The organism is Flavonifractor sp. An9 (assembly GCF_002161245.1).
Taxonomy (GTDB): domain Bacteria; phylum Bacillota; class Clostridia; order Oscillospirales; family Oscillospiraceae; genus Flavonifractor; species Flavonifractor avicola.
In genome coordinates this window covers 1-53,916 of the sequence record NZ_NFHC01000008.1, presented here as the reverse complement: position 1 = coordinate 53,916, position 53,916 = coordinate 1, and the positions used below count along the sequence as shown (strand labels likewise).

The following is a 53,916-nucleotide window of genomic DNA, read 5'->3' as shown; positions in this document are numbered from 1 at the left end:
CAGCACAAAGGCCACAGCGGAAAACATGGCCGTCACCGTCACGGCGCGGGCGCCCACCCGCCGCCGGGCGGAAACAGAATTGGTCATAACAAAACACTCCTCATTACCGGATCTGCTGAACCAAACTGCCGTTCAGAGTTCCATGCAATGGGAGCGTGCCAATGTACCACACGTCTTCTTCCATCCAGACTTCGCACACTGTGCGTCACTGTCGGTCCCGGAGTTCCACCGGGTCGGCCAAAACGGCTCGCGGACTTTACCGCCGATCGGGATTTTCACCCTGCCCTGAAGACAGTCATTCAGTTGTCATCCCCTATTATACACATTCCAACACAATTTGCAACTGCTTTCTAAGGCAAAAACAAATGTTCGATTTTTATTGACTTCCAATAGGGAATCGTTTACAATATGGGCAGCATCAAACTGCGGAGAGGGGTTGGCTATGAGACGGGACATCAGTTGCTGCTTTACCGGGCATCGACCGGAAAAGCTGCCCTGGGGTGAGGACGAGCAGGCCCCCTCTTGCCTGGAAGTCAAGGATAAGCTGGCCGCGTCGGTAGTGCGTGCCTATGAAGCAGGATACCGACATTTTCTGTGCGGTATGGCCCGGGGCGCTGACTTTTACTTCTGTGAGGCGGTGCTTGCTCTGCGGGAACAGATGCCCGATGTCACGCTGGAGGCAGTTATTCCCTGTGAGGAGCAGGCCGCCCGCTGGGGCGAGCGGGACCGGGACCGGTATTACGCACTGGTGGAAGCCTGCGATGGGGAGACCATGGTACAGCGCCGCTATGACAAGGGCTGTATGCTCCGCCGTAACCGCTATCTGGTGGATCACGCCGCCCGGCTTATCTCCATCTACAATGGAATGCTGGGGGGCACCATGTATACCATCAGCTATGCCATGAAGCAGGAGCTGGAACTGGATATTATCTATCTGTAAAAATCAGGGCCGGACAAAAGTCCGGCCCTGATTTTTTTACAATTCCTCCCCGGCCCGGTAAGCAAGCACCACATATTCCCAGTGCTCCTCTGCCTCCGGCCGGAGGGCTCCGTGCTTCTCCAGATAATCCGTCACCAGCTCCATCAGCTCCTTACGCTGGGCGGTATCCAGATGGAGGGCCCCAAAGCGGAGCACCCCGTAGTCTTTCAGTTCCTGTTCCACATAGCGGTACACGTTATCCAGCAAACTGCGGAAGGTGCTGTCCACCAGATTGGCCGCCAGGGCCTCCCGCTCGCCCTGGAAGCCGTCCTTCCGGCCCAGACACAGCCGCAGCCGCACATCCCGCATCTGATAGTAAGTCGTCTTGCTCCCGTCCCGCCGGGTACCCTCCCGGGCTGACACCAATCCTATTTTCACCAGCTTGTTCAAATGGGAATGGGCGGCACTGGGAGACAGCTGCATCCGCTCCGCCACCTCATTGGCGGACAGCGGCCGAGCCACCAGGCGCAGCAGATGGATCATTTCCTGCCGTACCGGGTTGAGCATCACGCGCAGTTGCTTTTTTTCCGCCAGTTCTACCGTATACTCCACCAGTGGGGCCTCCTTTGCCACGAAACCGGTTCACATGATCCTTTGTTATCATGATAACACTTACCGTTTGGTAATGGCAAGAGATTTTAGCCCCTCCATCCATTTTTTCTGATTTACGCGGGACGCATATTCTCCCCTTCGCTGACCACCAGGGTATCTCCCTGGCAGAGTACCGTTCCCCCTTTGGGTACAGCGGTGGTACCGTCCGCCCGGCGAACCAGTACGATGAGCACCTCCGTCGGCAGATCCAGCTCCCGGATGGTGCGGCCAATCCATTCCTTATGCTCCTCCACCGGAAGCTCCCGCAGGCTGACACCGCCGTCGTCCTGATAGATGGGCGTGCTCACCACCAGCAGGTCCCCCGCCTGGACCACGGTGCTGCCGTTGGGGATCAGACTCTCTTCCCCCCGGCGGATGGTGACCACCAGAGCATCGGCAGGCAGATTGCACTCCCCTACCGTCTTTCCCTCCCAGGGGTGTCCCTGCTGGATGCGGAAGCGGGTCAGGTGGAGCTGCCGCTGGTCCTGATAGTCGTTGAAGGTCCGTCCAATGTTGTCCTCTGTATCCACCATATCCAGCTTGCGGGCCACCAGAGGCAGCAGGGAACCCTGAACTGCCACGGACAGCAGGGAGATACAAAAGACAATATGGAACAAATCATAGCCGGTTTCCGCTCCCCCGGCCAGAGCCATAATGGCAAACACAATGGAGGCCGCGCCCCGCAGTCCCGCCCAGGACACCAGCAAACACTGACGCAGTTTGCACCGGAAGGGAGCCAGCAGCACAAAGACCGCCAGCGGCCTGGCCACCAGTGTCAGGAACAGGGCGATGGCCACTGCCGGAAGGAGTACGCCGGGCATCTGCGTGGGGTAGGACAGCAAGCCCAGCAGGAAAAAAATGATGATCTGGCCCAGACCGGTCAGGCCGTCAAAAAAATGGACCAGGGAGGGCTTATGAGGAATTTTGGCGTTGCCCAGCAGGATCCCTGCCAGATAGGTACCCAGATAGCCGTTGCCTCCCACGGCAGCAGGCAGGGCATAGGCCAACAAGGCGGCTGCCAGCACAAAAATGGAGTCCATGCCGTCCGCCAGATGGACCCGCCGCAGAACGAGCACCGACAGGCCGGCCACCGCCAGACCCAGCGCAACGCCAAATACGATCTGGGAAAAGACCATCCAGATCAGATTGCCGCTCTCCCACACCCCCATCAGCGAGAGGGCAATCATGGTCAGCATATAGGACATGGGATCGTTGCTGCCACTTTCCAGCTCCAGCAGGGAGGCCGTATGGTACCGCAGGCCCAGCTTTTTGGAGCGCAGAATGGAGAACACCGAGGCCGCGTCGGTGGAGCTAATCACCGCGCCGGTGAGGAAGCTGGTCAGGGGCGGAAACCCCAATGCAAAATGGCAGAAGAGGGCGGTAAGCAGAGCGGTCATCGCCACCCCCAGGGTGGACAACACCACCGCCCTGGCCGCTGCCGGTTTGGCGGCTTCCCAGCGGGTGCCGAATCCGCCGTAAAACATAATAAAGATCAGAGCCACCGAACAGATCTGCTCCGCCGCCCGGAAGTCATCGAAGGGGATACGCAACAGCCCATCGGAGCCAAACAGCATCCCCAGAGCCATAAAGAGCAGCAGTGCCGGCACTCCGGCCCGCTGAGAGAAGCGGCTGGCCAGAATACAGGCTACCAGCACCACACCGCATAAAATCAACATATATACCATCTATTACCTCCTTTTGCTGCAAAACAGCTCCGGTCCTTCCCGGGCTGGAGCTGTTTCAGGTTCTCCAACTGATATTCCGCTGTTCTCAGGACCGCCGACCGTCGAACCGGGGGTCAAGCGCATCCCGCAGGCCGTCTCCGATACCCGCCAGACAGAGCACCGTGAGAATAATGCACAGGCCCGGCGGCAGCCACACCCAGGGCCGGGCGGTGAGCACCGTCAGGTTACTGGCATACTGGATCATACTGCCCCAGGATGCCTGGGGTGCCCGGATGCCGAAGCCCAGAAAACTAAGGCTGGATTCCGACAGGATGGCCCGCCCCGCCCGCAGGGGGATAGAGCACCATACGGGGGAGATCACATTGGGCAGCACATTTCGCCGCAGGATGGTCCCGGTCCGGGCGCCAAGGGCCCTGGCTGCCAGCACATATTCCCGCTCACGCACTGCCAGGGTATTGCCGTACACCAACCGGGCAATTCCCGTCCAGCCCAGCAGGCCCAGCACCAGTACGATATTGGTGGCCGACGGACCCACTACCGTCACCAGGCAGAGCACCAGCACGATAGAGGGAAAGGTCTGAAAGATATCAGCCAACCGCATGATCCAGAACTCCCAGGCTCCCCGGCGGTAACCCGCCAGCAGGCCCAGAGGCACACCCAGAGCGGTGCTGATGGCGGCAGAGCTCAGGCCAATGAAGAGGGATACCTGCCCTCCGCTCAGCAACCGGGCCAGCAGGTCCCGGCCCACATCGTCGGTACCCAGGGGGTGCTCTGCCGACGGCGGAGCCCAGAAACCTGCCTCCAAATCGCTGGCATTGGGCTCCAGACCCAGCAGCGGCGGCAGCAGCAACACCGCAAGAATCTCCAGGCAGAGTATATAAAGACATACCATCGCCCTCCGGTCCGCCCTAAACCGGTCCCAGGGGCTGCGGCCTAAACGTTTTTCCTCCATAGCCCTACCCCTTCCCATAGCGCACCCTGGGGTCCACCAGTCCGTAGACCAGATCCAGGAGCAGGTTGGTTAGGAGCACCGTCAGGGCGATGACCACCGTGACGCCCATTACCACGGGATAGTCCCGGCCGGAGATACCGGAAAACAGAAGGCTGCCCATACCCTGCCAGCCAAAGATCTGCTCCACCACCACGGAGCCACCCAGGATATGAGGAATGTGGCTGAGAATGGTGGTAAGCACCGGGATCATAGAGCCACGGAAGGCATGGCGTACCATGACCGCCCGTTCAGTGAGCCCCTTGGCATAGGCAGTGCGGATATAGTCCTCTCCCAAAGTCTCCAGGCAGGCGGCCCTGGTCTGCTTCACCAGCTCGCCCACGCTGCTCAGACACACCACCCCTGCCGGGAGGATCAGATGGCGGAGCAGGTCGGCCAGGCTGGTAAACCGCCCGGCGGCATACATCCCGTTGGCGGGCAACCAGCCCAGAGTGACGGAAAAGACAAAGATGCCGGCCAGGCAGAGGAAAAAGCCAGGCACACCGAAACTGACCAAGCTAAGGGCAGAGGCCGCCCGGTCCCAGCCAGACCGGGGCTTCCAGGCAGCCAACACCCCCAGGGGTAAAGCGATGGCTATCGCCAGCACCACACCGGTGCCGGTGAGCAGCAGGGATGGTCCTACCCGCTGGGCAATGAGCCCAGCCACCGGTTTCCCGTTGGTGTAGGAATTGCCCAAGTCTCCCCGGAGCAATCCGCCCAGCCATGAGAGATACCGCTGCGGCAGGGGCTGGTCCAGCCCCAGGGAGGCGGCCAGGGCAGAGCGGTCGGCGTCGGTGGCGCCACTTCCCTCCCCCATCAGGTCCAGGATGGAGCCCTGGGCCAGATTAAGCATACAAAATACCAGAATCGTAATTCCGAAAAAGACCGGAATGGCCGTCAGCAGACGACGGCGGAAATATTGTCCCATAGTTTTCGCTTCCTCCTGCACTTCCGGCCCCAATCAGGGGCACGGGCCGCTATGGGCGGCGGCCCTACGGAGGTCTTTCTAGTTTGGAGAAGGGGCCTTTCAGGCCTCCTTCATGCGCCACGCCCAGATGTTCTCATTGGAGAAACTGGACGAGGGGTAGTCGATGTTGTCCACTGTGGGAGACTGGGCATGGAGGGTACGGCCAAACCACAGGGGGATAAAGGGCCGCTGATCAGCCAGCAGCTCCTGCAGCTTATCCAGCATGACCTGGCGAGTCTCCCAGCCCGAGGAACTCTTGATCTGGTCAATATAGTAAGTGTAGGGCTCCAGATCGGCAATGTGGAAGATGTTGTTGCTCTCACTGAGGCGGCTCTCCGTAAACCACAGAGGCAGCGCGCCGGGGGTATGGCTGGCAATGGCCATGTCGTACTTGCCGTCAGCCATACCGGAGAAGAGGGCGGCGGAGTCCACCGTCTCGATGGTCACATTCATACCCACCTCGGCCAGTTCCTGCTGCATGAGGGCAGCCAGACCGGAGCGGTTGGAGGTACAGGCCAGGGTATAGGTCCGCCCGTCGTAGCCTCCCTGCTCCAGCAGCGTCTTGGCTCCCTCCACGTCCCGCTGCCAGGTCAGGGAGCAGGTGTACTCCGTACCCGGAGTCACGTCGGTGGCAGTGGGCTCACCCAAACCATGGGTGGACTGAAGGCACAGTGCCTCCTTATCCAGGGCCAGATCGATGGCCCGGCGCACCTCTGCACTGGGGATGGTCTCGCAGTTGAGCATCAGTTCATAGAAGGTGTTGGGGACCTCGCCCTCCAGCACCTCAATGCCTCCCGCTTTGGCGGTTTCAGCATCATCCATGGACAGGTTGCCACCAAAGGCATAGTAATCCAGATCGCCGGAAATGAGGGAGGACAACAGGTTGGACTTATCGATCACCGTCACCACCAGCTGATCAAAGTCGGGACAGCCCAGCTGATAGTCCTTGTTGATGTCCAGCACCAGCTGGCTGCCCGGGATCTCCTCCACAAACTTGCAGGGGCCGGAACCTACAGGTGCGTCCCACAGGTCAAGTTCCATAATGTCCGCCGGTTCGGTATCCGCCAGCAGATGGGTGGGCAGCACATAGAGCTCCCGGTTTTTGTCCAGCAGGAAGTCCTCCGGGGTGGTAGCGCTCTTGAAGGTGAGCTTCAGGGTGTACTCATCCACTGCCTCCGCCCCCAGCTGCTCCCCCGCCACGGCGCAGCCGTTGCTGTCGGTGCCTGCCAGCACGGAGAAGGTACCACGGCCCAGGGCCGGACAGTCCGGGTTGGTAATGAGGGCAATGGTATCCGCCCAGTGCTGGGCGGTCACCGGAGTGCCGTCGTGGAAGGCAGCCTTTTCATCCAGGTGGAAGAGCACCGCCATACCGTCGTCGGTACTCTCCCAGCTTTTAGCGCCTCGGGGGTCCAGGGTGCCGTCAGCATGGACATAGGCCAGCCGGTCATAGATCTTATCACAGACAATACGGGTGTAGTTGCTGCCCGAAGGACTGTTATAGGGCATCAGGGAGTCCCAGGCATTGGATAGGCCATAGCGCACCGTGACCTGCTCTGCGGTCTCTTTCTCTCCGCCGCAGGCCGTCAGCCCCAGGGCCAGAACGGCTGCCATCAGTAATGCGATCAGTCGTTTCATGTCGTTCCTCCGTCTTTTTTATTCCACTGTTACAGACTTGGCCAGGTTCCGGGGTTTATCAATATCACAACCCCGCTGCAGCGCCGTATAATAGGCGAACAGCTGCATAGGCACCACTGCCAGGGAAGGCAGCAGCATGGGATGGGTCTCAGGAATGGCAATCACATGGTCCGCCGTACGGCTGAGATCGGCCGCCCGGTCCCGGGTGGTAAGACCCAGTACGTCGGCTCCCCGGCTCTTGACCTCCACCGCGTTGCTCACTGTCTTTTCAAACAGGGGCCCGCACCCGGCCAGGGCCACCACCAGGGTGCCCGGCTCAATGAGGGAGATGGTGCCGTGCTTGAGCTCTCCGGCAGCGTAGGCCTCCGAGTGGATATAGGAAATCTCTTTCAGCTTCAGCGAGCCCTCCAGACCCACCGCATAGTCCAGATTGCGGCCGATGAAGAACATGGAAGGCCGGTTGAAGTACAGGGAGGCAAAATACTGGATGTCCTCCCGATTTTCCAGGATCTCCTGCAGCTTGTCCGGAATGCGCTGGAGCTCTGCCAGAATGGCATCATAGTTCGCCCGGTCCAAGGTGCCCAGCAGGTCGGCGCAGTACAGGCCGATGAGGTAGATCACCGCCAGCTGGGTGGAATAGGCCTTGGTGGTGGCCACGGCGATTTCCGGTCCGGCCCAGGTGTAGAGCACGCTGTCGCTCTCCCGGGCAATGGTGGAGCCCACCACGTTGACAATGGACACCACCTTGGCGCCCAGCCGTTTGGCCTCCCGCATGGCAGCCAGGGTATCGATGGTTTCGCCGGACTGGCTGATGACCAGGGCCAGAGTACGCTCCGACACAATGGGATCGCAGTAGCGGAACTCGGAGGCCAAGGTCACCTCCACCGGCTTTCGCAGCAGTTTTTCCAGGATATATTTGGCCGCCACACCCACATGGTAGGAGGAGCCGCAGGCAATGATATACAGCCGGTCCATCTCCTCCAGCTCACGGGCGGTGAGCCGCCAGTCATCCAGCACAATACGGCCGTCCTTGATGCGGGGGGAGATGGTCTTGCGGATTGCTTCGGGCTGCTCCATGATCTCCTTGATCATAAAGTGCTCGTAGCCGCCCTTCTCCGCCGCAGAGATCTCCCAGTCCACATGGCGGCGCTCCTTCTCCACCGGGCGCAGGTAGGAATCGTACACCCACAGGTGGTCGGCAGTCAGTTCCGCGATCTCACCGTCATCCAGAAAGCACACCTCTCTGGTGTACTTGATGAGAGCAGTGACGTCGCTGGCCAGATAGTGAGCGCCGTCGCCGAAGCCCAGAATCAGCGGGCTGTCCTTTCGGGCAGCAATGAGCCGGTCAGGGCAGTCGGCGCACAGGATGCCCAAGGCGTAGGCGCCCCGGATGGTGTGGAGGGTACGCACCACTGCGTCCAGCAGGTCGCCCTGATAGTAATACTCCAGCAGCTGCGCCGCCACCTCGGTATCGGTATCCGACACGAACTGCACTCCCTCGGACTGGAGGAATTCCCGCAGCTCAGCGTAGTTTTCGATGATACCGTTGTGGACTACGGCGAACCGGCCATTCTCGCTGACCTGGGGGTGGGAATTGACGTCCGACGGGGCCCCGTGGGTAGCCCACCGGGTATGGCCCACGCCAATGGTGCCGTGAAGGGTGCTTCCGCCCTTAACCAGGTCGTTTAGCACCTGAAGCCGCCCTTTGGCCTTGGCCACCTGCATTCCTTCTTCTGCTCCGTATACCGCTACACCGGCGGAATCATACCCCCGGTACTCCAGCCTGGACAGGCCGTCCAACAAAATTGGCGCAGCCTCCTCCCTTCCAACATATCCAACAATCCCGCACATGGCGATCCTCCTGCGTATTTGACGTGTTTGATATATGGTGCTTTAAAATAGAATTATAGCACGGAAAAGCTGGCAAAACAATGGCAGAACACCCGAAATTAGGCTCGTTCCCTCCGCTCTCTCTGTCTGACCTGCGTCCCCTCCACCAAAATGGTGTCCGCACCGAAGCGGCGCACCGCTGTCCAGGGAAAAACCGTGTCCGGTTCCCGCCCCAACAGGCCAAACAGGCGCAGCCGCCCAGGCACCACCAGAGCACTCACTTTGCCCTCTTCCAGATCCATAATCACATCCCCCACATAGCCGATCCGGCTGCCGTCGCTGATATTGATGATCTCCTTGTCCCGTAACTCCGATCCCCGGCACTCCATAGCGCAATCCCCCTTTTTGATATCCCTATGCGCCGGCCAGGTTGACCCATTCCACTTACCATTTGGTAATCTTGCACCTGTATAGCGGAGGGGATATAATGAAATAGATGTCATTTCTGGAGGAGATCGTCATGCTGGACAATCTGATCTATTGTCTCAATGGTACTATACCCATTTTTTTGCTCATGCTGCTGGGTGTCGCATTCCGTAAAATGGGCTTTTTCAGCCAGGCCTTTGCCGATAAGCTCAACAGCTATGTGTTTAAAGTGGGCTTGCCCGTCATGATGTTCAAGGACCTGACCGGCTCCGACTTTTTCCAGGTGTGGGACACCTCCTTTGTGGTATTCTGTTTTCTGGCCACTCTGGCCTCCATCCTGCTCACCGCCCTGTTCAGCCGTATGTTGAAAGAACCCCCACTGCGAGGGGAATTCATTCAGGTGGGCTACCGCAGCAGCGTGGCTCTGCTGGGCGCCGCCTTTCTGGAGAACCTCTACGGCAGCGCCGGGGCCGCCAGCCTGATCATCATTGGCGCGGTCCCCCTCTATAACGCGGCGGCGGTGACGGTACTCTCCCTCACCAGCCCCACTCAGAAGGGCCTTTCCAAGGGGGCGGCCAAGAAAGTGGCCAAGGGAATTATCACCAATCCCATCATTCTGGGTATTATCGTTGGCCTGGCCTGGACCCTGCTGCGCATTCCCCAGCCTACCATCCTCACCAAAACCGTGAACAGCATCTCCGCCACCGGTACCCCTCTGGGACTCATGGCCCTGGGCGCCTCCTTTGATTGGAAGAAAGCTATCGGCCGCATCAAGCCCGCCCTCTCCGCCACCGCCCTCAAGCTGGTGGTCTTTGTGGCCATCTTCCTGCCCATCGCGGCAGCCATGGGCTTCCGGGACGACAAGCTGGTGGCCGCCCTCACCATGCTGGGCAGCCCCACCACCGTCAGCTGCTTCGTGATGGCCCGCAACATGGGCCACGAGGGCACCCTCACCTCCAGCACCGTTATGCTTACCACCGGCTTCAGCGCCTTTACCCTGACCCTGTGGCTCTATGTGCTGAAAACCCTGGCCCTCATCTGACTTTGACAAAAATTAACGGATGGGCTCCCTGAAACAGGGGAAAAAGACGGCGTTTTTCCCCCTTGCATTTTGTCATGGAGACACTATACTAATACGGTACTTTCTATTTCCCATTTCTGTACCGAAAGGAAGCCCCTCCATGGAACAAGCAACCGTCCTTCGCCGGCGCGAGCCGGGCATTCTGTCCCTCACCTGGCCCATCTTCATCGAACTGCTTCTTCAGATGCTGGTGGGCAACGCCGACCAGGTCATGGTGGGGCACTTTGACCCCAACGGCGTAGGCGCCATCGGCAACGCCAACCAGATCACCAATCTGGTGCTGCTGGTCTTTTCCGTTATTTCCACCGCCTCCACCATTCTCATCTCCCGTTACCTGGGAGCGGAGGATAAACAGCGGGTCAACGAGACCTACACCCTTTCACTGCTGGTCAACGCTATCTTCGGTCTGGCGGTAGGAACCCTGCTTATCGTTCTGTGCGGCCCCATCTTCACCCTGATGCAGGTACCGGCGGAAATCCTGGACCGCAGCTGCCTGTACCTGCGGATTATTGGCGGGGGCATGGTGTTCCAGGCGGTCTATCTCACCTTTACCGCCTTTTTCCGTTCCAACCAGATGATGAAGGAGAGCATGATTGTTGCTGTGATCATGAATCTGCTCAACATCGGCGGCAACGCGGTGCTCATCGGTGGTACCTTCGGCCTGCCTGCCCTGGGCGTGGCAGGCGCCGCTCTGTCCAGCGATATCTCCCGTGTGGTGGGCGTCATCCTTATCGCTTTCCTGTTCCGCCGGAAGTTTGGCCCTGTGCTCTCCCTCAAGCTGCTCCGCCCCTTCCCCACCGACCAGCTGCGCCGTCTGCTGCGCATCGGCATCCCCGCCGGCGGAGAGTCCATCTCCTATAATCTGTCCCAGGTGGCCATCCAGTCCATCTGCAACCTGTTTGCCATTTTCGTCATCAACACCCGAGTGTACGCCAATATGTTCGCCATGCTCACCTATATGTTCGGCTCCGCCATCTCCCAGGCCGCCCAGGTCATGGTGGCCCACCTGATGGGCGCCGACCGGGTTCCCGACGTGGAGCGGCTGGTAAAACGCACCTTGCTGGCCTCCCTGGCTATCTCCGGTCTGATGGCGGTGATACTGCTGGTGTTCTGTCAGCCCCTGCTGGGCCTGTTTACCAAGGATCCCCAGGTGCTGGAACTCTTCCGCATCATTATGATCATCGAGATCCCCCTGGAACTGGGCCGTGCGGTGAACATGGTCATGTGCCGGGCTCTTCAGGCCTGCGGAGATATTCGCTTCCCCATCACCATCTGCATTTTCAGCGCCTGGCTTACCGCTGTAGTAGGCGGTTTCCTGCTGGCCGTGCCCCTGGGCCTGGGGCTGGCGGGGTTGTGGATTGCCATGGCCTGCGACGAGTGCCTGCGGGCGGTGCTCTTCCTGCTGCGGTGGCGCAGCCGGGCCTGGTGCCGCAAAAATGTACTGTCCATGTAAGAAAGGATGTGTTGTCCATGAAGACCGGGATCGTACTGGAGGGTGGAGCCATTCGTACCATCTTTTCTTCCGGTGTGTGTGACGCCCTGCTCACCGGCGGTATTATGACGGACTATGTCATCGGCGTTTCCGCCGGGATCGCTTATGGTGTCAGTTATGTGTCCAGGCAGATCCGCCGCAACCTTGATATTATGGTAAACTACGTCAATGATAAGCGGTATATGAGCATGGGCAACCTGCTCCGCCGGGACAACAAGGCATATTTCGGTCTGAAGTTCGTCTATGACACCATTCCGAACGAGCTAATCCCCTTTGACTATGATACCTACCGTTCATTCCCCGGCGAAGTGGAAGCAGCGGTCACCAACCTTGACACCGGCAAGGCAGAATATTTGCCGGTGGACGGCAACGACAAGAGCTTTACCATCCTCCAGGCCACTTGTGCTCTGCCCTTCCTCTTCCCTATTTTCCACATTGACGGCAAACCATTCATGGACGGCGGCGCGGCGGACGCCATTCCCTTTGACCGAGCCTTTGAGAAGGGCTGCGACCGGCTGATCGTGGTACTCACCCGGGAACGGGACTTCCGGCGGCAGCCAGAGAAGCTCCAGCCTCTCATTGACCGGGTTTACCGGAAGTACCCCAACTTCTGCGACACCATGCGCCGCCGGGCAGATACCTACAACGAGGCCCGGGAAAAGCTCTTTCAGCTGGAAAAGGAGGGGCGTGTGCTTCTCTTTGCTCCTCACAATACCCAGGGCTTCAGCCGCACCGAGCGGGACGTGGCCAAGATCCAGGCCCTGTGGCAGGACGGCTACGACGAGGGCATGGCCCGGCTGGACGAGGTACGCTCCTTCCTGGCGGGACAATAAAACAGGACCCGGGCGGCGGCTGCCGTCCGGGTCCTTTGCGTCTTATTCCACTCCGCTGATCTCTGTGACCATAGCCATGTCGGCATCCTGTCCGGTACCGTCGGGCAGTGTCACATGGGAGACAGCCACAGGCTTTCCGTCCTCATCCAGGGTCACCTGGACGGAAACCTTGGCTCCCTCATCCTCCCGGGTCCAGAGGTAGCTGCCGTCCCGCTCCATGGCCTCGGTGATGTCCGTCTCCTCCCCGTCCACGGTAAGGATGATGCGGCCGTCTCTCTCCTCTACCGCCGTATCAGGCAGCCGCAAAGCGGTGATGGTCTCGCCGGTGTCATCCATCACGATCTCTTCCCGGTAATCTCCGATAGAGGCGGACGAGCGGATGGTGGCGGAGAGCCACTCCAGGGCCTCCGGGTTGGCGGCGCTTACGGTCGCCATCAGAGCCACCGTTACCACGGCGGCGATCAGGCCCACCCGCAGCGGGCGGCGGACCGGCTTCTTCTGTTTCTGTTCTGCCATTTCAATGACCTCCTGTAGGGCTTCTTCGGAGACGTGAAGCTCCGAGCATCGTTCACGGTATGCGTTGTGGTCGAACATCGTCGTTCCCCTCCTCTTCTTCGGAAAGCGTCCGGCGCAGCCGGGCCCGGGCCCGCTGGAGCCAGGTCTGTACGGTGGAGGGATTGACCCCCATGGCCGCCGCCGTCTCCTTGACGGAGCAGCCCTCGTAGTAGTAGAGGTAGATGGTCAGGCGGTACTTTCCATCCAGCGCCATCACCGCCTGAAACACCTCTTCCCGGCGGTCCTCCGCCGGAAGGGGCGCCTCGTCCCGCTCCTCCAGCGGTACCGCCCGGCGGCGCCAGAAGGAACGCATCACCTTCCGGCTCTCATTGACCGCCACCCGTAGCAGCCAATGCTTCAGGTGGTCCTCGCTCTCAAAGCCATCCTGCTGGTAGAGCTTGAGGAGCACCGTCTGCACCACGTCCTCCGCGTCCGCCCGGCTCCGCAGGGCGTGGTAGGCCACCCGGTAGAGCATATCGCCATAGGTCCGGGCCGCCTGTTCAAATGTCTCGTCGGTCATGACTACTCCCTTTCTGTGGGTTGGTTTGAAAGGCCTTTCATCAGGAATACCCCCCGGAGGGGCAAAAAATCTCACAGAGAATAAAAAAATTTTGGGGCGTCATCCAGACGCCCCAAAATTCATGCCCGGTCCAGCCGCCGGTAGACCGTGAAATACATGGTGAGGATGCAGGCCAAGCCCCCCAGCACATTGGAAATCGGCTCGGCCAGAAATACGCCGTCCGCCCCGAAGCCCACCGCCGGCAGGATCAGGGTCAGAGGAGCCACAATGAATGCCTTGCGGAGCAGGGAAAAGAAGATGGCGTTTTTGGACCGGCCCAGCCCCACAAAGACCGACTGTCCGATGAACTGAAAGGACATGAAGAAGAAGGTGGCAAAATAGATGCGGAAGGCGGGGATACCGGCGGCAATGAGATCCGCCTCGTTGTTGAAAATGCGGATCAGGGGCTCGGGCAGCAGCATCACCACCGCCCATACCACCACCGAGTACCCTACCGTCAGCACGGTGGTAAAGCGAATTCCCTGACGCACTCGTCCATACTGACCGGCGCCGTAGTTATAGCCCAACACCGGCTGGCAGCCGCTGGTAATGCCCTGAACCGGCATGGTAATGATCTCCCGGATGGAGTTGATCACCGTCATGACGCCTACATACAGATCGCCGCTGTAGGCCTCCAGGCTGGCATTGCACAGCACCTGGGCCAGGCTGTTGGTCATGGACATGACAAAGCCGGAGGTGCCCAGGCTCAAAATACGCCTCACCCGGCCCGCCTGGAGCCGGAGGGCAGACAGCCGCAGCTTGAGAATGGCCTTTTTCCCGGTGAGGAATTTCAGTACCCACAGGGCCGAGCACCCCTGGGAGATCACCGTGGCCAGCGCGGCCCCCTTTACCCCCATGTCCAGCAGGAAAATGAAGATAGGGTCCAATACGATGTTGACCACCGCACCCACAGCTACCGTAATCATACCCATACGGCTGAAGCCCTGGGCGTTGATAAAGGGGTTCATACCCAGACTGATCATAACGAAGAGGGTGCCCAAAATATAAATCGTCAGGTAGTCGTTGGCATAGGGGAAGGTGACATCGCTGGCCCCGAACAGATAGAGAATAGGTCTGCGAAAGATGAGACACAAAACTGTGAGGGATGTGCCAAACAGCAGCAGCAGAGAGAAGGAATTGCCCATAATCTGCTCCGCTTCCTCATTCTCTCCTCTGCCCCGGCAGATGGAACACAGCGGGGAGCCACCCATGCCGCACAAGTTGGCAAAACCCATCAAGATGGAGATGATGGGCAGACACAGCCCCAGTCCCGTCAGGGCCAGGTGCCCCGGCAGACGGCCCAGGTACATCCGGTCCACCACGTTGTACAGGATATTAATGAGCTGAGCCACCGTCATGGGCACCGCCATATAGACGATATTGCGGGCCATACTGCCCTTGGAAAAATCATTCTGGGTCCGGGCTTGCGTGGCCGGTCACCTCTTCTCTTGCAATTTGGATGAATTTGGGGTATACCTATAGGGAACCCCGGCTCCGCCGTTTGGATACGACGGATGCATAATAGTTAATTATACTACCGTTTTAAAGTACAGGCAATGGAAAGGAAATGATTTCTTTGACACTGTTGGAGCAGGCCAAGGCCATGGAGCCTCAGCTGCGGGCCATGAAGGACGACCTCCACCGCCACCCTGAGTTGAGTTTTCAGGAGGTACGGACCACCGGAATTTTAAAGGAAAAGTTGACCGCCTTAGGGCTGGAACTCATCGACCTGGGCATGGACACCGGCGTGGTAGCCCTGCTGCGGGGAGCCCACCCCGGTAAGACTGTGGCCCTCCGGGCCGACATTGATGCTATCGCCCAGCAGGAAGCCGCCCACGACGGGGCCATGTCCCAGTGTGACGGGCTGATGCACGGCTGCGGCCACGATTTCCATACCGTAGGGCTGTATGGCGCAGCCTGCCTGCTGGCCCAGCGCCGGGATCAGCTGGCGGGCAACGTGGTCTTTCTCTTCCAGCCCGCCGAGGAGGTCACCCAGGGGGCCCAGGCCATGATCGACCACGGGCTGTGGGACAAGCTGCCCGCCAAGCCTGACTGTCTCTTCGGCCTGCACAACCGGCCTGAGCTGCCCGCCGGACAGATCGCCGTCATGGAGGGGCCGGTGATGTCGGGCAAGAGCCACTTTGTTATCACCCTCCATGGTATCTCCGGCCACGGCGGCTCCCCCCACAAATGTACCGACGTCATTGTGGCCGGTGCGGCGGTGGTCAACGCCCTTCAAACGGTGGTGAGCCGCAACACCGATCCCCTGGAAAGCCTGGTGTGCTCCGTGCTGTCCATTCACGCCGGTACCCCGGACAATTTCGTCCCCGACGTACTTACCATGACAGGAAGCATCCGGGCCCACGGAACTGCCGCCCACCGCCATGCCGAGGAGCGACTGCGTGAGCTGACTCTGGGAGTATCGGCCGCCTACGGGTGCACCGCCGAGGTGGAGTTCCACCCCGGTGTGCCCGCCACTGTCAACTCCCCCGCCATGACCGCTCTGGCCAGAAAGGCGGCTCTGGCTCTGGTGGATGAGGCTCATGTGGTCTCCCCCGCCCCCGACATGGGTTCGGAGGACTTCGCCGTCTTTGGGCAGGATGTGCCCGCCTTCTTCTATTGGCTGGGCTCCGGCTTCCCCGGCCAGTTTAATCCCTGCTGGCACAACGAGCACTTCCGCACCGATGACAACGCCCTGCCTCTGGCCGCCGCCCTGTTGGCCCAGTCTGCCCTGGTAGGCTTGGAATAAAAAGAACAGCACGCCCTCCCATGTGGGGGGCGTGCTGCTTTTTCTCTATATGTACTTCAACGGGCCATATACACCGCGCCAATGGCCTTGAATTGCCGTGCCACCGCACCGCACAGCTCGTTATAATACTTGAGATAGTCCTTTTTTGCCTGGCGCTCCCGGCTCTTCTGCTGTTGAAAATTCGCCCACTGGGCACAGCTTTTGTGACAGCCTTCGCAGTAACTGGAACAGGTCTGTTGACACGGAATCATAGCGGAAACCCCTTTCTGCTCTGTCCGGGTGCTTGCCCCGGCGGTTCCGGCTTGTCTGAAAACATCCGGTGTCTCTATTGTACTTGGCCTGCCCCGCGCTTTCCATCACCTTTTGGTAAAAGACTGTAAAGTTTCTTCTGACTTCCAAAAAGGCTCCCGGCAGCGCCGGGAGCCTTTCCTGTTTTACAGCCAGGTCTCCCCCTGGCTGTGCTTTTCATAGTCGTGGGTCACAGAGGCCTCCAGAATCTCATGGTAGGCCCAGTGGTCCACACGCACATCGGTGAAGGGGGCCGCTATGTCCCGCTCACCCGCCTGCCGGTCCATGGCACGGTTGAGGATCTTTACTGCCTCCGCTCTTGTCACATTGCGGCCCGGCTGGAAGGTACCATTGGTACCGCCGGAGATCCACCCCTGGGCAGCGGCAAAGGCGATCTCCCGGGCTGCCCAATAGCTGGCCGGCACGTCGGGAAAAGCGTGACTGCCGCCAGTGACAGTAAAGAAGCCGCACACCATCTTCACCAGCTCCGCCCGGCGGACTGGTTGGGTGGGGCGGAAGGTTCCGTCCTCATAGCCCTGGACAATGCCGTATTTCCGGGCAAAATGGACATAGGAGCTGTACCAGTCCCCCAGACTCACGTCGGAAAAGCCGCCGGTGCCCTCCTCATAACTGTAAAGTGGTTTCCCATTACGATCCACCGCCAGCCGGGTCAGCATCGTCACCGCCTCTCCCCGGGTCAGAGAGCTGTCCGGGTGGAACTGTCCATTGCTGCCCTGTACATAGGCCATATGGTCCGCCGTATTTAGAGCTGCTTCCGGCTGAGGCGCATAAAATTCCTTATAAAGCTTCTGCAATTCCCCATTCTGCGCCAAAAACTGATATCGGAAGTGAACTTCACCATCCACCTGGGCAATGGTCTCGTTGAGCTCCAGCTGCTGCCGGATGGCCTCCACACCGTACCAGGGACTGCTGGGATCAGTGTTGCCCGCCTGATAGTCGGCCATACCGATGTAAAGGAAAACATCTGTACCCCTTACCGTGTCCGCCCACCACTTGACGATGGTCTCATAGTCCATACTTTTATGACCGATATACCAGTAGACCTGGGGGCAGATGTAGTCAATCCACTCCTCCTGCACCCACTTCCGGCTGTCGGCGTAGGAGGCATAGTAGCTCTCAAAGCCGCCGGTGGTATTGGAGCCCTGGGACTGGCTGCTCTTGTCGGCCCACACGCCGGAGGGGCTGATGCCGTAAGACAAATCGGGATCAATGGCGTGGAGCCGCTCCCCCATCTCCTTCACCAGCTGGTTCACATTGTCCCGACGCCAATCCCCAATGTCGGAGAAGCCGCTGCCGTACTGGGCATAGGTGTCGGCGTCGTCAAAGTTTGCGCCGGGATAGAAGTAGTCGTCCATGTGGATGCCGTTGATGTCGTAATTACGGGCCAACTCCTCGGCGCTCTGAATGATGTACTCCCGCACCTCCGGCAGACCGGGATCAAAATAGTATTTGCCGTCGTACTCCACCACCCAGTCCGGGTGGACCTTGGCCGGATGGTCGGCAGTCAGGCTGTCGTACTCGGACTGGCCTCCCTTAGTCACCCGGAAGGGGTTGATCCAGGCATGAAGCTCCAGCCCCATCTCATGGGCTTTCTCCACCCAGTAGGCCAGGGGATCAAAGCCATCTGCCGGGGCCTGACCCTGTCGGCCCGTCAGATCGGCGCTCCAGGGATAGTAACTGGAGGGATAGAGGGCGTCGGCGGAGGGCCGCACCTGTAAGATCACGGCGGTCATGCCCATATCGGCGCAGGTCTGCAAGATCTTGTCCGCGTCCGCCTTCAGCACCGCCGGGTCGGTGGTGGCCTTGCTGGGATAGTCCAGCCGGTACACCGTGCTCACCCACACCGCCCGGAATTGGTCGGGATTCTTCACTTCATTCTTCCCGGCGCTGGTCTGGGTACGGATGGCCATACCTGCCAATGCCAGGGCGCACACCAGCACAATGGCCACCACAAATTTCCATACTCTTGTCATGGGATTCTCCTTGCTTTGGTTCTGAGGACGGCGGGCTACTTCTCCTGGGCGGCAATCCGCTCCGCCAAGTCATTGAGATAGACCCAGCGCTCCATCTTCTCCTCCAGGGCGGCCTCCAGCTGGCTCTGCTTCTCCTGGAGCTCCTGGAGGGCCACATAGTCGGTGGCCTTGGCAGCCTGCTCCGCCTGGACCTGGGCGATCTGCTCCTCCAGAGCGGCGATGTCGTCGTCGATGGTCTCAAACTCCCGCTGCTCCTTGTAGCTGAATTTCAGCTTCTTGGGGGCGGCGGGGCGCTCTTTCCCCTTGTCAGAGGTGGAAATTTTGGGGGCTTTGGCCTTCTCCTCTGCCCGCTTGGCGTCCAGATACTCGGTATATCCGCCGGGATAGGCCCGCACAGAGCCATCCCCCTCTACGGCAAACACCCGCCGCACCACCCGGTCCAGGAAATAGCGGTCGTGGGATACGGCAATCACCGCGCCGGGGAAGGTGTCCAGATAGTCCTCCAGAATGGACAGGGTCTGAATATCCAGGTCGTTGGTGGGCTCATCCAGCAGCAGCACATTGGGAGCGGCGGCCAGCACCGAGAGCAGATAGAGCCGCCGTTTCTCCCCGCCGGACAGCTTGCAGATGGGAGACCACTGAACCTCCACCGGGAAAAGGAACTGCTCCAGCAGCTGAGAGGCGGTGAGCATTCCCTCTGCCGTCTCAATGTTATTGCCAATCTCCTTCACATAGTCGATGACCCGGATATCCCCGTCCATGTCGGGCACTTCCTGGCGGAAGTAGCCGAAGCGGACCGTCTCGCCCACCTCCACGGTACCGGAATCGGGGGCCAGGGCCCCCGCCATCAGGTTGAGCAGGGTGGATTTGCCGCTGCCGTTGGAGCCTACGATGCCGATACGGTCATCCCGCAGCAGCATACAGTCAAAGTCCCGGACCACGGTCCGGTCCCCGAAGGCCTTGGTGACCCCCGCAAGCTCCACCGTCTTTTTCCCTAGACGGCTGGCACGGGCGGACAGTTCCAAGGTACTTTTTTCCGTGGGGCCGGTCTGGGCCTTCAGGGCCTCGTACCGCTCCAGCCGTTCCCGGCTCTTGGTGCCCCGGGCGGTGGGGCCCTGCATCACCCACTGGTACTCCCGTCGAAGGATGGCCTGACGCTTGCGCTCACTGGCTTTCTCACTCTCCAGCCGGGCCGCCTTCCGCTCCAGATATTTGTCATAGTTACCCTCATAGGTGTAGAGTTTGCCGCCCTCCACCTCCACCATTTTCGTGACGATGCGCTCCAGAAAATACCGGTCGTGGGTGACCATCACCAGAGCGCCCTTCCAGCCTCTCAAATAGTCCTCCAGCCAGCCAACCATCCGGTCGTCCAGATGGTTGGTGGGTTCGTCCAGCAACAGCACATCGCAGGGCCGGGCCAGCACCGCCGCCAAGGCCACACGGCGGCGCTCACCGCCGGACAGCTCCCCTACCTTCTGGTCAAACCGGGGCACCCCCAGCTGATTCAGAATGGTCTTGGCCTCATATTCCGCCAGGGTGCGATCGTCCCCGTCCAGCCCCAGCAGCACCTGCTCCAGCACGGTATGTTCCCCGGGAAATACCGGGTTCTGAGGCAGGTAGGCCAGGCGCACATTGGGGTCGGGACGAACGGTACCTCCGTCCGGCTCCTCCGCCCCGGCCAACAGCCGCAGCAGGGTGGATTTTCCGCATCCGTTGACGCCGATGATACCCACCTTGTCCCCCGGCTCCACATAAAACGAGACAGAGTCCAGCAGACTCCGTGTCCCGTAGGTCTTAGTCAGTTGTTCCGCCGATAACAGCATATTGTTCCCTCGCTTTGTCGATATCCCGTATAGTATAGCGGAAATGGCTGAAAAAGAAAAGGCCTCATGGTACTTGACAGGCAACCGTATTACTCATATAATACAGTTAGAAAGTGTACTAGTTCAGTAATACAGTTAGGAGGTGGTATGGCCATGTGTAACTTTGGCGGCTTCGTCCCGGCGGACGGTCTGCCCATCTATCTGCAGATTGTGCGCTATGTGGAGCGGGGCGTGGCGGCTGGCACCATTGCCGACGGCGAGGAACTGCCCTCCCGCCGGGTGCTGTCGGCCCAGCTGGGTGTCAACCCCAACACAGTGCAGAAGGCCTACCGCCTGTTGGAGGAGGAGGGGCTCATCACCTCCCGCTCGGGGGCCAAAAGTGAAGTGTGCGCCCCGCCGGACCGGGCGGAGGCTCTCCGGGCCAAACTGTTGGAGCAGGAGATCGCCGGTTTTGTCCGCTCTCTGCGGCAGTCCGGGCTGGAGAAGGAGGCCGCTCTGGAGCTGATCGACCGGCTGTGGGACCGAAAGGAGGAGGAAGCATGAGACAATATGTGAACCTGTTGATGGTAGCCGCCCGCTCCCGGCTGTGGCAAGTGATCCTGATCACCGCCGGCACCAGTGCCGCCCAGGTAGCACTGGCCATTTCCATGCTGAACAAAGTGAGTCTATATGGTTTTATGCAGAATTCCCTGTTCCATCTGCTGTTCACCGCAGGTCTGGTGCTGATCTGTCTGTCGCTGGCCTCCTTCGGCATGGAGCGGGGCGGCAGCAAGCTGGGCTATACCCTCCGCCGCCTGCCCTGTGGAGAGGAGCGGGCCACCCTGATATTCGCCCTTCACCACTTCCTCTGCCTGCTGATCTACTGGGGCGGGCAGATCGCAGCGGCATGGTATATTGCCCTGCGCTTCTGCGCCCTCTCAGACGACGCCTTTCCCATGCTGGTGTTTTATTACAGCGGATGGTTTCACGGAATTCTGCCCGGCCTGGACTGGCCCATCTACATCCGCAATGTGGTGATGCTGACGGCGCTGGCCATGGCGGCAGCCACCTGCTCCTACCACTGGCGGCGGGGCGATAAACCCTTTACCGTCGTGCCCCTGGCCGCTTTTGCCGGTCTCAGCTTTCCCGCCGATGCCGGCGCCTTCGGTCTGCCGGGACCGGGCAGCGATTTTGTTGCCAGTCTGCCCAATGTGTACGCTAAGGTGCCAGATAATATCATGGTGGCGCTCTTCCAGCTGGCCGTCTTTGTGACAGCTCTGATCATCGTCACCTACAATCTGATAGGGAGGGCTCGTTATGTGGACACCTGAACGCGTCTATCCTCTGGGTTTTCCCGGCAGGCAGGCCCTCCAGCTCACACTGGGCGGGCTGGGAGTCGCCTTCGCCATCGGTTATTTCCGGTTTCTTGCCTCCTTTTCTTCCGCCAAAAATGAGCTCTACACGTCCGTCCGGATCGACGGCAAGTGGGTCCCAAAACTCATTGAGGGTTCGGTCATTGCCCCATTCTCCCGCCTGCTGGGCGGGATATCTCTGGGGCTGATTCTGGTGGCCCTCTGCCTCATCGTCTCCCTCTTTCTTCATTATGCCTGGCATAAGCTGGGCAGCCGCAGCATCTACCGCATGAAGCTGCTCCCCAACCGCTGGGAGCTGTGGCGGCGGGTGGTCTTTATCCCTCTGGTAGGCCTGGCCGCCTGCGCGCTGCTGTGGGGCCTGCTGCTTCTGCTGTGCGCCCTCACCTACCGCTACGGGACGCCGGACGGTCACTTCCCCCCCAACTGTTGGGGTTCCTTCCCCTTCTACTGGATTGGAGGCTGCTATGCTTGAACTGCATCAGGTTCGTAAAAAATACTTCGGCTCCACCATAGCGGTGGATGATCTGTCCCTCACCATAGGCCCTGGGGAAATCGTAGGACTGTTTGGGGAGAACGGCGCCGGCAAAACCACGCTGCTCAAGTGTATCCTGGGTCTGCTGTCCTATCAGGGCCAAATCACCCTGGACGGCGCTCCGGTAAACCGGGCCAACATCGCCCGCCTGTCCTTCGCCACCTGCGAGCACTCCTTCTTCCCCAACCTGACCGCAGAGGAGCACAGAATTTTTCTCACCAGCCAGTTTCCTACCTTCCGTCAAAAACGCTTCCACGCTCTGCTGGACTTCTTCGAGCTGCCTGCCCACAAAGCCATCCGACGGTTTTCCACCGGCCAGAAGAACCAGTTCGAGGTGATCCTGGCCCTGTGTCAGGGCGCCGACTACATCCTGATGGATGAGCCCTTCGCCGGCAACGACATCTTCAACCGGGAGGACTTTTACAAGGTGCTGCTGGGTATTCTGGAACCCAACGAGACCATTCTGCTGTCCACCCACCTGCTGGAGGAGGTACAGCACTTCATCAGCCGGGCCGTGCTGCTGCAAAAAGGCAAGCTGGTGGGAGACGCCTCCACCCTGGACCTGGAGGAGCAGGGCAAAAGCCTCATGGACTATGTGAAAGAGACCTACCGCTACAAGGCCGACCGGGTCAGTCAGGCCCTGGACCAGCTCACCGGCAAGGAGGAGGGAGAGGGATGAAAAGCGCTCTGGCTCTGCTTCTGGCTCTGGTGGCCGCCTTCGGCGGCCTGCTGGGCTGGACCAATGCTCAGCTGCAGCAACAGGGTACCGACGTAACCGTCTCCGCCACCACCCTGGCAGGGGACCCGGCAGCTGTCGCCGACGTCCAGGTCACCAGCTATACTGAGTATCAAAATCACCTCTTCTGGCGCCAGTCCTTTCCGGCGGACAGCCCGGAGCAGGGTGAGACCATCTGCGCCTTTTCCCAGGCTGCCCACTTTGCAGAGGATAACTTTTCTTGGGGAAACTATTTTAATATCGAGCTCTCCAGACATAGCATAAGCAGTCATTCCTCTATAGAGAAGCAGCTCTCCCCTTCTCTGCTCGCTCTTTTAAAGCAGATCCAGAGTAACCGGCCCAACGTCGCCGTTTCGCAACAGCGGGTGGACCTGTCCGACTATACCGATCACTATCCCCTGGAGGTTTCCGGCTCTTTCACCCAATTTATACACGACCCGCTGACATCCAAGCAGCTGATCCAGTTGGTGGAAGACTACTTTTTCTTTCCTCTGTCCAAGAGCACATATGCCATCATCTCTCTGGAGACCGATGAGAAGAGCGGCCAGCTCTGTGGTTATGATTTTGACCTGGAATATGACTTGAGTCTATCTACCCAGACTGTGATGCGGGACTATATTACCTATTTCGCTCTCATTCCCGGAGGTGACCAAGTCGACCGGCTGGACACCAGCCACATCCCCGGCGGCTGGGGGGTATACGCCCTCACCGGCACCAGCGGAGAGGACGCCGCCATCTCTACCCTCTACTCCATACCCGATGGCGGGCAGGTGGTCCGCCTCTTTGGCGGCCCGGAAGGAGACGACTGCCTCTATCTGCTGACTTTGGAAGAGAACACGCTGTTTTTCACCCAGCTGGACCCCAAAAACGGCCAGGTGGTGGTCCATCTGCCTCTCTTCCCCTGGACAGAGGATCAGGAGATCCTCAGTACCCTATGGCATGGAGACTATCTGGTGGTTTTCACCGGCAAAGGCCCCTTCGCGGTACTGGTTCCCGACGGCCAGGGGGGCTGGAAGGTGGATCTGACCGGGGACCTCCATAACCAATACACCCCCACCTACTATCCGTCAGCCGATGAGCTGACCGGGTATGCCCGGTACAGCACCACCTCCTCCCTCTATGACCATGACAGCCACCGGCTGATCTTTGCCGACTCCTATTACGCAGGGGACGAAAAGAACACCTCGTTCTTTCTGTCTGTATACGATCGGGACGGGCTGGCCTATCTGGGGACCTATCAGTTCAGTCTGCCCGCAGATGTGTATAAACTTTATGGTGTCTATACCAACAACTCCCCCTCCCATGTCCTCTCCTGGTCGGAAACTGCCTCTTGACAAAACCGGGCGGTTCGGCTAGAATGGGTAACAATCAAATCCCAGAAGAGGCAATGATGGGAAGAAGGCACGTCCCGTCCTTCTCAGAGAACCGGTGGTTGGTGCGAACCGGTGGAGGAAAGCGTGCGGATACTGATCCCGGAGCCGCCTGCCTGAAGCTGCTGTTGTAGGGCAGGCCGTCACGGCCACGTTACCGGCCGGGGCCTTGTTGGAGGCCATGAGCGTCCGCCGGTGACGGCGGGCGGAAGCAGGGTGGTACCGCGTATCTTACGCCCCTGACCATAATCTGGTCAGGGGTTTTTCTTATTCCCTGGCCCAAGGAGGAACTGCTATTATGAAACCCGCACAGAAAAAGTACATTCCCTTCGTCCCGCTGAAAATGGAAAAGCGCGCCTGGCCCGACAAGGAATTGAAGGCGCCCCCCGTCTGGTGCTCCGTGGACCTGCGGGACGGCAACCAGGCCCTCATTGATCCCATGAACGTGGAGGAGAAGCTGGAGCTGTTCCACACGCTGGTGGATATCGGTGTGAAAGAGATCGAGGTGGGCTTCCCCTCCGCCTCCGAGACCGAGTATGAGTTCATCCGCACCCTCATTGAGGGCGGCCACATCCCCGACGACGTGACCATCCAGGTGCTGGTCCAGGCCAGAGAGCATCTGATCCGCAAGACCTTTGAGGCTATCGACGGCGCCAAGCACGTTATCTTCCATTTCTATAACTCCACCTCTACCCTCCAGCGGAAGGTGGTGTTCCACACCGACGTGGCCGGCGTCACCAAGATCGCCGTGGACGCCGCCCAGCTCATCCGGGAGCTGAGCCAGCCCGCCATCGACGCCGGTATGGATCTCCGGTACGAGTATTCCCCCGAGTCCTTCATGGGCACCGAGATGGACGCCGCCGTGGAGATCTGCCAGGCGGTCATCGAGGCCATTGGGGCCACTCCCGACCACAAAATCATCCTCAACCTGCCCACTACGGTGGAAAACTGTATGCCCAACTACTTTGCCGATGAGATTGAGTACTTCATCGACAAGCTGCCCAGCCGGGAGTGCGCCATCATCTCCCTCCACCCCCACAACGACCGCGGCGAGGGCGTAGCCACCGCCGAGATGGGCCTGCTGGCAGGCGCCGAGCGTGTGGAGGCCACCCTCTTCGGCAACGGTGAGCGCACCGGTAACGTGGATATGGTCACCCTGGCTCTCAACCTGTACACTCAGGGCGTGGACCCCAAGCTGGACTTCTCCAACATCAACAAGATCCGGGATGTGTACGAGAAGGTCACCAAGATGAAGATCGGCGAGCGGCAGCCCTATGTGGGCGAGCTGGTGTTCACCGCCTTCTCCGGCTCCCACCAGGACGCCATCAACAAGGGCACCCGCTACATGGAGGAGAGCGGCACCGAGTACTGGGAGGTGCCCTATCTGCCCATCGACCCCGCCGATGTGGGACGGCAGTATGAGCCCATCATCCGCATCAACTCTCAGTCGGGCAAGGGCGGCTCCGCCTTCGTCATGCAGCACTCCTTCGGTTTCGATCTGCCCAAGGCCATGCACCCCGAGTTCGGCCACATCGTTCAGGTGGAGACCGACCGGGTGGGCAAGGAGCTCAAACCGGAGGCCATTTACGACCTGTTCAAGACCCACTACATCGACGCCGTCAAGCCCTACGAGATGGTGCGCCACTCCTTTGCTGAGTTTACCGATGAGGAGGGCCACTCCCACGTCACCTTTGCCGGTACCCTTCGCCACACCGACACGGTATTCCAGGTTCAGGGCTCGGGCAACGGCCCCATTGACGCCTTCTTCAACGCCATCCACGGTCAGAAGATGGACCGCTTCACCTTCATCGACTACAAGGAGCACGCCATCAAACAGGGCTCCGACTCCCAGGCTGTGGCCTACATCCACCTCCAGGATGAGGAGGGCCGGGACTGGTTCGGTGTGGGCATGAGCCACAACATCAACCTGGCTCCCCTGAAGGGCATCCTGTCCGCCATCAACCGGGCCGTCAACCACGACGGGCTGTAATCTCACAACGCAAAAGGGGTCCCGCCGGTAAACCGGCGGGACCCCTTTTGTCCATTTTTTACGCGTCGTGATGATGACCACCGCAGTTGTGGTCGTGATGATGCTCGTGTTCGTGATCATGGTGGTGGCAGACGGCATCGGTGGACTTCAGCTCCCCTTTCAGGTACTGCTCCACGGCGGTGCGGGCGTCCCCCTGAACCCCCATCATGGTCTTGATGTTCCGCTGCTGGAACAGAGACACGGCGTGGGCACCCATGCCTCCGGCAATGACTACCTCAACCCCCATATCCCCCAGGAAATTGGGCAGGAATCCGGGCTTGTGCTCCGGATTGGGTACCAGCTCCTCCCCCAGAATCTTGCCGTCCTCCACAGTGTAGATACGGAAATGTTCACAATGGCCGAAGTGGCCCCCTACCTCTGTTCCCACGCTGGCAACTGCGATCTTCATGGTTCGTCGCTCCTTTTCCCGGCATATGCCAATTATTATAGCTTTATCATACGCTTATTTCCGGCATATGTCAATATCATTCTAAAAAAGATGGGGGTGCAGCGGATTGCCGCACCCCCAATCTTTTCTTATTTTCGATTGTTTTTCTTCAGATCCACCAGGCAGATGTTCAGATCCACCTTACCCTCGATCCCGCTTACCGTTCCGCTGCTGGAATACTGCCACATATCATAGTAATACGGGAATGTGGTGGGTGTCCAGCCGGTGGTATAGTGAGCCAGCCAGAAAGGATAGTCCTGCAGCTGAGAGAGGTCAAACCCCTTGTTTACCAGATTGGGATTGCTGTAGGCCATGGGCTGATATCCCTCATCCTGGATCACCTGGTTAAATGCTTTGGTACAGTCAATGATCTCCTGGTAGGTCATGTTGTATGTACGGCTGCTGCTGTCGCTGACATACTCCCAGTCAAATACCACCGGATAGGTCACATCATATCCCTCGATCCACTCCAGGGTCTGATAGGCCTCCTCCATAGCTTCTTCCTCGTTGACCGCCTGGGAGAAGAAGTAAACCCCCACATCGATACCCGCTCGGGTGGCGTTTTCTATGTTATACGTAAAATAGGGGTCCTGCACGATCTTACCCACGGTATACCCTCGATAACCTACCCGAATGATGGCAAATTCCACTCCGGATTCCGCCACCAGGTCCCAGTCGATCTTGCCCTGGTGGGAGGAGACATCGATGCCCACATGGCTCTCCGCATCTCCATTGTAACTGAGGAAGCCGTCCTCATTGACATAAAACGCCTCGCTGTCATAGGGGTTGGATGGGATCGGCATTGGAGTAGGCGTAGGCGTGGGCTCCGGTGTTTCACTGGGAGTAGGTTCCGGATCCGGGCTTTCGCTGGGGGTGGGTTCCGGTGTAAGTGTTGGCGTGGGAGTAGGCGTGGGAGTAGGAGTAGGCGTTGGAGTTGGAGTCGGGGTAGGCGTGGGCTCCGGTTCCGGCTGGCTGTTCTGGTCGTAGCGGGTCAGAATAACCGCTGTCTCCGCCCGGGTCGCCTGGCCGGAGGGATCAAAGCAATTTCCCGGCTTACCGCTGATCACCTGCTCCGCCTGGGCCCAGTCCACTGCGGGAACCGCCCAGGACGAGATCTCGTCCCCATCGGCATAGGGTGTACCGGCGCTGGCGGCCGGGCTGCCTGCATAGCGCCACAAAATGGTGGCCACCTGTTCCCGGGTCACAGGATCGTTGGTACCAAAGGTCTGGCTGCTGTACCCGGTCACATAGCCGTTCTGTTGGGCCCACAGCACCGCTTCGGAGTACCAGGCATCGTTTTCTGTATCGGTAAAGTTGTCCCTGCCGCTCACCGCCGGACTGCCCGCCATCCGGTAAAGTACAGTGGCCAGCATGGCCCGGCTCATGGACAATTCCGGCGCAAACATACTGCTGGAGATGCCGCTCATCAGCCCATTGTCATACACATAGGATACCGCTCCGGCGTACCATACGCCGGGGACTACGTCGGCAAAGGACCCGCCGCTCTCCGCGGCCTGGACCGTTCCGCCAAAAGGCAGAGGGATCATGGCTGCCAGCAGTGTGCCTGCCAGCAGTCTGGATGCTGCTTTTCTTCTTACCATGGACTTTCCTTTCTGCGTAGGACTCTGTTCTGTTTTGGATAATGCGATTGATAATAGCATAACAGAAATCCAGCTGTTCGACAAGTTTTGAACAGAAATTTTATAATATTTGCTATTTTCCTTTTTTCCCGCCCAAGATAGTTCCAAGCAGTATACATAAGTTTGTAAACCCTTCTACACAAAAAGGCTCCCGCCAACGGCGGGAGCCTTTTTGTACGATAAAATCAACCCAGTTTGCTATACTCTGTTTCGGAGACTGCTTCCAGCCATTCATTGGAGCAGTTCTCACCAGGCACTTCCAGGGCAAGATGGGAAAACCAGCTGTCCGATGCGGCGCCATGCCAGTGCTTGACGCCGGTGGGAATGTTGACCACATCGCCGGGATGCAGCTCCCTGGCCTCCTTCCCCCACTCCTGATACCAGCCTCGACCGGCTACGCAAATCAAAATTTGCCCGCCGCCCTTGTCAGCGTGATGGACGTGCCAGTTGTTCCGGCAGCCTGGCTCGAAGGTCACATTATATACCCCCACCTGGCTGACAGAGAGGGGCTGCAGGTAACTCTGGCCCACGAAGTACTGAGAGAACCCGTCGTTGGGCGCCCCGATGGGAAACACCATTTCTTTCTGGTGCATGGCCTTACCGTCATCGCCGGCATCCTCGGCCCACACTTCCTTGGCCATACGGAAGGCCGCCCAGGCCTTGGGCCAACCTGCGTAAAAGGCAGCATGAGTCAAAATCTCCGCAATCTCCTGCCGGGTAATACCGTTTTGCTTGGCAGTGCTCAGGTGATACTGGAAGGAGCTGTCCACCAGCCCCTGAGCCATCAGAGCCACAACCGTGACCAGAGAACGATCCCGCAGGGAGAGTTTGTCCTCCCGGCTCCACACCTGTCCAAACAATACGTCGTCATTCAACTCCGCAAATTTCGGAGCAAACTCACCCAGCGCATCTCTGCCCGCCGTCTGCTTCACTGCCATAACAAATACCTCCTACTCAAGAGAAAATGTAACCTGAACCCTTCCCTCTCCCAGCTTCGCCTGCAAATCGGTGGGATCATCGAGCTTTGCAAGCCGGGTGAAGTTCCAGGTATTCGTACCGTAGTAAATCGTAATCTGATTGCCCTGATAGAGGATCACATCCCCCGGCTCCGTGGTGATCTGCTGGTCATTCCGGGTCAGCGTGGTACCCAGCGGGCCCACTTTTTCAAAGCCACCGTAATCCTCCATCTCGATGGTCACCGGCCCCTGTGCCAGCAGCTCCTTGAATTCACGGGCCGAGCTGTTGTCCTCCAAGGTAGCCAGCAGTTCCTCATCGCCTACTGTGATCTTCAATGCCGTTTCCTCCTGACCGGATGCCGTCTCCGCAGATTGTGTCTCTTCTGGAACGCTGCCGCCGCAGGCCGACAGTCCCAATAGGGCAAGGAGCATACACAGCCACTTTGCCGCGGTTCTCATACGCCCTTACCCATCTTATAGGCCTCGGCCAGCTTTTCGGTCAGACGGGCCATATCGCCCGGGTCATTGACCCCGCCGCCCCGTACCACACCGGCCAGCCGAGCCTTTTCAAAGCAGGCGATCCAGCCATTCAGGCCGTTGACAGGGCCGTCGGAGGCGCTGTCCTCCTCCTCAGCGGAGGCGGTGAGCAAGTAGATGTCCCGGAAAGCGTAGTCGGCGGCGTACAGAGAATTGGCCCGGTCCAGCAGGGTTTTCATCTGGCCGGACATCTCGTAATAGTACACCGGGGTGGCAAAGCAAATCACATCCGCTGCCGCCATCTTTTCCACAATCGCGTTGGCGTCGTCCTGAATCACACACCGGGACTGCTTCAGACAGGCCAGACAGCCCCTGCAAAAGTGCAATTCCTTCCCCTGTAGGGAGAGCAGCTCCACCTGATGGCCGGCCTCCTGGGCACCCTGGACAAACTGCCGGGCCAGCAGATCAGAATTGCTGTTGTGACGCAGGCTGGTAGAAATCACCAAAACTTTCTTGCTCATGCTTCGTCCTCCTCGCCGATGGTCCGTATGACTTTTGCAGGTACGCCGCCTACCACGGTATTCTCCGGCACATCTCTGTTCACCACCGCGCCGGCGGCCACAATGGCGCCGTCCCCGATGGTCACACCAGGCAGAATGGTAGCATTGGCGCCGATCCACACATTCTTCCCGATTCGGATCGGTGCGGGGATCATGCTGCCTCGGTCTTTTGGCGAGGCAACGTGGTTAAGGGTCGCCAGCACCACATTATGACCGATGAGGGCACCATCCTCGATAAAAATGCCGCCCTGATCCTGAAATTTGCACCCCGCGTTGATAAACACATTCTTTCCAATATGGATGTTTTTTCCACAGTCCGTGTAAAAAGGCGGGAAAAGCCCGAAGCTCTCATCCACCGGCTTGCCGATCAGCTGAGAAAACAGGGCCCGCAGCTGCGCCGGTTCATGATAGCTCCCGTTGATCTCCGCGGTAATCCGCAGGGCCTCCTGGCTGACGCCGTGCATGAATTGGTGAACCTCGCTTCCGCCCTGCACCACGTTACCGCTGTTCAGTTCATTCAAAAATTCTTCTAGCTCCATGTTACGCTCCCAATTCTTCAGGTATTTGGTTTCATTGTATCACCGGCGCTTTCAGATAACAAATACCTATATAGAATATCTTACTATGCTTGAAACCTATAGTTAAGTCATGCTATTATCTATACAGAGGTGAGCGCTATGGAGTTAAGAGTGCTTCAATATTTTCTGGCCGTGGCACGGGAGCAAAATATCTCAGCGGCGGCACAATCCCTTCACCTGACACAGCCCACCCTCTCCAGGCAGCTCAAGGAGCTGGAGGAAGAGCTGGGTAAGCAGCTGATGGTCCGGGGCAACCGGAAGATCACGCTGACCGAGGACGGTATGCTGCTGCGGAAACGGGCGGAGGAGATTCTGGAGTTGGTGGACCGGACGGAGAAAGAGGTTATGCAGTCCGGCAACACCGTCAACGGGGATATCTATATCGGCACCGGTGAGACGGACGGCGTGCGCCAAATCGTTGGGGCTGCCAAACAGCTGCGGGAGCGCTACCCGGGTATCCATTTCCACATCGTCAGCGGCGACGCTGTGGACGTATGCGAGCGGCTGGACAAGGGGTTGTTGGATTTTGGCGTTCTTCTTGGGGACATGGACAAAACAAGATACCACTATATGGAGCTGCCTATGAAGGACACCTGGGGGGTACTGATGCGGCGAGACAGCCCTCTTGCCCGGCAGGACACCGTTTCTCCCCATGATCTGTGGGACAAGCCTCTGATCCTCTCCCGGCAGGTGGATAATAAAAGCGGCCTGTACCGCTGGCTCAAAAAAGAGCCCTCGGAGCTCTACACCGTGGCCACCTATAATCTGATCTACAACGCCTCGTTAATGGTGGACGAGGGGCTGGGATACGCCTTTACCCTGGACAAACTGGTAAACACCACTGGCAGCAACCTGTGCTTCCGGCTCCTGAAGCCAAAGCTGGAGCTGGGGATGCACCTGGTCTGGAAAAAATCCCAGACATTTTCCAAGGCAGCAGAACTGTTCCTGGAGCAACTGCAGAATCACCTGTCCTCTTCTCAAAACGTAAGCAAATAACTTGGACGCCCGGCTGATGCCGGGCGTCCATTTTGTTGCTTGGTTCTTTCTTTGTTTGTAAATTCAAGGATACTGCAGGTCTGTTGCGCCAATCATTCTCCTTCGATTACTTCAGCTGCGCCCCGTCCCGGAAGGCGTTGCCCACCTTCTCACCCAGCTTGCGGTAGGTATTGTGGATGGGGTCAAAGATAATGGGCTGCAGCTTGTCCGGATCGATCTTTCCGTCCTCTCCCAAAACCGACTCATCAGCACAGACATTCACGATCTCGCCTACCAGACGGCAACTCTCCGGATCATAGCTGACCAGGCGGCACTCCACAGCCATAGGCAGCTCATCAATAAGGGGCGCATCCACAAATTCTGCTTTGCTGGTATGCCAGCCCGCTTTTTCCAGCTTATTGGCCACGTTATTGCCCGATTCAATACCCACATAGTCGCAGGCCACCATCTGCTCTGCCGTGGCCATGCTTACCGTAAAAGCCTTCCGGGCCAGAATATTGGCGGTGGTCTTATGACCGGCACTGATACACATGGACAATTCCTTCTCCTCGCTGATGCCGCCCCAGGCCGCATTCATAGCGTCCGCCGTGCCATCTTCGCCATAAGTGGCCAGGATAAAGACCGGCTGGGGATAGGTCCAGGGTTTTGCTCCAAAATTCTTACGCATAAAAGATACCTCCTGTTTGATGGTTTTCAGCAGTTACCTGTATAAACATCGTGCAGTTCTTCCCGTGCTACATCTGCCAGGCGGTAAACCGTCTCCACCGGCGTAGGTGGACGGTCCGCCATACGATGGCGGGGGAAAAAGCGGGAGATGTGCAGGGGAATGCGGGAATCGACCGAGGAGAGCCATCGGGACAGGGCCCGGATCTCCTCCTCCGTGTCATTTTCTCCCGGCACAATCAGCGTGGTGACCTCCAAATGGCAGCGGCCGGCAGCCAGGGAGATGGAGCGTTTCACGCTCTCCAGATCTCCTCCCAGGGCGCAGTACCACCGTTCGGTAAAGCCCTTCAAATCAATGTTTACCGCGTCGATCAGCGGCAGCAGCTTCCGCCACCAGTCCTCTGCAATGGTACCATTGGTCACCAGCACGTTGAGCATCCCGGTCTGGTGTACCAGCTCGGCGCAGTCCCGCACATACTCATAGCCAACCAGCGGCTCATTATAGGTATAGGCCACACCGATATTGCCCCGGCTGGCCAAACGTACAGCCTCCTGCACCAGCGGCTCCGGTGCGCAATCCCTGGTTGGAAATGCCTCCCCTGCTCCAGCGATCTCAATATTCTGACAGAAGGAACAGCTCAGATTACAGCCAAAGCTGCCCACCGACAGTACCATACTGCCTGGATGGAACCGGCGCAGCGGCTTTTTCTCAATGGGGTCCAGGGCCAGCGCGGTCAGCTTGCCATAGTTGAGCGGGACAATCCGTCCGCCCCGGTTGCCTCTGGCCCTGCACAGCCCGGTCTGTCCCTCCGCTAATTGGCAGCGGTGAAAACACAATTCACACGAGATGCTCATCGGTGCCGCACCACCTGAAATCGCTGGATCTGATACCGGTCCTCCGCGCCGATCCCGCCCTTTTGCCGGGCAATATCCAGCTGCTGCGCCACTGTATCCACACCTTCCAGGTCCGGCAGCAGCAGTCCCCGCCGCTGCCCGCAGCTGACAATGACTCCGTATTGTCTGGGGTCCAACTGATCGGGGGAATTCACAGTCTCCGGCTCTCCCAATACATCCACGCTGTACTCCAGCTCATCCAGCTCCTGGACCCGCACCGCCGGGAACCGCGGATCACGGGTCCCGGCGGAAATGGCGTTTTGTATGATCTCCCAGGCCACATTTCTCTGGGTTGGCGCAATGGTACCGATGCAGCCACGGAGCCGTCCGTCCTTATGGAGGGACACAAAGGCTCCTGCCGCCTGACTGGTCAATTCCTGGGGCAATCCCGCAGGCAGCTGCCCCAGAGGATCACCGGTCCGCACATAAGTCTCCAGCGACAACCTGGCCAGCTTTACCCAGGGGTCCTCTTTAGCACGTCTCTCCTCCAGCTGGGCCTGCCTGACCTGCTGGAATGCGGCAGCATACCGACGGCCCTCGTCCCGTCCGGTGACCGGAAACAACGCCACCGCGTATCCCACCCCGAAAGTACCCTCATGACTCAAAAGCCGGGGCTCCACCGCCAGCCCATCCAAGGCTCCAGACATCATCTGGAAGGCACGCAGGCCGCATTCAGCCGCCCGCTGGCAGAGCTCTGCGTCCATGGTGAGGAATTGCAGAAAATCACCCGACGCCATAGTCTCTGTCACCCGCCGGTCAAAGACCGGTCCCTCCGGCGCAAATCCATAGGGGCCGTTAGATTTCAGTTTATGAGAGAGATCGCCGCTGGCCACAAACACAGCCCGGCGGCCCAATGCCTCTGCCGCCTCGGCTACGCACTGTCCCAGTCGGTAGTGCTCCAGCGAAGAGAAGCCGGAAAGGCCCATCCGTATGATGGGGCAATCCACGCCCGCTTTGCGGAGAAAAACAAGAGGAATCAATGCTCCATGGTCCAGAGCAGGGTTACGCTGGCCCAGGGTGCCAGCCTCCAGACCTTTTTCCCGGGCTCGACGCACAATTTCATCCCGCAGCGGCCCGTCGTACTCTACCTCAATGCGCACTTGGGGGGCGCCAAAGGCAGACATATCGCCCGAAGCACCCGCTCCAGGAGCAATGTGAAAATAATCTCCGTACAAAACCGTGTGTGGTGAGGCTACAATGAGCACATCCGGCTTCCACCGCGCCACCTCTGCAGCGGCGGCACGCATGGCCTGACCGGTGGCATTGATCTCACACTCCCGGCCCCTGCCCACTTCAGGCAGCAGCACCGGAGGATGTGGGGTCAGGATTGCACCCAGCATAGGCATATTATCCGCTCCCTTCCGGCCATACAAAGATTTCTATAAACAGTATAGCACGGCAAAAGGAACAGAAAAAGCCGTTCCCCAACAAAACTGCACACAAATTGTTGTCATGCGTTCTACACATACTGATCTGCAACATCCGCTTGAACGGACTAAAGGAGCAGGCACCCGAAAAAGCTTTCAGTCGCCCGCCCCCTTTTCTGTTTTCTTATTCTCTTTCCGGTACTGTCAGAAATCTTGCCGCCGCCAGGCGATGGAAGATAACCGCAAATACCAGGCCGAAGGTCACACCCAAGATGGTATCTACAATACGAAGGATCACCGCTCCCTGGAGTCCGTAGATTCCGGTCCCCAACATCAGCGCACCAAAACAGTTCATCGCCGTTTTATACCGATAATCGGTGCAAAAGCCCAGACACAGTCCTCCCAAGGGGCCCATTAACGGGTGAAGCGCTTCCGGCGTCACCAGGTAAACCACGAAAAACGCGCAGGAGCCCGCCACAGCCCCCACAATTCTCTGCCAGAAACGGGTAACCGTATTGCCGGAGTAAGGATATTCCGACAGCAGCGATGCACAGGCAAATCCCATCCACATGAACCGCTCTACTCCAAACACCTGTCCCGCAGTCAGCACCAGACTCACGCCAAGGGCCATGCGAAACTGCCACAGATAAACCGGCACAGCAAGATCAAACTTCCGCATGACATGGTGAAAACACGTCGTCCTATGCTGATCCCGGTGCTTGGCAAACAGGATGGCGCCGCAGATGAGATAGCCCACCAGCGCCAACAGTCCGCGGCGAACCAGTGCCTCTCCCACGACGGGATTGCCTGTCAGATAGATGTAGGCAAAGCTGTACAGGCCGCCGTTGCCCATTTCAGGCCGTTGGGTGGTCATGCAGAGAATGGCAAAAAAGCCCGCAAAGTGCAGCGGAATCAACAGAACCGGCGGAACCACCGCCGCCGCACTGGGAACCAGAACCAGGATAGCCAGCACCGCTGCCAGGGTAATCAGAGAATCTCCGATGCAATACTCAAAATTGACAAAGCGAATCCCAAGCATCATGCAGAACAGCGCCACTGCCAGAGGTGTGTTGTCGCTCCCGAACACAGCGGACAACAAACTGATAAACACAATGGCAAAGGCTACGATCAGCACAGACCGAACCGCTATCGCAACCCAGTAATAGGTTTTCTCCCGTCTTACTTCACAGGCAGCGATCTTCCGCTTCAGCACGGAGGGGTCCATCTGCAGCGCGTCATAGAACTTCATGGTCATGGGGCGTTTCCTGTCCTTTCTCAATCTGCACGGCAAGTCTGTCCGCATAATACACAAACGCCTCAAAATCCTGGCTGGAGCTGCGCCATAAATCATAGAAGGGCTGCAGAATACTCTCGTATCCCCTTTTCAATTCTGCAAGACCGGTTTCCGTGATAAAAATCTGATAACTCCGCTCGTCTGTTTCCTTCCGCTGCTTGCGTATGCAGTTTTTCTCATGGAGCGATTTCAGACACCGGCTGACCGCCTCAATTTTCATGCCGCTGTTTTGGCTGAGTAAAACTGGCGTGTTCTGTTCCGGCTTCAGATAGAGATGAGCCAAAAGTTCACATTCGCTGGCGGTAAGCACGGATTTCCGTAGTGGAAGGAGCGAACGCATAACCTTTTGGAGCTGCTGCTGATAATGCACCATATCTGTCCATTCCATAATTGTACAATCTCCCATTTATTTAACTCCGTTAAGTATATGCCAATTGTAACTCCATGTCAATAGGCAGGATGATCGTCCGCCAAGATAAACAGAAGAACGGGGTTGGTACTGCAATGCAGTACCAACCCCGTTCTTCTGTCTTATTTCGTTACGCTGCGCTTGATCTGCAGCAACATCAAAATCAGACTGACTCCAAGCAGGATATGCCCAATTCCAGCTATACCGGAGATAGCCGCATTCATACCAGCGGACAGCGAGATCCCCAGCACCTGGAACACTCCCCGCACCACCAGCATCACGGCGGTCAGGTTCAGGCCCACATGATAGAGTGCCAGCACCCGTCCGGTCTTTGCACCTGTGAAGGAAAAAGCCTTTTCCAGCATAAGCAGCAGCAGGAAGAACACCATACCCATCAGAAAATAATGGGTATGCACCACAGAGAGCGTGGTCTTAGCCGTAAAGCTGTTGAATTTTGTAAACTCCCGATAAAACACGCCGCCCACCATGGCCAGGATGGCGTACAGCAGCGCGGTATTCGCATAGCGTTTCATATAGTTCCTCTCCTTATTTGCATTCCCGTTTCATATTCTCCTTCTTGTTCCATTTTGTTTTGGACGGCGCCTGCTGCAATGGTCGCCTTGATAAAGTTTCTGCCAAACAGCAATCCTGCCAGTAGCAGTGCAGCGCCCAGGCCCGTATAAAATACGGCAATAAACCGCTCCGGCGCCAGCCCGCTCACCCGGAGGCCAATGCCCCCGGCCATCATAACCGCCATGATAACAAAAGCCTTTCCGTCAAAAAATTTGAGGAAAAAGTGCCGTTCCTCCAAATAGGCGGCAATCCGGGCAGTGTGCTTTTTGACCAGCCTTCCAAAGATAAAATACTGAAATACAGTAAACACCAGTACCGACAACAGGGCATTTAGCACCGTAACATAGGTCGGATAGGCCATTACGCCGATCCGAAGGATATTGAATCCCGCCGCGCTCCATACCAGACAGGCCAGAAGCAGCAGCGTATTCCGTTTTACTTTCATCCTTGCCTCCTTCTAATGAACAATGTTCAATTTCCGGGATACAAAATTCCCACAGAGTTGTGGGAATTTTAATAGAGGGTCCTGCGGACGATCTCCAGTACAACCGAGGGATCATAATCCTGCCGCAGCAACGCAGACAACATCAGTGAAAACAGGAGATCCGAAAATTTTTCCGCTGTAAATGCTTCGGTAAAGGCATCTGGCCGGACTCTGGTATCCCGCAGCAAGACAGAATGCAGGCTATCTAAAATATGCTGCCAGGTCTGCTGCATCCGCCGTTTTCCATCGGATTTATCCTCCCCCATGAAGCCCAACGAGTGAAGACTGAAAAATCCGGGATACCGTTTGCAGCCGTACTCCATCCGTTGGTACAGCCAGGTAATACAGGCCTGGGTATCCTGAAATACTGCCTCATCCTCCGGGCGGCGGAAGATCTCACACCAGACGCTCTCCACTGTGGCACCCATCAGAGCAGCTTTGGAATCAAAATAGTTGTAGATGGAACCAACCGACACACCGCAGGCGGCCGCCACTGAGCGAATATTGACCACAGACCACCCCGCTTGCTGGATGAGCTCACGGCTGGTCTTCAGGATCTCCTCTTTGGATGTAACTACGGTATTCATCCTATCACCTCAATATGAATATCGTTCATTATAGTGTTTTATTCTCTTTTGTCAAGCATTTTTGGGCCGGATGCTGCAATTTCTCTACAAATCGAGATAGCTAAGACTTCCAACAGGTTTTTAGGCGGGCAAATGTCCGTTCCTTGTCAGAACGACCAGTTCATGGTATCATAAAACCAATCAATGAGGAGGTGTTCTCATGCCCCTGCACATCGTGCGAAATGATATCACTACTATGAAGGTGGACGCCATCGTCAATGCCGCCAAAGAGAGCCTTCTGGGAGGCGGGGGTGTAGATGGCGCCATTCACCGCGCCGCCGGGCCGGATCTTTTGAAGGAATGCCGTACCTTGGGCGGCTGCAAAACGGGACAGGCCAAGATCACGAAGGGTTACCGCCTGCCTGCCAAGTTTGTAATCCACACCGTCGGCCCTGTCTGGCAGGGTGGAAGTTGCGGCGAGAGGGAGCTTCTCATTTCCGCCTACCGTTCCTCCCTGGAGCTGGCCTTCGCCAACAAGTGCGAAACGGTGGCCTTTCCCCTTATCTCCTCCGGGGCATACGGCTACCCCAAGGACCAGGCTCTGAAGGTGGCGGTGGACACTATCGGAGACTTCCTGCTCTCCCACGATATGACCGTCTATCTGGTGATCTTCGACCGAGCCGCCTACACCATCGGCGGAAAGCTCTTTGCCGATATTGCCGCCTATATCGACGACCACTATGTGTCCGAACATACCGACAGTCTGGAAGAGCAGCGCCGCCGTTCCGCGGGCTTTAACGCCCCTTCCATGACAGAAGTACCGTGGACTCCTGCAAAGGCAGCGCATTGGTCGGACGAAAACCTGAGCCAGCCGGATGAGCGTTTTTTAACAACGTCAATGTGGGAGTCTATTCCAGGAACACCACTGACCCCTACAGCAGTACCATTGCCCCCCACATCGTTGACCATCAGTCTGGACGAGGCCCTCAGTCAACTGGATGAAAGCTTTTCTCAGATGCTGCTGCGGAAGATCGATGAGCGTGGTCTCACCGACGCCCAGTGCTATAAAAAGGCCAACATTGACCGAAAACTCTTCTCCAAGATCCGCTCGGACGTCCACTACAAGCCCTCTAAGCCCACCGCTATGGCCTTCGCCGTGGCCCTGGAGCTGCCTCTGCAGGAGGCCCGTGAGATGCTGGGAAAGGCAGGCTTTGCCTTCTCCCACGCCAGTAAGTTCGACATCATCGTGGAGTATTTCATCGCCCACCAAAACTACAACATCTTTGAGATCAACGAGGCTCTCTTCGCCTTTGATCAGAGCCTGCTGGGAGGTTAATACCATGCCCCGTACCGATGTGACACAGATGTCCTTTGCCAAGCTCTATCCGCTTCTAATCAACAAGGCAGTGAAAAAGGGTCGTACCCGGGAAGAGGTGGACCAGGTGACCACCTGGCTCACCGGATATAGCGTCGAGGACATTGCCCGCCTGGAGCAGTCTGATACCAGCTATGGGGACTTCTTCCGAAATGCCCCGGCCATGAATCCCAATCGAACCCTCATCACCGGCAAGGTATGCGGCATTCAGGTGGAAGCAATCGAGGACCCGTTGATGCGGGAAATCCGGTATCTGGATAAGCTAGTGGATGAGTTGGCCAAAGGCAAACCCATGGCGCAAATTTTGAGAGCATAATTGTCGCCCGCCAGGCGACCAAACAAACATAAAATCCCTCTATACTGTGCTCGTAAACCAAACAACACAGAACAGGGGGATTTTTCTATGAAAAAGAATTTGACGGAACTGGTCTTTATCCTGGACCGCAGCGGCTCCATGCAGGGACTGGAGGTCGATACCATCGGCGGCTTCAACGCCATGCTGGAGAAGCAGAAAAAGGAGCCCGGCGAGGCTTTTGTCTCCACCATTCTCTTTAACGACCATACCCAGGTGCTCCATGACCGGGTAAAAATTGAAGCGGTCGAGCCTATTACCCACAGAGAATACTATGTCCGGGGCTGCACCGCCCTGCTGGACGCAATCGGCGGTGCCATCCATCACATCGGTAACATTCACAAATACGCCCGGAGTGAGGATGTACCGGAGCACACCCTCTTCGTCATCACCACCGACGGCATGGAGAATGCCAGCCGCCGCTATACCTCTCAGCAGGTCAAAACCATGATCCAGCGCCAGAAGGAGAAGTACGGTTGGGAGTTCCTCTTTTTGGGTGCAAACATCGACGCGGTGGAAACGGCGGGATCGCTGGGCATCGCCCCGGATCGGGCGGTAAACTACCACTGTGACAGCGAGGGTACTCGCCTCAACTACGAGGTGGTGAGTCAGGCTGTCACCGCTGTCCGGTGTTGTGCTACGCTGGATGAGCACTGGAAAGACGATATTGAGGAGGATTTTCGCAAGCGGAAGAGCAACCGCCGCTAAAGGATGATCTCCCGCAACACCACGATAAGTAAGGTCCATTTTAGGAGGCAAAGCATGACCTATACCAAAGATGAACTTGTGGAGGCCAAACGGCAGATCGACTCTACCCTGCATAAGCTGCGGGAAACCGTCAAGACTCTGGAAGGGAAAGAAGATCCCGCCCGATTGAAATCCCAGATCACACTGGCCAGACGCCGCATCCAGGCCTTTACGATTGCTGTTTCTCTGATTGAGAAGGAACTGGAACAAATACAGGCATAACAACAACGAGCCCGGAACTTCTTATCATCCAGAAGTTCCGGGCTGTGTTCATTTCAAAGATAGTTTTACCAGCTTTGCACGTTTAACAGTTTTAATCTCTTTCGTTTCAAGTGCTTTCGCCGCCGAGAACGGACAGCGCTTGCCAATGCACTGGTTGTTCCGGCCACTGTAAGAGCAGACAGGAACTGTCCGCTCCATCTCCACCCCCAGATGCTCCTTGGTAAAGTCCACGGCGGCCAGGATGGCCAGGAAGGAGTCCCGCTTGCAGCATCGAGGGCCGCCCACCTGACCGATGCTCTCCAGCGCTCGGGCAGTCATCTGATTACTCAGCCCCCAGGGCTCTCCGGCCAGGGGTGTGGACTGGGTAACAATGGCCAGGAACTGTCCTGTGGCAATCCCCGCTCCGCAGGCTCCCCAAAAGCCGCAGGCTCCGCCGGGGACCGCCTTGCCCCGGCTATACATCTCCCGAAGCGACTTCTCAAACTCCAGGTTACCACCGGCGTTTTTATAGGCAGTAAGCAGAGCCGCGCCCACCATTACATGGTGCTCCGGACCGTGCATATGGCAGAATGGCAGCTCCATCATCCGGCGGAGAATGGCCACAGGATCGGCAGAAGTCTCAGAGAGACACAGGCCAAAGATGCTGTCCATACCCTGGGTATGGCAGTCATTGCAGACATAATGACCCGCTACACAACGGGTTTTGCTGGACTCCTTCTTATGGCAGATGGCGCACTCCATGACCTCATCCTGGGTCAGATATTCCAAAGGCGCCTTACAAATCAGACATTCCTCCCTGTTCAAGTCTGAGTCTCCCTTCATTTTCATATGACATTCACCCGCTCCAGGCTCGTTCCAAGCCCCTCAAAACCCACGCACCGGCTGGGCTTTGTATTGACGGCATGGTCCAGCAGAGGCTGGGCCTGACAATCCGTGTCCAGGCACAGATCCAGCGCCAATACATCCTCCCAGGCCCGGTTGAGAAAGGCCACCTCCCGGCGTCCGTGGGTACGGGTGATTTCAATCTCGCCCGCCTGCCGCAGATATGCTTCCACCTGATCCGCTGTAAATCCAGCGGCGATAAAGCTCTCCGTCAATCCCTCCCGAAACAGGCCGGGCAGGTCCGCCCACTGAAGGGGCGTTACATCATAGCGTACAAAGGTATACCGGCTGTGACAGTGGACAGCCAGCAGACACTTGCACCCCCGCAGATCGATGACATGGAGGTCCCAGCAGAAACGCCGGTCTGGCTGCGTGCCGTAGGCCGGCGTTTTCATCTTCAAAAATCGCTTGAGGGGGAAAGTCAGTCCCAGTTCCATCACCTTACCTCGTGGGGAATGGAGATTTTCTCCACCTGAATCTCCCCATCTGCCAGTTCCGCCATCATCATGGTAATCTCCTGATGGAACCGCCGGGGGCCGCAGGAGCCGGGATTGAGCCACAAAATACCGTTCTTCTCCTCCTGCACATACTTGTGGGAGTGGCCAAATACCACCACATCCACACCGTTAAGCGTTGCGGGAAGTTCTTTCTTATTGTGGACCATATAGAACGTCACACCATCCAAGGTGATGGTAAGATCATGGGGGATGTCTTCCGCCCACTCCTTATCGTTGTTGCCCCGGACCACATAGAGAGGCGCGTATTGCCTCAACTGGTCCACAATGCTCTGTTTATTGATGTCGCCGCCGTGGAGAATGGCGTCGGCGGTTTTCAGCTGCTCCACCACCTCCGGCCGCAGCAGGCCGTGGGTGTCGGAGAGAATGGCAAGCTTCATGTAGTTTCCTCCATTATAACTCAATGCGGCGAATTTGCTCCAGATCACCGCTGCACAGTGCTTCCAGGTTGCAGAAAATCTTTTCCGCCTCCCAATCCCACCACCGCAGCTTGAGCAGATACTCCGTCAGCTCCTGGCCGAACCGGGGCCTGACTACACGGCAGGGGTTCCCTGCCGCCACAGTATAGGGCGGGATATTGCCTGCCACCACAGAATTGGCCCCGATAATGGCGCCGTCGCCAATGTGGACACCGGGCAGGACTGTGACATCCTGCCCTATCCACACGTCATTGCCCACCACCGTATTCCCTTTAAAGGGCAGCTGGTCCAATGAAGGCGTGCACTTCTCCCAGCCGTGGGCGAAGATATTGAAGGGGTAGGTGGTGACCGACTCCATACGGTGGTTGGCCCCATTCATTACAAACTCCACGCCTTTACCAATGGCGCAGAACTTTCCAATGATCAGCTTGTCCCCGATGAAGGGATAGTGGTGGGTCACATGGTCCTCAAAATCCTCTCCACCGGTGGCAGCGTCGTCATAATAAGTATAATCGCCTACCTCAATGTTGAGGCGGGTGATAACATTCTTGATGTAGCAAACGCTGGGGATGTTCTCATTCGGGTGGACAGCATTCGGGTCCGGTCCAAACATAACATGACCTCCTTAACCGTGCGTATTTCGCGCCTGAATCTCCCGATAGAATTTACGGGCGTTCTCCAGATCCCGCTCGTCCGGATGTCCCTTGGCAATACCGCCTACCAGCTTAAAGGGGCCAAAGGTGTCATAGCCCTTGCAGGAAAACTCCCCCAGCATCCGGCAGTTCTTCTCCTGCGCGATCTTCGCCACAGCCTTGGCCCCACTACCCTTGGCGCCGCCATAGGTATAGACGAAGAACACCGGCTTGCCCTGGGGCAGGTACTGCCGGGCAAACTCCACCACAGCCTTTTGGAATTCAAAACCGTAGATGCCGGAGGCAAAACCGATACAGTCATACTTCTCCAGCCGGACGGTCTGGCGGGTGGTAACATCGATCAGGTCCACATCCCCCTCGCCCGCCATGGCCTCCAAAACGTTCAGCGTGTTCCCATGGTGGCGGGAATAGTAGCAGATGGCGGTTTTCATAGACCGGTTCCTCCTTGCAGGGTCCATCCAAAGTCATTGTGGTAGATCATCTGGCGGGTCATGCCGCCGTCAATGCAGATGTTCTCCCCCGTAAGAAAGCCCGCCTTGTCCGAGCACAGGTAAAGCACCATATTGGCAATGTCCAGGGGATTGCCAACCCGGCCTGCGGGCTGCTGAATGGCATCCGGACCGTCATAAACGGTATAGTCGGTGTCGATCCAACCGGGCGAGATGGAATTGACCCGCACCTTACCGGCCAGGCTCACCGCCAGGGCATGGGTCAGGGCGGAGATGCCACCCTTGGCCGCCGTGTAGCTCTCGGTCTGGGGCTGGCTCATCCTGTCCCGGGAAGAGGAGATATTTACGATGGCCCCGCCGGGTGCAAAGTGGGGCGCAAACAGCTTGGTAAGATAAAAGGGGGCGGTAACGCCCACCCGCAGGGCGTAGTTGAACTCCTCGTAGCTGCACGCGTCAATGCCCTTCATCAGGGGCAGGGCATTATTGACCAAAAAGTCCACATGACCATAGTCGGCAATCACCTTGCGGGCAAAATCCTCCAGAACGGTCTGGTCGGCCAGATCACCCACAAAATAATCGTTGGGAAGTAGGTCAATCGCGCATACCTCGGCGCCTGCTTTCCGGAATTCCTCCGCAATCGCCTTGCCGATACCCTTTGCTCCGCCGGTAACCACGGCAACTTTATGTTCAAACATGGCGTTTCCTCCTCAGTCCGCGTCCTCATCCAGGGTTTCCACCAGAAAGCTCACCGGCCGGAACCCGTCGTTACAGGAGAGCATGGCGGATTGGGGGTTCTTCATCCAGCCGTCGTAGAAGTTCTCACCCCCGTGGCTTAGGGCCAGCACAAAGGACGAGAGGGTATCCCAGGCGCTTTGGCAAAAGCCCACAGGCTTCTCCCAGCCATTGGCGATAAAGACTTGGCCCACCTCCATGTCGCAGGCATGAGCGATGGGATTCTCATATTGGGCCATCAGGTCCTCGTATCGGGTGATGCGCATGACAGTGATCCTGCACTTTTTCATATGATGATGCCCTCACAGTGGTCGATCTCATGCTGGATGATCTGAGCCGTCCAGCCGGTGAAGGTTTTCAGCCGCTCCTGAAATTTCTCGTTCTGCCAGCGTACCTTGATGGTCTTCCACCGCTTGGCCGGGCGGACGCCGGTCAGGGAGAGACAGCCCTCCTCCGTGTCATAGGGCTCGGACTTTTTAACGATCTCCGGGTTGAACATGACCATGTAGCTGCCCTCGTTATCGAAAGCAATGATGCGCTTATTGATCCCAATCATATTGGCCGCCATACCCACGCAGCCGGCCTTGTGGTGCTCCAGTGTCTCCAGCAGGTCGGCAGCCACTTGAACATCGCCCAGCGTGGCAGGCACCGCCTTTTGGGCCAGGAACGTCTCATCTTTGCAGATATCTCGAATCATCGTAATTTCTCCTTTTGCTCCTGAATGACCGCCGCAATGGTTTCCGCCGCGATACGGGAACCCAGTTCACTGGGATGCACGCCATCGGCGGCATAGAGGTTCTGAGTATCGGACAACTCATAAAACTTCCGCCCTACATCAGCAAGGAGGGCGTGGTTCTCTCGGGCGGCTTTGTGGTAGGCTTCAGACATCTTATGGGCCATCTCACTATAATCCCAGCCCTTGGCTGTCAGCTTGGCCCCGTCTCTCTGGTAAGCCCAGGTGGCGTAGAGAATGGGGACTGCCCCATTCTCCCAAATTTTGTTGCAGAGCTGCTCCACGCTGGCAAAGAAGCTGCCGGGAGCGGTTATGGGCCCGTGGCTCATCTCCTGAAGGACCACATAGTCCCAATGTTCTTTGTCCAGCACCTCCTGCGTCTTTGCACCCAGCTTGGTCTTGGGGTTCAGGTGCTCCGACAGCCGCGCCCCGCCCCGGGTGTGGCGGACCACTTCCGCCCCAGTTAGTTGAGCCAGCATCTGAGGCATATGGTTGGTAAAGGTAAAACTGTTGCCCAGCATTAAAATCCGCACGTCTAAATCCCTTCTTTTCTGTTTGCTACAGTATAGCACAGCAAGGCTAAAATTGTCATGAAGGCCCCATGTATTTTTGCTGAAAAGGGTGCTCACCGCTGAGCGGAGAGCACCCTTCAATCAGATCCGTAATCAATTCTGCTTCGCCGATCCGGCACTTTCCCGGGCCTGCCCTACTACCTTTTGGTACGGCCCAATAATGTATTGGTTCATCTGTCCCTTCATCTTCTTCTGTACAGAGGGAACCGCCAGCATGGCTCCTACCAGCTTCATTTGCAGAATGCGCTTTCTCTGCTTCTGGGGGAAGTCGTAGATGCCGTGGGTCTTATAGAACTTGTGGTCGGCTTTCATCATGCCCTGCATCACATAGATGAGATCCCGGAAAATCTTCATTCCGCCCACCCCGTAGAAATTGGCCGGGCGGGACAGCTTCTTCTCCATGGCAAATACCACAGCATCGGCCAGGTTTTGCACATCGGCAGCGGTATTGCCCTCATCGGTGGCTACGCCGCACAGATAGTTGCCCCCCACCTCGCTGCGACCCTCCACAATCATGCGCAGATTGCTCTCATACTGATAGTCGCCGCTGATCAGGTAGGCAATGGGCGTACCGTGGGTAACGGTACGGTGGCCATTGCAGAACTGCCGGTCGTCAAAGCATTTGAAGCTGGAGTGGGTATAATGGTCGGAGATGGTAAAGGCATAGACAAAGGCGTCGGCGGTCTGGATGGTATTGCGCAAAAATGCGTCAAATCCGTCGGTATAGACGCATTTCCCTGTGATGGCGCAGCCGAAACACCCAAGGCAGCCACCGGCAAAGGGAAAGTCCCGTAGATTTACCACCCGGCTCTCAAAGGGCAGCGCAGCACGGAAATCAGCAATCATATTCCGGAGAGTTTCATCCTCGGGGGCACAGTTGGTAACAATCACAACGTCCTTTTCTTTGCTCTTGGACACGGAATGCAGCACCGGCTGATAGACCGGCTTCTCCCGCCGGGGCGCTCTGGCAAGCGGTGTGACAAACAGCCCGTGCTCGCAGGAAAATATCAGCTGATCGAAAAAGTTCCGCGCCTCCTGCTGCCCCTGCTGGGTGAGCAGGTCATCCATATCGGCGGACAGCCCCCGCACCACCTTCATGCCCAAATCAAAGCAGTTCTCCTCCACATAGCGGTGGGCGGTCACATCATAGAAGTGCTTCGATGTGGTGATCTGAGAGGCAAACTTGCCGGAGAGGTCCACACCATCTGCCTTGATGAGCTCGATGAGCCGGTGAAGCTGATAGGGCGCAATAAAGGTATAGACCGGATAGCAGAACAGCAGCAGATCCGCCTGCTCCAATTCCTCTCGCAGCGGAGCAAAATCTTTCTCATAGTTTTTGATGCGCTGGCCCACCGGAAGGACAGTGAAGGTATGCTCCGGGTGCAGCGCCTGCAAATACAGCGCGGTGTGGACCGTGGTGGAATTCTTGCCCTTGGGGCTGGCATTCAAAACAAGAATTTTCATGGTTGTTCCTCCAATTCGTGAAGCAGACGGCTGTACCAGCCAATTTCAAAGTCAGCGGCGGCGATACCGTACTGAATGGTGTATCCCTGAAAGCGCAGTATCTGGGACCAATCGGTCCCAGACGGCAATTCCTGCGGGTCCATCTGCCGGAATTGCTGCTGAATGGCACAGAGGACCCCGCGGGTCTCCTTCATCTGCCGGATGTAGTCCCGAATAGCGGCCAGGCGCTCCTCCGGCCGTGCCAGCCCCGCAAAGAACAGACGGGATAGCTCCATGTTCTTCACCCTGTCCGCCTGCATGGGTTGAGCCACCCAGGCAGAAAAAACAGATCTGCCAGTTTCCGTGATGGAAAAGCGCTTTTTACGGCGCTTGCCCTGGATCACTTCACAGGCTGTCACCTTGCCCTCTTTCTTCAGCTTGGCAAGAGCCGTCTGCACGCTGCCCGCGCTATGGGAACAGATCAGGGCCAGGTTTTTCTTGATGAATTGCTGCAACTCATACCCCGTCATGGGAGATAGAATCAGCAGCCCTAAAATCAGGTATTCCATAACGCCCTCCAATATATCTAATAGAGATATTATAGAGCAGGACTTGTGTTTCAGTCAATGCAAAACTGCACAGCTCTACTTGCCGTATCTTGGTAATCCAAGTATACTGAATACAGCATCAGGGAACTGTTTTGCATGGAAAGGAAGGAGGCTGGCTCTATGGATACTATTCGCGCAAAAGAACTGTTGTCCGCCTTGGCGGACGGTATGGACCCGTTTACTGGTGAACTCTTTCCACCAAACCATATTTGCAATCATCCGGATATCATCCGCGCGCTGCACCATATCCTCTCCTCGACTCAGGACGCCAAAAAAGGGGCGAACACGCCAAACGCAGGAAAGTCCTGGCCTCAGGCAGAACAAGATAAATTGGTTGATGAGTTTTATTCTGGAATGAAACTCTCCGCCATTGCCAGAGAGCACGGAAGAAGCCGGGGCGCAATTGAGGCAAAATTGGCACACCTGGGTTTGATTGAAAATGCCTATTTTGGCAAGAAGCCAAAATAGCCCCAGATTCTCTCTAAAAAAGATTGGAAGCGCTATGATGATCCGTATGGATTTAGGGTTAAATATCGAAAAAAGTGGCTGTGTACCATCCTGCCGGTGTCCTTCCAGTTCCACCACACCCAGATGGACAGAATTCCGGCGGCAGAATTTTTAGAGCATTTGCAGCAGGAGATCCATCAAGTCTAACATTTCCCCTTGACTCTGACGCTCCGTCAACTGATACAGTATCCCCAGGAGGGATGTTTATGGAGTATTCCATTCAGGAACTGTCGCACCTGTCCGGGGTAACCACCCGCACTCTGCGCTGGTACGACCAGATCGGGCTGCTGAAGCCCAGCCGGGTAGCGGAGAGCGGCTACCGCTATTACGGCAAGGCAGAGGTAGACCGGCTGCAGGACATTCTCTATTACCGGGCCCTCGGGGTGGAGCTGGCCCGTATCAAGGAATGCCTGGACGATCCCTCCTTTGACCGTCTGGCCGCCCTGCGAAACCATCTTGCCGCTTTGGAGGCAGAGCAGGAAAGGCTGGGGAAACTGATCCGGTCGGTAAAAGAGACCATCGGAGCGGAAGAAAGGAAGGAATTTATGAGCGACGAGCAGAAATTTGAGGCGTTCAAGGAGCGCACGGTAGCCCACAACGAGGAAGTTTACGGAGCCGAGACCCGGGCCAAGTACGGAGATAAAGAGGTAGACGAGGCCAACGCCGCGGTGATGAATTTGACCCAGGAGCAATATCGGGCATGGACCGGCCTGGGTCAGGAGATTCAAGAGCGGCTGGAAGCGGCTGTCCAGGCTGACCTCTCCCCGGAAAGCGAGGAGGGAAAAGAAATCTGCACCCTCCACCGCCGGTGGCTTACCATCACTGGGAACCGGTACGACCCGGCCAGGCACCGTGGGATTGCGGAGCTGTATGTGATGGATGAGCGGTTCACCGCCTACTATGATAAGCGCATTCCCGGCTGCGTCCGTTTTTTGCGGGACGCCGTCGTCCACTGGGCGAAATAAGGCTCTTCCGGTGAGCAACTAACCAAAGCAAAATCCTCCTATGCCGTCTCTTCTGAGGAAAAACAGCATAGGAGGATTTATATTTGCTTTTGACCAAAGGAACTGTTTGTCTGCTGCACGCCCTTCCACAGCATCCGCACAGTGATGGCCACGATCACCACATAGGTCACGGCACTGGAGGCGGCGGACACCGGAAGCATGGCATTTTTATCTGTCGCCGTCCGGTTCACCATGATCAATGTATTTTGCATCGTCAGAATTGCCACCAGCGCATCAATAAAATTGACTGTCCGCAGCTCCGCGACCAGGATATTACCTGCTGACCTGCGCCTCTGCCGGCCAATGTGAATAGAAGCCATGATGATCTTCCAGGTTGTGTAGGCTGCCATGGCAATCGCCGGAATCAGTCCGATGGATACAGGCTTGTCCAGCACCGCCATCATGGAAATAGGCAGAATGAGCGACAGATCCAGCACCAGCAGCAGTATGGAACTGATCAGAAAGGTCCGACGACGACAGCCACTTCGTTCCGCCGCAAGCCGTGTCCGATTTCTCCGCTCTGTCAGAAGGACAATACCCCGAATCGCCATAAGCAGGAGATAAAATATGCCGATACTTCCATGCCAGACCGATCCATAGCAAAGGCCCAAATACCCATTGTACAGGGCAAAAAGCGCCGTAAACCCAAAGGATACAGCGGAACTCATGAGAGTCCGATAGATATAGTCCTCCCGCCATGTCCGGAGAAAGCGCGCAGCTCTGCCGTTATTTCTCATAGCTGCCGCCCCTGGGCCGCACGCAGGACTCGATGATGTCGGCAATCATCTCCACCTCATCCGCGCAGTCCTGCCGCAGCCATTCCTTGACAATCGCGCTGATTCCCTCCACATAGTAAGCCATGTAATAGGGATGCCAGGCGGTTGGAATCTCAAACCGCTCCAGAATAGGACCCAGGATGCGCTGCTTAAGCTCACGATACCGCACATGAGCTTGCACGCTGCTGGGGTTCCTGAATGCCGCCCGGTAGACCTTTTTGTTGTCTTGAATGAACCGGAGATAGGGGAGCAGGTATTCCCGAGTGACCAACACCAGGTCTTCCCGCTCCCTGCTGCCCATATTCTCCAGAATCTCTTCTTCCTGTTTGGGAAAATAGGAGAGAAATCGCTGATTGATCATCTCCAACGTTTCGTTTACCAGGTCGGCGATGGTCTCATAGTGCAGGTAGAAGGTAGAACGGTTTACGCCGGCCAGGTGGCAAATCTCTTTTACCGTGATGTATTCCAGGTCCTTCTTCTCCAGCAGTGCGATGAGGGCCTCGTCCATCCGCAGGGCGGTATTGAAGTATTTACTTTCAGACTTGTTCATCTGCCGCCCTCCCTGTGTTTATTCTGCCGATTCGCTGATCTCCCGGGCCAGCTGCATGATCTCAAAGGCATACTTTTCCTTGCCGGACCGCAGGAGCTTTTTGTAGATGGGGTAGTTCAAACCCACACCAATGATACCCAGAATTCCCAGGAGAATTCCGCCGCCCGTCATCAGGATACCGCCTCCTCCGATCACCTGCATGGAAAGGCACATCCCCAGGCCAAGGATCAGGGCCATCCCGATACCAAAACCATAGGCAAAGAGCGTCGCCGAACGCTTTGCTTTCCAATCCAGCTTTTTCAAAGCGACGACCTTAGAGGTGTCCTTGGGGGCATATTCGTTGGCAATGGCTTCCGCAAAAATCTTATCTGTGTTCATAGTGATGTCTCCTCTAATCATCAATTCTTCGCAGCTGCTGATATGATCATAGAGGATACAAGGCCAAAAGCGAACGACACAATTGAGATTTCGTGCTGATTTCAGCCAGCCTTTTTCCGCGTCAGAAACACGCCCACCAGTGCCACAATCAAGGCGAAGGGCGCCAGACGGACAAAGACCCATTCAAAGGCGTGAATGGCCACGCCCATGACGGCAGTCTCCGGGGCACTGTAATCCCATCTCAGGTAAAAACTGTTCCCCACGAACAAGATCGCAGCAATGATTACAATGCCGACGCATAACGCGATGAGCAGCCAATGGAGGATTGCTTTTCGCATCACCTTTCTCCGCGCAAGCTGTAAGTTGATGATTTCCAGCTTTTCGGAGAGCGCTTTGACCTCATCCACCTCCGCCTCCATCACCGTCTCTCCGAGCAATGTGCTCACAGGTGTCTCAAGGGCTTCCGACAGGGAGATCAACAGATCGGAATCTGGAACGGACAGGCCCGTTTCCCTTAGTTAAAGATATTGTTGGGTATCTCAAGATGTGTCATTCGATTTTGCCGATAAAGCGGTAGAAGATTTCCACTTCCTGTTCCCGGCTTCCGTCCTCACTTTTGACCGCTTCATGGACAAGGATTTTTTCAATCAGCGTATTCAGAAGTTCAGCCGTCAATTCTGTGGGATTGACATACTGTTTCATCAGACCTATCCACTTTTCAGCGTCAACCGCTGTCTGGGCGGCGACCTCCATCGCTTCGTGAAGCCGTTCAATTTTTGCGTCCAATTCTCGCTGTTCGCCCTGATACTTTTCGGACAGCATATTGAAATTGTATTCTGTAATGCGTCCGGCAGACCAGTCCTCATACATTTTTGCAAACAGGGTGTCTACTTCTGCTTTGCGCTTTTCCGCCTTTTTCAGTTCGGCTGTCTGCCGCTTCCTTGCAGTATTGCGTTCCTTGTCGCTGGCGTTAAGTAGCCGTTTCAGAAGTTTGTCCCCATCCTGCTGTGCCAGCACAGACCAGTATTGCAGACGGGAAAGGACATAGGCGTAAAGCACATCATAGCGGATATAGTGCATGGAACACTGGTGCAATCCTTGCCCGTACTTGCTACAATGGTAGTGGGCATAGGGATTTTTGTTCTGGCTGTTCACACCATAGGCCAGCGACCAGCCGCAGTCCGCACATTTTACCAGCCCGGAAAATATCTGTGTTGTGCCGTTCTTCTGCCGTCTGCGCCTGTTGCAAATCTGCTCCTGTACTTGACGGAACACATCTTCGGAAATAATCGCTTCGTGGGTGTTCTCCACACGATACCATTCCTCTTTTGGCTTGCGTACTTTCTTCTTGTTTTTGAATGAAATGTTGGTCTGCTTATTGTGGACGCTGTGTCCGATATAGGTTTCCTCTTTCAGAATACTTTTCACCTGCGCTATCGTCCACGCATAGGCTTTTTCCTCCGGCGCTCCGGCATAGATATTTGCGAAAGTGCCGTATCTCTGGAAATTCAGCCAGCCGGGAGTAGGCACTTTTTCTTCGACCAAAATCCGTGTAATGCTGGCGGCTCCCCGGCCATGAACGGCAAGGTCAAAAATCTTTTCGATAATCCACCTTGTTTCCGGGTCAATCAGAAGATGGCCTTTCTTATCCGGGTCTTTGACATAGCCCAGCGGGGCATAGGCTCCATAGTGTGCGCCATTTGCAAACCGTGTCCGCATGGCCGCTTTTACCTTTTTGCTGGTCTGGCGGGCGTGCATTTCATTCAGAATGTTGAGGAATGGGGCAAGCTCATTCTCTCCGTTGATGGTGTCCACATTGTCATTGACAGCGATATAGCGGACTCCTTTGCTGGGAAAGTAGATTTCCGTGTATTGGCCGGTCAGAATGTAGTTTCTGCCTAAGCGGGATAAATCCTTCGTAACAACGCAGTTGATTTTCCCGTCCTCAATGTCATCAATCATTCTCTGAAAATCCGGCCTGTCAAAGTTCGTTCCAGACCATCCATCGTCGATATATTCATCTATGACATTCAGGCTATGCTCGGCGGCATATTGCCGGAGCATCATGCGTTGTGTCTGAATACTCCCGCTTTCTCCTTGCAGTTCATCGTCCCGGCTCAATCTCATATAAAGCGCCGTGTTGTAAATCGTAGTATTGTAAGGTTGTTTCACCGTTAAAAATCCTCCTTCTAAAGAAACAACCCACGCTTACAATACTTTTGCTCTATGGCAATTATATCATAAGCGTGGGCGTGTTATCAATGATGGGCTATCAGGTTGAAGCGGCTTTTTCTGCGGTATGCCGCACCACATCTACAATCAGATCACCGAGGGGCTTCCCGCCTGCGGCGAAGTGTTCGGAGATTTTTATACGGTTGTTCCCACATACAAAATACTGCGTGCCGTTCTCTGCTTGTATGACCTGCCCTGTCCGGGGTGTAAAAATATCGCTTTTGCTTTTTGCCATCCAGTGTCCTCCATATTCAGTTTTCAACGCCTCATGAAATGCCATCACAGCTGAGAATGAAAATATAGTCTGTGCGTTAACCGAAGGATTTGCTAAACTGAATACAGCAGGCGTAGTCCGGTTGCACCTTGGT

62 protein-coding genes, 1 pseudogene, 1 riboswitch and 1 other annotated feature (1 of these 65 only partly in view) are annotated in these 53,916 nt (G+C 57.1%); of the genes and pseudogenes, 18 read left to right on the top strand and 45 right to left on the bottom strand.

Annotated features, from left to right (window positions below; translation table 11 throughout):
* Positions 1-87, bottom strand: the 5' portion of a protein-coding gene (locus B5G40_RS07230) for an ECF transporter S component (protein ID WP_087327612.1). 519 nt of this gene lie to the left of the window's left edge; the window shows 87 of its 606 coding nt (coding positions 1-87); its start codon is at positions 85-87; the stop codon falls past the left edge of the window.
* Between the two features lie 81 nt (positions 88-168).
* Positions 169-297: riboswitch (FMN riboswitch) on the bottom strand.
* Between the two features lie 145 nt (positions 298-442).
* Here B5G40_RS07230 and B5G40_RS07225 point away from each other — a divergent pair.
* Entirely contained in the window at positions 443-940 is a 498-nt protein-coding gene (locus B5G40_RS07225) for an SLOG family protein (protein ID WP_087327610.1), read from the top strand.
* Between the two features lie 36 nt (positions 941-976).
* Here B5G40_RS07225 and B5G40_RS07220 read toward each other — a convergent pair whose 3' ends face one another.
* The 7 genes from B5G40_RS07220 to B5G40_RS07190 form a co-directional block, all read right to left on the bottom strand.
* Entirely contained in the window at positions 977-1,531 is a 555-nt protein-coding gene (locus B5G40_RS07220) for a winged helix-turn-helix domain-containing protein (protein WP_087399200.1), read from the bottom strand.
* Positions 1,532-1,644: 113 nt separating this feature from the next.
* A complete protein-coding gene (locus B5G40_RS07215; protein ID WP_087399199.1) occupies positions 1,645-3,255 on the bottom strand; it encodes a potassium/proton antiporter in 1,611 nt (536 codons plus the stop codon).
* 85 nt (positions 3,256-3,340) lie between these two features.
* Complete coding sequence (locus B5G40_RS07210) at positions 3,341-4,108, bottom strand: ABC transporter permease (RefSeq protein WP_242959317.1); 768 nt, start codon at positions 4,106-4,108, stop codon at positions 3,341-3,343.
* 103 nt (positions 4,109-4,211) lie between these two features.
* Positions 4,212-5,171: an ABC transporter permease gene (locus B5G40_RS07205; protein ID WP_087188203.1), complete on the bottom strand. Its 960-nt coding sequence runs from the start codon at positions 5,169-5,171 to the stop codon at positions 4,212-4,214.
* A 99-nt stretch (positions 5,172-5,270) separates the two neighbouring features.
* Complete coding sequence (locus tag B5G40_RS07200; RefSeq protein ID WP_087399198.1) at positions 5,271-6,845, bottom strand: ABC transporter substrate-binding protein; 1,575 nt, start codon at positions 6,843-6,845, stop codon at positions 5,271-5,273.
* 18 nt (positions 6,846-6,863) lie between these two features.
* Complete coding sequence (gene glmS / locus B5G40_RS07195) at positions 6,864-8,696, bottom strand: glutamine--fructose-6-phosphate transaminase (isomerizing) (RefSeq protein WP_087389473.1); 1,833 nt, start codon at positions 8,694-8,696, stop codon at positions 6,864-6,866.
* Positions 8,697-8,794: 98 nt separating this feature from the next.
* Positions 8,795-9,064, bottom strand: a complete 270-nt coding sequence (locus tag B5G40_RS07190; RefSeq protein WP_087265733.1) for a YlmC/YmxH family sporulation protein — start codon at positions 9,062-9,064, stop codon at positions 8,795-8,797.
* A 107-nt stretch (positions 9,065-9,171) separates the two neighbouring features.
* Here B5G40_RS07190 and B5G40_RS07185 point away from each other — a divergent pair, with 107 nt between their 5' ends.
* From B5G40_RS07185 to B5G40_RS07175, 3 genes are all read left to right on the top strand, one after another.
* Positions 9,172-10,143, top strand: coding sequence for an AEC family transporter (locus tag B5G40_RS07185; protein ID WP_343286727.1), 972 nt, complete (start codon positions 9,172-9,174; stop codon positions 10,141-10,143).
* A 139-nt stretch (positions 10,144-10,282) separates the two neighbouring features.
* Complete coding sequence (locus tag B5G40_RS07180; RefSeq protein WP_087265736.1) at positions 10,283-11,635, top strand: MATE family efflux transporter; 1,353 nt, start codon at positions 10,283-10,285, stop codon at positions 11,633-11,635.
* Between the two features lie 17 nt (positions 11,636-11,652).
* A complete protein-coding gene (locus tag B5G40_RS07175) occupies positions 11,653-12,507 on the top strand; it encodes a patatin-like phospholipase family protein (RefSeq protein WP_087399196.1) in 855 nt (284 codons plus the stop codon).
* Between the two features lie 42 nt (positions 12,508-12,549).
* Here the strand turns inward: B5G40_RS07175 and B5G40_RS07170 are convergent, their stop codons facing one another.
* The 3 genes from B5G40_RS07170 to B5G40_RS07160 all read right to left on the bottom strand — a co-directional run bounded on the left by B5G40_RS07170 (position 12,550) and on the right by B5G40_RS07160 (position 15,012).
* Positions 12,550-13,023 carry a hypothetical protein gene (locus B5G40_RS07170; RefSeq protein WP_087399195.1) on the bottom strand — a complete coding sequence of 158 codons (474 nt, stop codon included), beginning with the start codon at positions 13,021-13,023 and terminating at the stop codon, positions 12,550-12,552.
* 52 nt (positions 13,024-13,075) lie between these two features.
* Positions 13,076-13,582 carry an RNA polymerase sigma factor gene (locus B5G40_RS07165; protein WP_087188195.1) on the bottom strand — a complete coding sequence of 169 codons (507 nt, stop codon included), beginning with the start codon at positions 13,580-13,582 and terminating at the stop codon, positions 13,076-13,078.
* 119 nt (positions 13,583-13,701) lie between these two features.
* Positions 13,702-15,012 (bottom strand): MATE family efflux transporter, encoded by a 1,311-nt coding sequence (locus B5G40_RS07160; protein WP_087399194.1) that lies wholly within the window; start codon positions 15,010-15,012, stop codon positions 13,702-13,704.
* Between the two features lie 176 nt (positions 15,013-15,188).
* Here B5G40_RS07160 and B5G40_RS07155 point away from each other — a divergent pair, with 176 nt between their 5' ends.
* Positions 15,189-16,370: a M20 metallopeptidase family protein gene (locus B5G40_RS07155; protein WP_087399193.1), complete on the top strand. Its 1,182-nt coding sequence runs from the start codon at positions 15,189-15,191 to the stop codon at positions 16,368-16,370.
* 56 nt (positions 16,371-16,426) lie between these two features.
* On the opposite strand, the gene B5G40_RS07150 is transcribed toward B5G40_RS07155, so the two are convergent.
* From B5G40_RS07150 to B5G40_RS07140, 3 genes are all read right to left on the bottom strand, one after another.
* Positions 16,427-16,621 (bottom strand): hypothetical protein, encoded by a 195-nt coding sequence (locus tag B5G40_RS07150; RefSeq protein WP_087188192.1) that lies wholly within the window; start codon positions 16,619-16,621, stop codon positions 16,427-16,429.
* 183 nt (positions 16,622-16,804) lie between these two features.
* Positions 16,805-18,652, bottom strand: a complete 1,848-nt coding sequence (locus tag B5G40_RS07145) for a family 10 glycosylhydrolase (RefSeq protein ID WP_087399192.1) — start codon at positions 18,650-18,652, stop codon at positions 16,805-16,807.
* Between the two features lie 35 nt (positions 18,653-18,687).
* On the bottom strand, positions 18,688-20,475 hold the full coding sequence (locus B5G40_RS07140; protein ID WP_087399191.1) for an ABC-F family ATP-binding cassette domain-containing protein: 1,788 nt from the start codon (positions 20,473-20,475) through the stop codon (positions 18,688-18,690).
* A 147-nt stretch (positions 20,476-20,622) separates the two neighbouring features.
* Here B5G40_RS07140 and B5G40_RS07135 point away from each other — a divergent pair, with 147 nt between their 5' ends.
* From B5G40_RS07135 to leuA, 6 genes are all read left to right on the top strand, one after another.
* Complete coding sequence (locus B5G40_RS07135; protein WP_242959316.1) at positions 20,623-21,018, top strand: GntR family transcriptional regulator; 396 nt, start codon at positions 20,623-20,625, stop codon at positions 21,016-21,018.
* Positions 21,015-21,785, top strand: coding sequence for a hypothetical protein (locus B5G40_RS07130; RefSeq protein WP_087399190.1), 771 nt, complete (start codon positions 21,015-21,017; stop codon positions 21,783-21,785). The genes B5G40_RS07135 and B5G40_RS07130 overlap by 4 nt, the downstream gene beginning before the upstream one ends.
* Positions 21,772-22,299 (top strand): hypothetical protein, encoded by a 528-nt coding sequence (locus tag B5G40_RS07125; protein ID WP_087399189.1) that lies wholly within the window; start codon positions 21,772-21,774, stop codon positions 22,297-22,299. Before B5G40_RS07130 ends, B5G40_RS07125 begins: the two co-directional genes overlap by 14 nt.
* Positions 22,292-23,038: an ABC transporter ATP-binding protein gene (locus B5G40_RS07120; RefSeq protein WP_087188187.1), complete on the top strand. Its 747-nt coding sequence runs from the start codon at positions 22,292-22,294 to the stop codon at positions 23,036-23,038. The genes B5G40_RS07125 and B5G40_RS07120 overlap by 8 nt, the downstream gene beginning before the upstream one ends.
* Positions 23,035-24,429, top strand: a complete 1,395-nt coding sequence (locus B5G40_RS07115; RefSeq protein WP_087399188.1) for a hypothetical protein — start codon at positions 23,035-23,037, stop codon at positions 24,427-24,429. The genes B5G40_RS07120 and B5G40_RS07115 overlap by 4 nt, the downstream gene beginning before the upstream one ends.
* Positions 24,430-24,473: 44 nt before the next feature.
* Positions 24,474-24,709: a binding site (T-box leader), on the top strand.
* 54 nt (positions 24,710-24,763) lie between these two features.
* A complete protein-coding gene (leuA, locus tag B5G40_RS07110; RefSeq protein WP_087399187.1) occupies positions 24,764-26,455 on the top strand; it encodes a 2-isopropylmalate synthase in 1,692 nt (563 codons plus the stop codon).
* A 58-nt stretch (positions 26,456-26,513) separates the two neighbouring features.
* Here the strand turns inward: leuA and B5G40_RS07105 are convergent, their stop codons facing one another.
* From B5G40_RS07105 to B5G40_RS07080, 6 genes are all read right to left on the bottom strand, one after another.
* Entirely contained in the window at positions 26,514-26,903 is a 390-nt protein-coding gene (locus B5G40_RS07105) for a NifB/NifX family molybdenum-iron cluster-binding protein (RefSeq protein WP_087188184.1), read from the bottom strand.
* Positions 26,904-27,031: 128 nt separating this feature from the next.
* Positions 27,032-28,543, bottom strand: coding sequence for a GH25 family lysozyme (locus tag B5G40_RS07100; RefSeq protein ID WP_158099491.1), 1,512 nt, complete (start codon positions 28,541-28,543; stop codon positions 27,032-27,034).
* A 224-nt stretch (positions 28,544-28,767) separates the two neighbouring features.
* Positions 28,768-29,520 carry a carboxymuconolactone decarboxylase family protein gene (locus B5G40_RS07095; RefSeq protein ID WP_087399185.1) on the bottom strand — a complete coding sequence of 251 codons (753 nt, stop codon included), beginning with the start codon at positions 29,518-29,520 and terminating at the stop codon, positions 28,768-28,770.
* Between the two features lie 12 nt (positions 29,521-29,532).
* Positions 29,533-29,997, bottom strand: a complete 465-nt coding sequence (locus tag B5G40_RS07090; RefSeq protein WP_087399184.1) for a cyclophilin-like fold protein — start codon at positions 29,995-29,997, stop codon at positions 29,533-29,535.
* A complete protein-coding gene (locus B5G40_RS07085) occupies positions 29,994-30,536 on the bottom strand; it encodes a flavodoxin family protein (protein WP_087399183.1) in 543 nt (180 codons plus the stop codon). Before B5G40_RS07085 ends, B5G40_RS07090 begins: the two co-directional genes overlap by 4 nt.
* Positions 30,533-31,114, bottom strand: a complete 582-nt coding sequence (locus tag B5G40_RS07080; RefSeq protein WP_087188179.1) for a sugar O-acetyltransferase — start codon at positions 31,112-31,114, stop codon at positions 30,533-30,535. The genes B5G40_RS07085 and B5G40_RS07080 overlap by 4 nt, the downstream gene beginning before the upstream one ends.
* A gap of 138 nt (positions 31,115-31,252) precedes the next feature.
* Between B5G40_RS07080 and B5G40_RS07075 the strand changes: the two genes are divergently transcribed.
* Positions 31,253-32,149 (top strand): LysR family transcriptional regulator, encoded by an 897-nt coding sequence (locus B5G40_RS07075; protein ID WP_087327546.1) that lies wholly within the window; start codon positions 31,253-31,255, stop codon positions 32,147-32,149.
* 106 nt (positions 32,150-32,255) lie between these two features.
* Here the strand turns inward: B5G40_RS07075 and B5G40_RS07070 are convergent, their stop codons facing one another.
* From B5G40_RS07070 to B5G40_RS07035, 8 genes are all read right to left on the bottom strand, one after another.
* On the bottom strand, positions 32,256-32,816 hold the full coding sequence (locus tag B5G40_RS07070; protein WP_087399182.1) for a flavin reductase family protein: 561 nt from the start codon (positions 32,814-32,816) through the stop codon (positions 32,256-32,258).
* A 26-nt stretch (positions 32,817-32,842) separates the two neighbouring features.
* Positions 32,843-33,667 carry an AmmeMemoRadiSam system radical SAM enzyme gene (gene amrS, locus B5G40_RS07065; RefSeq protein ID WP_087399181.1) on the bottom strand — a complete coding sequence of 275 codons (825 nt, stop codon included), beginning with the start codon at positions 33,665-33,667 and terminating at the stop codon, positions 32,843-32,845.
* On the bottom strand, positions 33,664-35,052 hold the full coding sequence (amrA, locus tag B5G40_RS07060) for an AmmeMemoRadiSam system protein A (RefSeq protein ID WP_087399180.1): 1,389 nt from the start codon (positions 35,050-35,052) through the stop codon (positions 33,664-33,666). The genes amrS and amrA overlap by 4 nt, the downstream gene beginning before the upstream one ends.
* Positions 35,053-35,257: 205 nt before the next feature.
* Positions 35,258-36,322, bottom strand: coding sequence for an FUSC family protein (locus B5G40_RS07055; RefSeq protein WP_087399228.1), 1,065 nt, complete (start codon positions 36,320-36,322; stop codon positions 35,258-35,260).
* Positions 36,309-36,755, bottom strand: coding sequence for a MarR family transcriptional regulator (locus tag B5G40_RS07050; RefSeq protein WP_087399179.1), 447 nt, complete (start codon positions 36,753-36,755; stop codon positions 36,309-36,311). The genes B5G40_RS07055 and B5G40_RS07050 overlap by 14 nt, the downstream gene beginning before the upstream one ends.
* Positions 36,756-36,898: 143 nt before the next feature.
* Positions 36,899-37,309, bottom strand: coding sequence for a DUF2871 domain-containing protein (locus B5G40_RS07045; RefSeq protein WP_087399178.1), 411 nt, complete (start codon positions 37,307-37,309; stop codon positions 36,899-36,901).
* A complete protein-coding gene (locus B5G40_RS07040) occupies positions 37,306-37,794 on the bottom strand; it encodes a hypothetical protein (protein ID WP_087327533.1) in 489 nt (162 codons plus the stop codon). The genes B5G40_RS07045 and B5G40_RS07040 overlap by 4 nt, the downstream gene beginning before the upstream one ends.
* Before the next feature lie 68 nt (positions 37,795-37,862).
* On the bottom strand, positions 37,863-38,420 hold the full coding sequence (locus B5G40_RS07035) for a TetR/AcrR family transcriptional regulator (protein WP_087399177.1): 558 nt from the start codon (positions 38,418-38,420) through the stop codon (positions 37,863-37,865).
* Between the two features lie 199 nt (positions 38,421-38,619).
* On the opposite strand from B5G40_RS07035, the gene B5G40_RS07030 reads away from it, so the two are divergent.
* The 4 genes from B5G40_RS07030 to B5G40_RS07015 all read left to right on the top strand — a co-directional run bounded on the left by B5G40_RS07030 (position 38,620) and on the right by B5G40_RS07015 (position 41,095).
* Positions 38,620-39,735 carry an O-acetyl-ADP-ribose deacetylase gene (locus B5G40_RS07030; RefSeq protein WP_087399176.1) on the top strand — a complete coding sequence of 372 codons (1,116 nt, stop codon included), beginning with the start codon at positions 38,620-38,622 and terminating at the stop codon, positions 39,733-39,735.
* A gap of 4 nt (positions 39,736-39,739) precedes the next feature.
* Positions 39,740-40,090, top strand: coding sequence for a DUF2200 domain-containing protein (locus tag B5G40_RS07025; protein WP_087265786.1), 351 nt, complete (start codon positions 39,740-39,742; stop codon positions 40,088-40,090).
* Positions 40,091-40,177: 87 nt separating this feature from the next.
* Positions 40,178-40,834, top strand: coding sequence for a vWA domain-containing protein (locus B5G40_RS07020; RefSeq protein WP_087327519.1), 657 nt, complete (start codon positions 40,178-40,180; stop codon positions 40,832-40,834).
* Positions 40,835-40,888: 54 nt separating this feature from the next.
* Positions 40,889-41,095, top strand: a complete 207-nt coding sequence (locus B5G40_RS07015) for a hypothetical protein (protein ID WP_087188167.1) — start codon at positions 40,889-40,891, stop codon at positions 41,093-41,095.
* Between the two features lie 48 nt (positions 41,096-41,143).
* On the opposite strand, the gene B5G40_RS07010 is transcribed toward B5G40_RS07015, so the two are convergent.
* From B5G40_RS07010 to B5G40_RS06960, 11 genes are all read right to left on the bottom strand, one after another.
* A complete protein-coding gene (locus tag B5G40_RS07010) occupies positions 41,144-41,863 on the bottom strand; it encodes a DUF5714 domain-containing protein (RefSeq protein WP_343286726.1) in 720 nt (239 codons plus the stop codon).
* 56 nt (positions 41,864-41,919) lie between these two features.
* Positions 41,920-42,414: a DUF6933 domain-containing protein gene (locus tag B5G40_RS07005; RefSeq protein ID WP_087399175.1), complete on the bottom strand. Its 495-nt coding sequence runs from the start codon at positions 42,412-42,414 to the stop codon at positions 41,920-41,922.
* A complete protein-coding gene (locus B5G40_RS07000; RefSeq protein ID WP_087399174.1) occupies positions 42,414-42,872 on the bottom strand; it encodes a metallophosphoesterase family protein in 459 nt (152 codons plus the stop codon). The genes B5G40_RS07005 and B5G40_RS07000 overlap by 1 nt, the downstream gene beginning before the upstream one ends.
* Positions 42,873-42,885: 13 nt before the next feature.
* Positions 42,886-43,524 (bottom strand): Vat family streptogramin A O-acetyltransferase, encoded by a 639-nt coding sequence (locus B5G40_RS06995; protein ID WP_087327510.1) that lies wholly within the window; start codon positions 43,522-43,524, stop codon positions 42,886-42,888.
* A gap of 12 nt (positions 43,525-43,536) precedes the next feature.
* A complete protein-coding gene (locus tag B5G40_RS06990) occupies positions 43,537-43,995 on the bottom strand; it encodes a flavodoxin family protein (RefSeq protein WP_087327508.1) in 459 nt (152 codons plus the stop codon).
* Positions 43,992-44,708: an SDR family oxidoreductase gene (locus B5G40_RS06985; protein WP_087399173.1), complete on the bottom strand. Its 717-nt coding sequence runs from the start codon at positions 44,706-44,708 to the stop codon at positions 43,992-43,994. The genes B5G40_RS06990 and B5G40_RS06985 overlap by 4 nt, the downstream gene beginning before the upstream one ends.
* 12 nt (positions 44,709-44,720) lie before the next feature.
* Positions 44,721-45,035, bottom strand: a complete 315-nt coding sequence (locus B5G40_RS06980; protein WP_087399172.1) for a TIGR04076 family protein — start codon at positions 45,033-45,035, stop codon at positions 44,721-44,723.
* On the bottom strand, positions 45,032-45,442 hold the full coding sequence (locus tag B5G40_RS06975) for a peptide deformylase (RefSeq protein ID WP_087327499.1): 411 nt from the start codon (positions 45,440-45,442) through the stop codon (positions 45,032-45,034). Before B5G40_RS06975 ends, B5G40_RS06980 begins: the two co-directional genes overlap by 4 nt.
* The gene (locus B5G40_RS06970; protein ID WP_242959315.1) at positions 45,439-45,999 is read right to left on the bottom strand and encodes an SGNH/GDSL hydrolase family protein; all 561 of its coding nucleotides are present in this window, start codon (positions 45,997-45,999) and stop codon (positions 45,439-45,441) included. Before B5G40_RS06970 ends, B5G40_RS06975 begins: the two co-directional genes overlap by 4 nt.
* A 144-nt stretch (positions 46,000-46,143) precedes the next feature.
* Positions 46,144-47,514 carry an NAD(P)H-dependent oxidoreductase gene (locus tag B5G40_RS06965; RefSeq protein WP_087399170.1) on the bottom strand — a complete coding sequence of 457 codons (1,371 nt, stop codon included), beginning with the start codon at positions 47,512-47,514 and terminating at the stop codon, positions 46,144-46,146.
* Entirely contained in the window at positions 47,511-48,062 is a 552-nt protein-coding gene (locus B5G40_RS06960) for a helix-turn-helix transcriptional regulator (protein ID WP_087389445.1), read from the bottom strand. Before B5G40_RS06960 ends, B5G40_RS06965 begins: the two co-directional genes overlap by 4 nt.
* A gap of 159 nt (positions 48,063-48,221) precedes the next feature.
* On the opposite strand from B5G40_RS06960, the gene B5G40_RS06955 reads away from it, so the two are divergent.
* Positions 48,222-48,569 carry a hypothetical protein gene (locus tag B5G40_RS06955; protein WP_087265810.1) on the top strand — a complete coding sequence of 116 codons (348 nt, stop codon included), beginning with the start codon at positions 48,222-48,224 and terminating at the stop codon, positions 48,567-48,569.
* A gap of 245 nt (positions 48,570-48,814) precedes the next feature.
* Positions 48,815-49,573, top strand: a complete 759-nt coding sequence (locus tag B5G40_RS06945; protein ID WP_087399169.1) for a MerR family transcriptional regulator — start codon at positions 48,815-48,817, stop codon at positions 49,571-49,573.
* A 77-nt stretch (positions 49,574-49,650) separates the two neighbouring features.
* On the opposite strand, the gene B5G40_RS06940 is transcribed toward B5G40_RS06945, so the two are convergent.
* The 6 genes and pseudogenes from B5G40_RS06940 to B5G40_RS06915 all read right to left on the bottom strand — a co-directional run bounded on the left by B5G40_RS06940 (position 49,651) and on the right by B5G40_RS06915 (position 53,783).
* Positions 49,651-50,280, bottom strand: a complete 630-nt coding sequence (locus B5G40_RS06940) for a hypothetical protein (protein ID WP_087399168.1) — start codon at positions 50,278-50,280, stop codon at positions 49,651-49,653.
* 58 nt (positions 50,281-50,338) lie between these two features.
* A complete protein-coding gene (locus B5G40_RS06935; RefSeq protein WP_087399167.1) occupies positions 50,339-50,938 on the bottom strand; it encodes a TetR/AcrR family transcriptional regulator in 600 nt (199 codons plus the stop codon).
* Between the two features lie 18 nt (positions 50,939-50,956).
* A complete protein-coding gene (locus B5G40_RS06930) occupies positions 50,957-51,316 on the bottom strand; it encodes a dihydropteridine reductase (RefSeq protein WP_087399166.1) in 360 nt (119 codons plus the stop codon).
* A gap of 101 nt (positions 51,317-51,417) precedes the next feature.
* A pseudogene (locus B5G40_RS06925) lies at positions 51,418-51,822 on the bottom strand (transcriptional regulator); the annotation flags it as partial.
* A gap of 43 nt (positions 51,823-51,865) precedes the next feature.
* Positions 51,866-53,488, bottom strand: coding sequence for a recombinase family protein (locus B5G40_RS06920; protein WP_087308103.1), 1,623 nt, complete (start codon positions 53,486-53,488; stop codon positions 51,866-51,868).
* Positions 53,489-53,588: 100 nt separating this feature from the next.
* Positions 53,589-53,783, bottom strand: coding sequence for a hypothetical protein (locus B5G40_RS06915; protein WP_087392011.1), 195 nt, complete (start codon positions 53,781-53,783; stop codon positions 53,589-53,591).
* Positions 53,784-53,916: the final 133 nt, after the last annotated feature.

Excerpts from the sequence above, each read along its gene's own strand:
- B5G40_RS07005 (WP_087399175.1), bottom strand. The coding sequence starts at position 42,414 with ATGGAACTGGGACTGACTTTCCCCCTCAAGCGATTTTTGAAGATGAAA.
- B5G40_RS07140 (WP_087399191.1), bottom strand. The coding sequence starts at position 20,475 with ATGCTGTTATCGGCGGAACAACTGACTAAGACCTACGGGACACGGAGT.
- B5G40_RS07180 (WP_087265736.1), top strand. The coding sequence starts at position 10,283 with ATGGAACAAGCAACCGTCCTTCGCCGGCGCGAGCCGGGCATTCTGTCC.
- B5G40_RS07160 (WP_087399194.1), bottom strand. The coding sequence starts at position 15,012 with ATGGCCCGCAATATCGTCTATATGGCGGTGCCCATGACGGTGGCTCAG.
- B5G40_RS06945 (WP_087399169.1), top strand. The coding sequence starts at position 48,815 with ATGGAGTATTCCATTCAGGAACTGTCGCACCTGTCCGGGGTAACCACC.
- B5G40_RS07000 (WP_087399174.1), bottom strand. The coding sequence starts at position 42,872 with ATGAAGCTTGCCATTCTCTCCGACACCCACGGCCTGCTGCGGCCGGAG.
- amrA (WP_087399180.1), bottom strand. The coding sequence starts at position 35,052 with ATGCCTATGCTGGGTGCAATCCTGACCCCACATCCTCCGGTGCTGCTG.
- B5G40_RS07135 (WP_242959316.1), top strand. The coding sequence starts at position 20,623 with ATGGCCATGTGTAACTTTGGCGGCTTCGTCCCGGCGGACGGTCTGCCC.
- B5G40_RS06990 (WP_087327508.1), bottom strand. The coding sequence starts at position 43,995 with ATGAAAACCGCCATCTGCTACTATTCCCGCCACCATGGGAACACGCTG.
- B5G40_RS07075 (WP_087327546.1), top strand. The coding sequence starts at position 31,253 with ATGGAGTTAAGAGTGCTTCAATATTTTCTGGCCGTGGCACGGGAGCAA.
- B5G40_RS07120 (WP_087188187.1), top strand. The coding sequence starts at position 22,292 with ATGCTTGAACTGCATCAGGTTCGTAAAAAATACTTCGGCTCCACCATA.
- B5G40_RS06915 (WP_087392011.1), bottom strand. The coding sequence starts at position 53,783 with ATGGCAAAAAGCAAAAGCGATATTTTTACACCCCGGACAGGGCAGGTC.
- B5G40_RS07090 (WP_087399184.1), bottom strand. The coding sequence starts at position 29,997 with ATGAGAACCGCGGCAAAGTGGCTGTGTATGCTCCTTGCCCTATTGGGA.
- B5G40_RS06960 (WP_087389445.1), bottom strand. The coding sequence starts at position 48,062 with ATGGAATACCTGATTTTAGGGCTGCTGATTCTATCTCCCATGACGGGG.
- B5G40_RS07215 (WP_087399199.1), bottom strand. The coding sequence starts at position 3,255 with ATGGTATATATGTTGATTTTATGCGGTGTGGTGCTGGTAGCCTGTATT.
- amrS (WP_087399181.1), bottom strand. The coding sequence starts at position 33,667 with ATGAGCATCTCGTGTGAATTGTGTTTTCACCGCTGCCAATTAGCGGAG.
- B5G40_RS06930 (WP_087399166.1), bottom strand. The coding sequence starts at position 51,316 with ATGAACACAGATAAGATTTTTGCGGAAGCCATTGCCAACGAATATGCC.
- B5G40_RS07025 (WP_087265786.1), top strand. The coding sequence starts at position 39,740 with ATGCCCCGTACCGATGTGACACAGATGTCCTTTGCCAAGCTCTATCCG.
- B5G40_RS06935 (WP_087399167.1), bottom strand. The coding sequence starts at position 50,938 with ATGAACAAGTCTGAAAGTAAATACTTCAATACCGCCCTGCGGATGGAC.
- B5G40_RS07200 (WP_087399198.1), bottom strand. The coding sequence starts at position 6,845 with ATGAAACGACTGATCGCATTACTGATGGCAGCCGTTCTGGCCCTGGGG.
- B5G40_RS07030 (WP_087399176.1), top strand. The coding sequence starts at position 38,620 with ATGCCCCTGCACATCGTGCGAAATGATATCACTACTATGAAGGTGGAC.
- B5G40_RS07055 (WP_087399228.1), bottom strand. The coding sequence starts at position 36,322 with ATGAAGTTCTATGACGCGCTGCAGATGGACCCCTCCGTGCTGAAGCGG.
- B5G40_RS07015 (WP_087188167.1), top strand. The coding sequence starts at position 40,889 with ATGACCTATACCAAAGATGAACTTGTGGAGGCCAAACGGCAGATCGAC.
- leuA (WP_087399187.1), top strand. The coding sequence starts at position 24,764 with ATGAAACCCGCACAGAAAAAGTACATTCCCTTCGTCCCGCTGAAAATG.
- B5G40_RS06955 (WP_087265810.1), top strand. The coding sequence starts at position 48,222 with ATGGATACTATTCGCGCAAAAGAACTGTTGTCCGCCTTGGCGGACGGT.
- B5G40_RS07035 (WP_087399177.1), bottom strand. The coding sequence starts at position 38,420 with ATGAATACCGTAGTTACATCCAAAGAGGAGATCCTGAAGACCAGCCGT.
- B5G40_RS07020 (WP_087327519.1), top strand. The coding sequence starts at position 40,178 with ATGAAAAAGAATTTGACGGAACTGGTCTTTATCCTGGACCGCAGCGGC.
- B5G40_RS07145 (WP_087399192.1), bottom strand. The coding sequence starts at position 18,652 with ATGACAAGAGTATGGAAATTTGTGGTGGCCATTGTGCTGGTGTGCGCC.
- B5G40_RS07070 (WP_087399182.1), bottom strand. The coding sequence starts at position 32,816 with ATGCGTAAGAATTTTGGAGCAAAACCCTGGACCTATCCCCAGCCGGTC.
- B5G40_RS07225 (WP_087327610.1), top strand. The coding sequence starts at position 443 with ATGAGACGGGACATCAGTTGCTGCTTTACCGGGCATCGACCGGAAAAG.
- B5G40_RS06965 (WP_087399170.1), bottom strand. The coding sequence starts at position 47,514 with ATGAAAATTCTTGTTTTGAATGCCAGCCCCAAGGGCAAGAATTCCACC.
- B5G40_RS07085 (WP_087399183.1), bottom strand. The coding sequence starts at position 30,536 with ATGAGCAAGAAAGTTTTGGTGATTTCTACCAGCCTGCGTCACAACAGC.
- B5G40_RS07165 (WP_087188195.1), bottom strand. The coding sequence starts at position 13,582 with ATGACCGACGAGACATTTGAACAGGCGGCCCGGACCTATGGCGATATG.
- B5G40_RS07150 (WP_087188192.1), bottom strand. The coding sequence starts at position 16,621 with ATGATTCCGTGTCAACAGACCTGTTCCAGTTACTGCGAAGGCTGTCAC.
- B5G40_RS07115 (WP_087399188.1), top strand. The coding sequence starts at position 23,035 with ATGAAAAGCGCTCTGGCTCTGCTTCTGGCTCTGGTGGCCGCCTTCGGC.
- B5G40_RS06970 (WP_242959315.1), bottom strand. The coding sequence starts at position 45,999 with ATGCTGGGCAACAGTTTTACCTTTACCAACCATATGCCTCAGATGCTG.
- B5G40_RS07130 (WP_087399190.1), top strand. The coding sequence starts at position 21,015 with ATGAGACAATATGTGAACCTGTTGATGGTAGCCGCCCGCTCCCGGCTG.
- B5G40_RS07045 (WP_087399178.1), bottom strand. The coding sequence starts at position 37,309 with ATGAAACGCTATGCGAATACCGCGCTGCTGTACGCCATCCTGGCCATG.
- B5G40_RS07175 (WP_087399196.1), top strand. The coding sequence starts at position 11,653 with ATGAAGACCGGGATCGTACTGGAGGGTGGAGCCATTCGTACCATCTTT.
- B5G40_RS06975 (WP_087327499.1), bottom strand. The coding sequence starts at position 45,442 with ATGATTCGAGATATCTGCAAAGATGAGACGTTCCTGGCCCAAAAGGCG.
- B5G40_RS07050 (WP_087399179.1), bottom strand. The coding sequence starts at position 36,755 with ATGGAATGGACAGATATGGTGCATTATCAGCAGCAGCTCCAAAAGGTT.
- B5G40_RS07205 (WP_087188203.1), bottom strand. The coding sequence starts at position 5,171 with ATGGGACAATATTTCCGCCGTCGTCTGCTGACGGCCATTCCGGTCTTT.
- B5G40_RS07155 (WP_087399193.1), top strand. The coding sequence starts at position 15,189 with ATGATTTCTTTGACACTGTTGGAGCAGGCCAAGGCCATGGAGCCTCAG.
- B5G40_RS07125 (WP_087399189.1), top strand. The coding sequence starts at position 21,772 with ATGTGGACACCTGAACGCGTCTATCCTCTGGGTTTTCCCGGCAGGCAG.
- B5G40_RS07190 (WP_087265733.1), bottom strand. The coding sequence starts at position 9,064 with ATGGAGTGCCGGGGATCGGAGTTACGGGACAAGGAGATCATCAATATC.
- B5G40_RS06980 (WP_087399172.1), bottom strand. The coding sequence starts at position 45,035 with ATGAAAAAGTGCAGGATCACTGTCATGCGCATCACCCGATACGAGGAC.
- B5G40_RS06985 (WP_087399173.1), bottom strand. The coding sequence starts at position 44,708 with ATGTTTGAACATAAAGTTGCCGTGGTTACCGGCGGAGCAAAGGGTATC.
- B5G40_RS07170 (WP_087399195.1), bottom strand. The coding sequence starts at position 13,023 with ATGGCAGAACAGAAACAGAAGAAGCCGGTCCGCCGCCCGCTGCGGGTG.
- B5G40_RS07100 (WP_158099491.1), bottom strand. The coding sequence starts at position 28,543 with ATGGTAAGAAGAAAAGCAGCATCCAGACTGCTGGCAGGCACACTGCTG.
- B5G40_RS07185 (WP_343286727.1), top strand. The coding sequence starts at position 9,172 with ATGTCATTTCTGGAGGAGATCGTCATGCTGGACAATCTGATCTATTGT.
- B5G40_RS06995 (WP_087327510.1), bottom strand. The coding sequence starts at position 43,524 with ATGTTTGGACCGGACCCGAATGCTGTCCACCCGAATGAGAACATCCCC.
- B5G40_RS06940 (WP_087399168.1), bottom strand. The coding sequence starts at position 50,280 with ATGAGTTCCGCTGTATCCTTTGGGTTTACGGCGCTTTTTGCCCTGTAC.
- glmS (WP_087389473.1), bottom strand. The coding sequence starts at position 8,696 with ATGTGCGGGATTGTTGGATATGTTGGAAGGGAGGAGGCTGCGCCAATT.
- B5G40_RS07095 (WP_087399185.1), bottom strand. The coding sequence starts at position 29,520 with ATGGCAGTGAAGCAGACGGCGGGCAGAGATGCGCTGGGTGAGTTTGCT.
- B5G40_RS07105 (WP_087188184.1), bottom strand. The coding sequence starts at position 26,903 with ATGAAGATCGCAGTTGCCAGCGTGGGAACAGAGGTAGGGGGCCACTTC.
- B5G40_RS07080 (WP_087188179.1), bottom strand. The coding sequence starts at position 31,114 with ATGGAGCTAGAAGAATTTTTGAATGAACTGAACAGCGGTAACGTGGTG.
- B5G40_RS07040 (WP_087327533.1), bottom strand. The coding sequence starts at position 37,794 with ATGAAAGTAAAACGGAATACGCTGCTGCTTCTGGCCTGTCTGGTATGG.